Here is a 57,361-nt window from a genome sequence, read left to right on the forward strand (position 1 = left end):
ATGCATGATCAAACCTCCGATGCGCGTAAACGGAAGACGCGCGGAAGACGCGCCGCGCCTCCCGTTCAGCACAAAGCGTCGTGACTTCGCCGCAGATCAGGCGCCTGTGAGCGAGGCCTGAACTTTCTGGGCAACGTCGTTCGAGACCCACGGTTTCCACATTTCCGGATGGTCGTGAAGGAACTGTTTGGCCATCGTCTGACCGTCGATCTTCTTGCTGGTCATCTCGAGAATAGTCTGGTTCAGGAAGTCCATCGAGAAGCTGACCTTGCCGAAGGCTGCCATCATCTCAGGCTCGGCCTGATAGAACGGCGTCGACACGCCGATCTTCAGATGCGACACCAGATACGACGACGCACATTGCGAGCTGCTGTTGTCGGCGCGCAGCGTCTTCCAGCAATCGGCATTGAACGGCGGCATCTTCAGTTGCACGAACTTGTACTTTGCCATCAACGCAGCCGGTTCCCAGTAGTAGAACAAAATCGGCTTGCCGCGCTGATAGGCCGACGAGATCGCTGCGTCGAGTGCCGCGCCGGTGCCGGGGCGGAAGTTCGTGTAGTTGTCGTCAAGCTTGAGCACTTTCAGCAGGCGCGAGTTGACGCGCTCACAGTCCCAGCCGGCCGGGCAGTTCAGGAAGCGGCCTTTGCCCGGTTCTTCGTCGTCCTCAAAGAGATCCTTGTACTTCGGCAGATCGGCGACCGAGGCCAGGTTCGGTGCAGCCGGCTTGATGCCGCGCGCCGGATCGCCCTTGACGACGTATTCCGGCACGTACCAGCCTTCGTTGGTGCCGCCCGGCAGCGTGTCGCCGACCAGCTTCACCTGGCCGTCCGCGACGCCCTTGGCGATGATCTCCGAACGGCCGGTCCACTGTTCGCCCCAGACCTGCAGATCGTTGCGCGAGAGCGCCGTTTCGGTGGCGGCGGTGCTGCCCGGCACCGTGTCGGTCTTGCAGCCGTAGCCTTTCTCGGCGATGTAGCGCAGCACTTCGGTGGTGAATGAACCGCTTTCCCATGTGACGCCGGCAAAGCGCACCGGCTTGCCGCTCGAACACCAGGTGCCGGCGTGCGCGGCGGCCGGGAAGAGGGTGCTTGCGGCGAGCGTGAGACACGCGGCGCGCATCCAGGGTTTCATCTGCATTGTCTGTCTCCTTTTATTGGCTTTGATGTGTGCCTTGGCCGAGGCGTCAGGCGTACGTACTGCGAGAGCTTTGTGTGGCGGCGAGCACGGCTTCGTCAAGCGTCAGGCCGAGGCCGGGCGCATCGGAAAGCGTGAGCCAACCTTCGCTGTCGACGTCGATCGGCTGCGTCAACATGAAGTCGCGCCGCTCGATCGACCATTCCGGCGGGTCATACGGAAACTCGATGAACGGCGCCGACGCGGCGCCCGCTGTCAGGTGCAGATTGGCGGCGAGGCCGATACCGTTGCCCCAGGTGTGCGGGGTGAAGACCTTGCCGCGCGCTTCGACCGCCTGGGCCAGCTTGCGCAGCCCTTCCATGCCGAGCGAGCACGCGACGTCGGGTTGAAACACGTCGAGGCAGTCGCGTGCGAGTAGCTGATCGAACTCGTAGCGCTCGCGCGTCATCTCGCCGCCGGCGATGCGCAGCGTGGTGCTGCGGCGTAGCGCGGCGTAGCCGTCGTAGTCGCCGCGATGCAGCGGCTCTTCCATCCAGTAGACGTCCTGCTTTTCGAGTTCGCGGGCGACTTCGAGCGCCTCGCTCACCGTCCACGGCGCGGCGGTGTCCCACGGCATGCGCCAGCCCTGGTTGCAGTCCACCATCAGTTCGAGCCGGTTGCCCACTGCCTCGCGTACGGCGGCGAGCGCCGTGAAATCGTCGGCGAGGCTCGGGCGGCCGAAGCGGATCTTCAGCGCCGGGAAGCCGCGTGCGGCAACTTGCAGCGCCATCTTCGCCATCTCGTCGGGATGGCGATGCACGCCGCTCGACGCGTAGGCGCGAATCCGCTTGCTGCGTCCACCCATCATCTTCCAGCAGGGCTCTCCGCGAATCTTGCCGGCCAGATCCCATAGCGCGATATCGAGCGGCCATGGGCGGCCGGCGTGAAAACCGATGTTGTCGAGCACGGCGCTATGGCGCGCGAGATCGAGCGGGTCGGTGCCGACGAACAGGTGCTGGTAGTCCGCAAAGCCGTACATCGCATCGCCGGAGCCGATGCCCACGTGGCCCGCGTCGTCGTGGACACGCACGATGGTGGCGGGAAATTTGCGCCGCGGCTGGCTATCCCAGGAGGCTGGGAATGGCGGATCGAGCTCGAGCTGGTGATGCGTGATGTCGATCCGGCTGATACGAGGTGTCTCACGGCTCATAGGGCGCTCCTGGGGGGATGCCGCAGTGCCGCATCGAGGCGGCACGATTGAATTCGGAATGACGTCATGCTATGGAGCCGAAACAAGCAACTCAATCGCTTCAATTAAAGTAAATGACTGCATGCAATTTCATGATATTGAATGCGTATCATGTTAATGACACCCATGGCATGCATGCCAGCAAGAAGGAGACCGTCGCACTATGGCGATGAACGCGTGGCTGCCCAGGATCGAAGCGGGCAGCGATCCAAAATATCAGGTCATTGCGCGTGCTTTTGCGCAGGCGATCCTCAACGGCCAACTGCCGGCCGGCGAAAAACTGCCGCCGCACCGCTCGCTCGCAAGCGAACTGCATGTGACCACCGGCACGATCAGCCGCGCCTATGCCGAGCTGGAGCGCCAGGGGCTCGCCAATGCGCGCGTCGGCGACGGCACCTATGTGGCGCAGGCCCGCGCTCGCGAGATGTCTTCAGGCGCCGCAGTGAACGGTGCGCTGCGACCCGGGATGCCGTCGGCGCCGGCGCTGATCGATCTCGGCCAGAACGTGCCGCAGTCGACGGGCGAAGCGGCCGCGCTATGTGCCACGCTGCGCGAAATTGCCAACGACGAACGCCTTGCCGCCGAACTGCTGCAATACGCGCCGGAAGCGGGTTCGATGCGGCATCGGCTGGCGGGCGCCGCGTGGCTCGGTCGCGCCGGCAGTCCGGCGAGCGCGTCGCGCGTGCTGGTGACGCAAGGGGCGCAGCATGCGCTGGCGTCGGTGCTGCGGGCGGTTGCGCGGCCGGGGGACACCGTGCTGGCCGAAGTCGTCAGCTACCCGGGGATCATCGCGTTGGCGCGGCAACTGCGGCTGCATCTGGTCGGCGTCGAGATCGACGCCGAGGGGCTCGTGCCCGCTGCGCTCGAACTGGCCTGCAAGTCGCTGCACCCGCGCGCCATCTTTTGCGTCCCTACCATCCACAATCCGACCACCGCGACGATGTCGGGCGAGCGGCGCGATGCCGTCGCCGCGACTCTGCAACAGCATGGCGTACTGCTGATCGAAGACCTAGTGCCTGCCATGCTGCTCGACGCGCCGCCCGAACCGCTCGCCACGCGTCTGCCGGACCAGTCGTTTCTGATCGCGGGTTTATCGAAATCGGTCGCGCCGGGGCTGCGGGTCGGTTATCTGCAAGCGCCGCCCGCGTGGTGTTCGAAGATTGCCGCGGTGATCCGCAGCGATTGCTGGATGACCGCGCCGTTGATGGCCGAAGTGGTGTCGCGCTGGATCGAGAACGGCGAAATGGAGCGCCTGAATGGCTTGCAGCGCGCGCACATCGAAACGCAGCACGAGGTGGCGCGCGAGGTGCTCGATGGCGTGACCTACCGGCATGCGGCGACCAGTTCGCATCTGTGGCTGCCGCTGCCCGAACCGTGGCGCGCGGCCGAATTCGCGGCGGCGCTGCGCCACGAGGGCGTGCTCGTCAAGACGGCGGACAGCTTCGTGATCGGGCGCAACGCCGCACCGCATGCGATCCGGGTTTGTATGACCGGCGCGCCGTCGCGCGAGGCGCTGACGCGTGGGCTGTCGATCATTCGTACTACACTCGATCATGGGCTCGAAAGCGGCATGGCGTCGTCGTATGCGCCTTGAGCGCCTGATGTCTGCGATCTGAATTTCAGCAAGCCACATCAATAACAGAGCAAGAAGCGGAGCGTAACGCCCGTCTGAAACGGCGACGATGACCTCACATTCCCAGGAGGTCATCGATGCGTTTGCCGATCCCACATTCCGCCGTCAGACTACCGGCCGCGTTCCAGCGGCTCGCGTGGTCGAATCTCGTTGCGCAATCCGCCGAGCAGATCAGCCTTGCGGCCGCGCCGCTCGTCGCCGTGTTCGCGCTAGGCGCGAATGCGCATGAGACCGGCTTGCTGCAGACGGCGCAGACCCTGCCGTTTCTGCTGCTGTCGATTCCGTTCGGCGTCTGGGCCGACCGCCGTTCCCGAAAAACCTTGATGGCCCTCGCGGAAGGCATGCGTGTGCTCGCGATGCTGGGCGTGCTGCTGTTGGTCATGACGCACGGGTTGACCTTGCCATGGCTCGCAGCACTCGGCTGCCTCGGCGCAACGGGCACGGTGGCGTATAACGTGGCGGCGCCGTCCCTGGTGCCGTCGTTCGTGCCGCGCGAGTCGTTCGCTGTTGCGAATGGACGGCTGGAACTGGCGCGCAGCGCCGCGTATTCGGCGGGGCCGGCGCTGGGCGGGATGCTGGTGGGCTGGATCGGCGCGGGGTGGGCGTATGGCTGCGCAGCCGGCTTGTCGGCATTGGCCGTCGCGCTGCTGGCCGGCCTGCGCGAACCGCCGCGCGCGCAGACCGGCCAACGACATTTCCTGCGTGAACTGCGCGACGGCGCCCGCTTTGTGCTGCGCGATGCGTTGCTGCGTCCGATGATTGCGACGGCAGTATTTTTCAATCTCGGCTTCTTCATGCTGCAGGCGGTGTACGTTCCGTACGCGGTGCACCGGCTCGGGCTGACGGCTTCTGCGGTGGGTGTGACGTTGGGTGCCTATGGCATCGGCATGGTGTGCGGTGCGCTGGCGGCACCTGCGATTGCCGGGCGGTTGAGGTTTGGACGGGTGTTGACCATTGGTCCGTTCTGCGGAGTGCTTGCTTCGCTGGCGATGGTGGCGACGTTGGTCGTGCCGTCATTCTGGTTAGCGATGCTGAGTTTTTTTCTGCTTGGGGTGGGGCCGATCCTTTGGGTGGTCGGGTCGACTACTTTGCGGCAGGCGATCACGCCTGACGGGATGATGGGGCGCGTATCGGCCATCAACGGTACGGCGACGTATCGCGCGCGGCCGCTTGGCGCGCTGCTGGGTACCGCGATTAGCGGACACTGGGGCGTGGAGGTTTGTCTCGTAGCGGCGGCGGGTGCGTTTCTTGTGCAGGCTGGGATTATTGTGGGGTCGCCTGCGGCGCGGCTCGAGGGGGGGCCGCAGGGAGTGTAGATAGTGTTTTTTGCCTGCGCGGCGCTTTGGTTGTTGTTCCTGGGGTGTTGGCCTCTCCTTGCTTTGTTATCGGTCTATTAGCTTTGCCCTTGTGCGGGGCGGCACTTACTTTCTTTGCCGCCGCAAAGAAAGTAAGCAAAGAAAGCGGGCTGACAACCGCCAGCCTGTAGGTGTCCACCACTTAGGCCAACCCGGAGTGGTCCGCGCGAAGACCGGCCCTCGCACCACTTAACTGAGTGACAAAGGACTCATCCGTTCCAGCGTCGCGCTTCGCGCCCCGCCGAAGGGCACAACGCTTTCTGCATACTCTGTAGGTATTCCAACGATCTCGGGCTTTGCTCACTGTCGGTACGCTGGCGTCGGCGGCATGCCGACTACGTCGCTCATCATGCGCCGTGAACTAGCCGGGTGAGGAGGCGTCCATCCCGTTGTTCCTGGCGCTGCTGCGCGACCGCACCACTTGCCACGAACCCAGGCAGACCCGTTTTCCCCGGCATACCCATCCGCGACGCATGCAGTGCGGAGTGGGGTGGATGAGCCCTTTGTCACTAACGGGGGAGATGCGAGGGCAGGTCCTCGTGCGGACCATTCCGTGTTGACCTGAGTGGTGGACACCTACGAGCTAGCGGTTGTCAGCCCGCTTTCTTTGCTTACTTTCTTTGCGGCGGCAAAGAAAGTAAGTGCCGCCCCGCACAGGGGCGAAGCTAATAGACCGATAAGAAAACAAGGAAAGGCCAACGCCGTACGAACAACGACAAGCGCCGCAGGCAACCAGACCACCAAGCATACAAGGAAAGCCCAACGCCGTAGGCAAACCACCAAAAGCGCCGCGCAGGCAAACCACACAACAACACCGCCCTGAATGCCCCACGGGTTCCTCCCAGTATGTGGGCCGCGCGATACAGGCTAGAATTTCCGGCTTTGCCGGGCCAAACCATAAGTTTGCCCGGCTGACGGACATCCATACACTGGGGCGCAATTTTGAATAGTCCACAGCAGCAAGACGGCCTGAAACGCGGGCTCAAGAACCGTCATATCCAGTTGATCGCGCTGGGCGGGGCGATCGGCACCGGCCTGTTCCTCGGCTCGGCGAGCGTGTTGCAGGCGGCGGGGCCGTCGATGATTCTTGGCTATGCGATCGGCGGCATCATCGCGTTCATGATCATGCGGCAACTCGGCGAGATGGTCGCGCAAGAGCCGGTGGCCGGCTCGTTCAGTCACTTCGCATACAAGTACTGGGGCGACTTCCCAGGCTTCCTGTCCGGTTGGAATTACTGGGTGCTCTACGTGCTGGTCAGCATGGCCGAGTTGACGGCCGTCGGCACTTACGTGCATTTCTGGTGGCCGACCGTCCCCACCTGGGTGTCGGCATTGGTGTGCTTTGTCGGCATCAACGCGATCAATCTGGCCAACGTGAAGGCCTACGGTGAAACCGAGTTCTGGTTCGCAATCATCAAGGTGGTGGCGGTGATCGGCATGATCCTGTTCGGCGGTTATCTGCTGATCAGCGGTCACGGTGGTCCGCAGGCGTCGATCAAGAACCTTTGGGCCGACGGTGGTTTCTTCCCGCACGGTTTCCATGGCCTCTTCATGATGCTGGCTGTGATCATGTTTTCGTTCGGTGGTCTGGAACTGATCGGCATTACGGCGGCCGAGGCGGACGAGCCGCGCAAGAGCATCCCGAAAGCGGTGAATCAGGTGATCTACCGGATTCTGCTTTTCTACATCCTCTCGCTGGTGGTGCTGCTCTCGCTGTATCCGTGGAATCAGGTGGCCGCAGGCGGCAGTCCGTTCGTGATGATCTTTTCGCAGATCGGCTCGACGCTCACGGCGAATATCCTCAATATCGTGGTGTTGACGGCGGCGCTGTCGGTCTATAACAGCGGCGTGTATGCGAATAGCCGCATGCTGTATGGCCTCGCGGAGCAGGGCAACGCGCCGCGCGCGCTGATGAAGGTGGATCGCCGCGGCGTGCCGTATCTGGCGATTGGCTTGTCGGCGCTGGCGACGTTCACCTGCGTGATCGTCAACTACCTGATTCCGGCCGAAGCGCTCGGCTTGCTGATGGCGCTGGTCGTGGCCGCGCTGGTGTTGAACTGGGCGCTGATCAGTCTCACGCATCTGAAGTCGCGCAAGGCGATGGTGCAGGCGGGGGAGAAGCTGGTGTTCAAATCGTTCTGGTTCCCGATCAGCAACTGGATCTGCCTCGCGTTTATGGCGATGATCCTGGTGATTCTGGCGATGACGCCGGGCTTGTCGGTTTCCGTCTGGCTGGTGCCGGTCTGGCTGCTGGCGATGTGGGTGGGGTATAGGGTGAAGCGGCAGCGGGCAGGGGCGATTGTGCCCGCCACTCGCTAACGGATCAGCCGCTTATACGCAGGTGGCCGACCACCCTTTTGCGCACGCCATACCGATTCCTGCACCTGATTGCATCGGCATCCATTGCGGCCTGGAGGCGAAGGAGTATCCAAAGTCGCTGTTGGAAAGTTCGGTCGAGGTGGCCCAGAAGGTCATTTTGGGCGCAGATGATGCGAATTTCGCTATTTTGCTCGGAAATCCTGTGATTGCCGGCGATTGCCATTCTGCCCGTTACCGGACTATGTGTAAGGCGAACAGTGATTTACGCCGGAAGACGAAATCAGGCCATGCGGGGGCGTGCGTAGGGGTCGGCTTTTGTTTGAGCGCGAGAAACCTCCGAACTGGAACAGGCGTCGATGGACCAAAGTCCTATTTCGATTCCGACTCACACCTATTAGCCTGAATCTGCGGGCCTGCGGTTGCAGCAAACGCAGCACGGCCAATTGGAGTGCAGATCATGGGCAATTTCAGATTCGCCGGCCTCGCCGAAGAGGCCGGGAGTACGGGTGGCTGCATAAGGCGCACGGTGAGTGCGCTGTTGGTGGGAGTGGCCTCAATAGCTCTGGCTATTGCACCGGACCGAGCACACGCGCAGCTCCCTGAACGTCCGGCCGGCAGCATTTGCTTGCCACCGGGCAATTACCCCGTCGCGAGCAGCAAGGACCTCGCACTGCGTACACCACTCTGCTTCACTCCTCCTGCGCCTGAGGTAGAGAGCGGTAAGGCCAGCTTGTATCGTAGAGTCAAGCGCGATTCAATCAGCGGTACCGCAGTGGGTAGCTATACGTACGACGAGGCGGTTCACCATTGTCTGGAGCGCCAAATGCGTCTGCCTTCCGCCGACGAGCTCAAAGCGCTGGTCAGCTACGCCAATGGCCCTGAGCATCTTCACGGCGGTTACGCAATCGTCGCTTCGAAGGGTGACAAGCGTTACCCCGGAGGCGTGTATGGATGGGGAGGGCAACTAGGGTACTGGTCCTCGACTTTCGGCGGGCGCAGGCTTCACCATGTCGTGTCATTGACGGACGGCGGAGGCGCTCCCTATCACGATTCGCATCGCGCTTATGTCAGCTGCGCGAGATAGCTGCGACGCAGCGCCATCCATCTTAGGAAAAGGGACGCGTTATCCGTTGCGGCGCAAGCATTTTTTCAAGGGGAGGGTTTCGCGCACGCAAATGGAAGTTCCCCCGCTCCGGAATTAAGCAAAAATATAGTCATACTGGATTTTGAAGTATCGGATCGATAAGTGGAAGCGATTGCGAAAATATGTCGGGCAACAGGAAAAAAAGTGACTACCATCAAGTCGTATCTGCTGCATGTTCATATAGATGGCCACTTCGACTCAAGAATCAGAATAGATCGATGCCTTGAGAAGGATGGGCGCTCGCGTCAGCCGCGACGCACATCCGGTTAACTCCTTTCGAGTGCAACTGCCGCTTGGCGCGACGTTGAGCATTTTGGCGACCTTTATGCCGCGCGATGGCAGGGGAAATTCGCCGTGCATCTTGCCTTGCCCGATTACGAGGTTGTTCTGGCTGCGATCGCCGCTACGTTCGTGTGGTGTTTACATGAATGTGCTGTGCAATGGATATCTCGTTCGCGGCCGCGTATTTGCAGCGTCAACGTGCCTGGGCAAATGCGCGCTTTGGACAAGGCGTCCTATCCCGACGCACGTGAGATGCTCACGTTGTTCAGTGCCGGGCGCAAGTATGAATTTCAGGCGGGCAAGCTGCTCTCCGGTTCGCGAGCGGCCATTCGTCCGGCGCTCCGGTTGGCGGCAAGCGCGGCCGAGCGCCTGCCATCGCTCGTCAAACGCACGAGGCCAAATGACCAGGCCAGTGACGTGACAGCCCCAATGCATACCGCGCTGGAATTCGTGCCAGTCGCGATCGTGGGTATCGGCCAGTCCGGAAAAATCGAATTCTCGAATGCGAAGGCAAGGGAGTTGTTTGGCTACGGGATCGAAGACTTGACCGGAATGTCGGTCAGTTTGCTGATATCCGAGCTGCAGCATGCCGGCTTGCGTGCGGCGGCGAGCAACGCTTTGCCGGACCCAGGGGTCTTGGCCGTGCCCACCATGCAAACCTTCTCGGCGAAGCGCCACGACGGGACGGAAATTCCCGCCGAGGTGGCGACGCGTCAATGCGATCTTGACGGCGTACCGACGCTGCTCGCAGTCATCGTGGATCGAAGCGAACGATACGAGCTCCATCGCAACCGCCAGGAACTGGCGCATCTGACGCGCATCTCCGCGCTCGGCGAGCTGGCTGGCTCGCTCGCCCACGAACTAAACCAGCCGCTCACCGCGATTCTGAGCAATTCCCAGGCGGCGCAGCGCTTCATGGACGCGGACCCGATCAACGTCCCCGAGGTGCAGGAAACCTTGAAGGACATCGTCGCGGACAATTGCCGGGCGAGCGAGATTATTCGCAAGATGCGGGCGCTCGTCAGGAAGGGCGATGTGGAGCTGCAGCCGGTCGATGTCGGGAGCGTGGTTCGCGACGTGGTCATGCTGCTGCACAGCGACGCGGTCGTACGCCGGATTCGGACGAGGGTCGACATCGCTGCGGGTTTGCGCGCCGTGCGCGGCGACAAAGTCCAGTTGCAGCAGGTGGTGCTCAATCTCCTGCTCAATGCGTTCGACGCCATGTACGAGTGTCCTGCTGCCGATCGCGTGGTCGACGTCGAGGTCGCGGCGGAGCCCGGCGCGACGGTGCGCATAGCCGTTCGGGACCGCGGGCAGGGATTGACGGTGGACCAGATGGACAAGATATTCAAGCCGTTTTTCACCTCGAAGCCGCATGGTCTGGGGCTGGGTCTGTCGATTAGCCGTAGTATCGTGGTGGCCCACGGTGGCCGGCTCTGGGCGGAGAACAACGACGAGCGAGGCGCAACGTTTTATATATCGTTGCCGACCGAGGATACAGAGAGACCGAACCGGACGTGAGGACCACCATGAGTGATTCTGCTTCCCGAGTGTTTGTCGTCGACGATGACGCCGGCGTTTGCCGCGCATTCGCGCGTCTGCTGCGCTCGGCCGGATATCAGGCCGAAGTTTTTGAATCCGCGCACGCATTTCTCGATTGCGCCGACCTGTCGGCCGGTCCGGCGTGCGTCGTGCTGGACCTGCAGTTGCCGGATTTGAACGGACTCGAGGTGCAGCGCGAATTGAACATGAGCTTGCCGATCATCTTCGTCACGGCCCACGGAGACATCGGCGCAACCGTCGATGCCATGAAGGCTGGCGCAACCGACTTCCTGACCAAACCGGTACGTGACACGGTTTTGCTCGAAGTAGTCAAACGCGCGCTCGAGCGGGCCCGTGAGATTTTCGAGCGCCGGCAGGAGCTGGCGGACATTCGATTGCGGCTTTGCCGCCTGACACCGCGCGAGCGCGAAGTGATGGCGCTCGTCGTCACCGGCCGCCTGAACAAGCAGGTCGCCGGCGAGCTAGGTATTGCCGAGAAGACGATCAAGATTCATCGTGCCCGCGTGATGGAGAAAATGGGCGCACATTCGCTGGCCGATCTGATCCACTTTGCCGACAAGGCAGGCATCGGCGCGCCCGGGCAAACGCGAACGCTGCATTGAATCGTCGAGCAGACCGTTCCGGCGTACACGTGGACCAAAGTCCTATATCGGTTTTGCCGCGCGCTGAGTAGCCTGAATCTGCGGGATTGCGGTTACGCGGGCAACCGCCAGATTCGGACTTCTCATAATGGGCAATCTCAAACCTTTCGTTGCGGTTGTCGACGACGACGATTCGGTGGGCCGGGCTATCAAGCGTTTGCTGCATTCCGTTGGAATCGGGGCGGACACGTTTTCGAGCGGCGACGACTTTCTGGACATGCTTTCGTCCATGCCCTCATATCGCCCGGGCTGCGTGATTCTCGACATCCAGATGCCCGGCATGAACGGGCTCGAAGTCCAGCGCCGCCTGGGCGGCAGCGGCATATCCGTCATCCTGATTACTGCCTATGACGACGTGGGCGTGCGCGCCCAGGCATTGGCTTCTGGCGCCGTGGCCTATCTGCGTAAGCCTTTCAACGACTCGATTCTGATCAAGACCGTGCAGACTGCGCTGGGCATTGCGCCGGCGCCTTGAGTTCGCTGCCAACCGGGCGATATGGGACCAAAGTCTCATTGTCTTCGGTACACCCGGCTACCAAACTTGATGGCATCGGTCTTAGCTCTGTTGCCGCGGTTGCCGTGCGGCTTGAATCGGGCGGCCGCCATTCGTTGGGGTGCACATCATGATCCATTTCGTTCGCAAGATTGCGATGATCTCGCTAGTCGCCGTGGGTGCGGCGTGCTCGACCGGGCAACCTCCGCCGGCGTCAGATGCGTCGGCACAATCGCCCGATCCGGTGCTCGACCAGGATTGCCAGGCTGCGCTGGCGAGCTTGTACGGCGCCACGCCGAAGGCGCAGGAACTGGGCGACAAGGCCAAAGGCATCCTCATCTTTCCGAGCGTGGTGAGGGCGGGCTTCATCGCCGGCGCTTCGCATGGTACGGGCGAGTTGATCGAGAACGGCAAGGTCACGGGCTATTACGCGACGACGTCAGTCACATATGGTCTCCAGGCTGGGGTCCAAAAGTATGGCTACGTGATGATGTTCATGTCGGATTCCGCGCTAAGCGAACTGAAAACAAGCTCGGGATTCGAAGTCGGCATGGCGCCGACCGTCGTGATTGGCGACCAGGGCGCAGCGAAGAACGTAACGACTGCGACGCTCCAATCCGATATCTATGCCTTCATTTTCGATCAAAAGGGATTGATGGCCGGGATCGGGTTGAGAGGGTCGAAGATTACGCGGCTGAACAAGTGAAGCTTGCGTTCCCGTCGACGAAAAGAACGGATGGAAATTGATTCGGAAACCAAATCGAATGGGTGAAAGGAAATGGGGCAGCTCATGGCGGCGGCGCGTAATCGACTGGAGCGTGCGCGGTCCGAAGTCCGCGAGACGGCAGGAAGTTGGCGGGTCGCAGCGATTGCCGCGGGCGCGCTAGCGCTCGTGTTTGCCGGCGCGGCATCCGCGCAGCAGCCGATCTTCTACCCAGCGAAAGGGCAGAGTCCACAGAAGCAGCAAACGGATACCGCGGAGTGCCAGGTATGGGCGACGCAGACGACGGGTGTCGATCCCGTCGCGCTCGCGCAGCGCTCGCAGTACCAGCAGCCTCCCCAGCAGCCGCAGGGCGGGTTGGTGCGAGGCGCAGCAGGGGGCGCCGCATTCGGCGCCGCGGTTGGCGCGATTGCCGGTGATGCGGGCAAGGGTGCGGCAATCGGTGCACTGACCGGAACGGTAGGTTCCGGCATGCGGATGCGGCGGCGTGAGGAAGCGGCCAGCCAACAGCAGCAGTCCATGCAGCAAAACACCTCGATGCAGCTCTCGACATTCACTCGGGCTGTGACTGCATGCATGAACGGTCGAGGCTACACCAGCCAGTAGCGTCGTAGCCGATTGGAGGTGCGCAATCGTGAACAGGTTCGAAACTGCGGGATTAGCGGCGATCTTCTTGCTGAGTTGCGCAAGCGCGTGGGCCGGCGATTTCGACGGCAGCAAGCCGCTGCTTTGCGCGACGATCGAAGGCCACGCCTGCGATCCCGGTTTTGCCTGCGAGCGCGCGCTGCCTGCGGATCTGGGCGCACCGCGTTTCCTGTCCATCGATTTCACTAAAAAAATCATTTCGGGACCCATTCGCGCGACGCCGATCGTCTCCATGAACAAAGCACAGGGCCAGATTCTCATGCAAGGCACCGAGCTCGACCATGCATGGACCGTCGTGCTCGATACGAACGACGGGGAGATCACCTTGACCCTGGCGAATCGCCATGACGCGCTGGTGTTATTCGGAGACTGCACGGCGATGTAGTTTCGAGGAGCGTCCGATGAAACCCGCACTGGCTCTTTATCGCGTCCTTTGGCAGCCGCCGCTCGCCTTGAAGTTGCGGCGCGGCGTAGTTGGGCAGGCGCGAGGCGCGTTGCCCTTGATGGTCGTGGCAGCAGCGCTATCGTTGTTCGGCGGCTGCAAGAAACCTTCCGGGCCGCCGGCGCTCGGCGCCCCCGAGGTGACGGTCATGACCGTCACTGCACGCGATACCCCAGTCGACTTCGAATTCACCGCGCAGACCCAAAGCTCCCGGGAAGTCGAGATTCGCGCCCGCGTGGACGGCTTTCTCGACAAGCGGACCTACGTCGAAGGCCAGACGGTGAAGACTGGGCAGACGATGTTCCTGATGGACCCCAAGCCGTTCGAAGCCGCCTTGCAGACGGCAAAGGGCGAGCTGGCGCAGCAGCAGGCGAGGCTCATGGTAGCGAGGCAGAACCTCGCGCGGGTCAGGCCGCTTGCCGCACAGAACGCGTTGAGCCAGAAGGATCTCGACGACGCGGTCGGCAACGAGCAGCAGGCCGCCGCCGCGGTGATCTCCGCCCAAGGGCAGGTCCAGAGCGCGCAGCTCAACCTCGGCTACACGACGATCAAATCGCCGCTGAACGGCCTCGCGAGCTATGCGCGGCAGCAGGATGGCAGCTACGTCACGGCCACCGCAGCAGGGCTGCTGACGTACGTGTACCAGCTCGATCCCATGTGGGTGAACTTCAGCATCTCCGAGAACGAGATGCTCCGCTATCAGGACCAGATTCGCGCCGGAAAATTGCGCTTTCCGCCTAACAGCGAGTTCGTCGTGACGGTGGTGCTCGCCGACGGCTCCGAGTTTCCGGAGCGCGGCAAGATCAGCTTCGCCAATCCGGCGTTCAGCACCGAGACCGGGACGTTTCTCGTGAGGGCGGTACTCGATAACCCGAATGGCTTGTTGCGCCCTGGACAGTTTGTGCGTGCGCGCGTGTCGGGTGCGACGCGGCCCGATGCGATTCTGATTCCGCAGCGCGCGGTGCTGCAGGGCGCGCGAAGCCACTATGTGTGGGTCGTGGACAGCGAGTCGAAGGCGCATCAGCGCGTGGTGGAAGCGGGCGACTGGAATGGCGACAACTGGTTCATTTCGGATGGCCTGAAGTCCGGCGAGCGCGTCGTGGTGGACGGCGCAATCCGGGTCGCGCCCGACGCGCCGCTGAAAATCGTCGGCACAGTGGCGTCGACGGAAGCCGGCGGCAAGACCGTCGTCGAACAGACGAATACGACAGCCGCGGTCCCCGAAGGGAAGCCGGCCGACGCCAAAGAATCGAGCGGCGCGGCGCAGTAACGAGCAGAGCCCATGAACATCTCCCACTACTGCATCGACCGGCCGATTTTCGCCTCGGTCATCTCCATCGTCATCACGCTCGGCGGTGCGTTGACGATGTTCGCGTTGCCTGTCGCCCAGTATCCGGACGTCACGCCGCCGCAGGTGACGGTATCCGCGACCTACCCGGGCGCCAGCGCCGAGGTCGTGGCCAACAACGTGGCGGCGCCGATCGAGGAGCAGGTCAACGGCGCGGACAACATGATCTACATGTACTCGTCCAGCTCGTCCACGGGCAATGTGACGCTTAACGTTTTCTTCGAGATCGGCACCAATCCGGAACTCGCGCAGGTCGACGTGCAGAACCGCGTGAACCTCGCACTGCCGCAATTGCCGCAGTCGGTGCAAGCCCAGGGTGTCCAGGTCCAGAAGAAATCGAACGCGTTCATGATGGTCATCGCGATCTACTCGCCGGACCAGCGCTTCGATCCGACCTATATTGCCAACTACGCGAACATCTATGTGCTCGATTCGATCAAGCGCATCGGCGGCGCGAACCAGTCATCGATCTTCGGCACGCCGGACTACGCGATGCGAATCTGGCTGAAGCCGGATCGCATGGCGCAACTAGGCATCACGGCTGGCGACGTGCAGCGTGCAGTCGCCAGCCAGAACCAGCAGTTCGCGGTGGGCAGCATCGGCCAGTCGCCGACCGGCAGTCCGGTCGAACAATCGTTTGCCGTGACAAGCCCTGGGCGTCTCGCCACGCCGGCCGAGTTCGACAACATCATCCTCCGCGCGGCGAGCAACGGCGCGGCGATCGTGCGTCTGAAGGACGTCGGCCGGGCCGAACTGGGGCAGAAGAGCTACGCGAACCGCAGCACGTTCCAGGGCAAGCCGGCTACCATCATCGCGGTCTATCAGCAGCCGGGAGCGAATGCGCTCGACGTCTCGAAGCAGGTGCGCGCGAGACTCGAGGAACTGAAGAAGTCGTTTCCGGAGGGTCTCGACTACGACATCGCGATGGACACGACCGATTTCACGCGAGCGTCGATTACAGACGTCGTGCACACCTTCTTCGAAGCGCTCGTGCTGGTCGTGATCGTGGTCTTCGTGTTCCTGCAGAACCTGCGCGCGACGCTGACTCCGATTCTGGCGGTGCCCGTCTCCATTGTCGGCACTTCCATGTTCATGCTGTTGCTTGGCTTTTCAATCAACATGCTGACGTTGTTCGGCATGGTGCTCGCCATCGGCATCGTGGTGGACGACGCGATCCTCGTGATCGAAAACGTCGAAAGGAACATGAGCGTGCACAGGCTGGGCCCGAGGGATGCCGCGAAACGGGCCATGGACGAGATCTCTGGGCCGATTGTGGCAACTACGCTTGTCCTGTGCGCCGTGTTCGTGCCGGTGGGGTTTCTCGGAGGCATTACCGGACAGTTGTACAGGCAGTTCGCGCTCACGATTGCGATCTCGGTGGTGATCTCGGGCGTCGTGGCCCTGACGCTGTCGCCCGCCCTTGCCGCGTTGCTGCTCAAGAGCACGCATCACGAGAAGAAAGGCTTCTTCCGGTGGTTCGACAAGGTGCTAGCCCGGATGACGGCCGGCTACACGCATGCGGTCAGGTTCGTCATCAAGCACTTTGTGACCGCCTTGCTACTGTTTGCCGGCATGATCGCGCTTGCGGTAGTGATGCTGAAGACCATTCCGGGCGCATTCCTGCCGCCGGAGGATCAGGGCTACTTGCTAGGGGCCGTGATCATGCCGGACGCAGCGAGCCTCGATCGCACGGGTGACGTAGGGCGGCGCGTCACCGACTATTTCATGAAGCAGGAAGCCGTCAGCAGTGTCGTGATGGTGAATGGCTTCAGCCTGCTCGACAGCCAGAACAAAAACAATGCAGGCACCTTCTTTGTCGGGCTGAAGGGTTTCGACGAGCGCTACAAGTTCTCGAACATCAAAACACAGAATGCGCGAGCGGTACTGATCAAGGCGTATGAGACGCTCTCCAGGATTCAGGAGGGCATCGTCATTCCGGTCAATCCGCCGTCGATACCGGGGCTCGGCACTACCGGCGGCACGGAGATGTGGATCGAGAGTCAGGGCGACGGCTCCATCTCGCAGCTTGCCGGCGTCGTGCAGGATTTCGTGCAGAAGGCGAAGGCGCGGCCGGAACTGGCCGGCGTCACTTCGACCTTCAACGCTTCTTCGCAGCAACTGCTGGCCGACGTCAACCGCGACCAGGCGGAAACGCTCGGCGTGCCGATCGACGAGGTGTACAGCGCGATGCAGACAATGTTCGGCTCGCTCTACGTGTCGCAGTTCAACCGCGACAGCCGTCTCTGGCAGGTCATCCTGCAAGCGGAGCCGCAGTATCGGCTCACGCCGCGCGACCTCGATCAGATCTACGTGCGCAGCAGGACCAACAACATGGTGCCGATCAAGGCCGTGATGAACTACCGGTTCATCACGGGCCCCGACCTGGTGACGCGCTTCAACAATTTCCCGGCCGTCAAGGTCACGGCCAACGCGGCGCCCGGCTACAGCTCGGGCCAGGTGATCGGCGCGCTCGAGGACCTCGCCGCTCAGATGCCGCCCGGTTACGTGGCCGGCTGGAGCGGCGAAGCGTTTGAAGCGCGCCAATCCGGCGGAAAGTCGGGCCTCGTGTTCGTGTTCGGGATCGTCATGGTGTTCCTGATCCTTGCCGCGCAATACGAGAAGTGGTCGTTGCCGTTCGGTGTGCTGATGGCGGTGCCGTTCGCCTTGTTCGGCGCGCTGCTCGCGATCCTGCTGCGCGGGCTCAATAACGACGTCTACTTCCAGATCGGCTTGACGATGCTGGTCGCGCTCGCCGCGAAGAACGCAATCCTGATCTTCGAGTTCGCGGTGCTGAACCGGGAGACGGGCGCGTCGCCATACGACGCGGCGCTGACCGCGGCCGAAGAGCGCATGCGCCCGATCATCATGACGTCGCTCGCGTTCATCCTCGGTTGCGTGCCGCTCGCGATCGCGCTCGGCGCGTCGGCCAACAGCCGCCATTCGATCGGCACGGGCGTGATCGGCGGGATGCTGGGTGCAACGGCCATCGCCGTGTTCTTCATTCCGATGTTCTATTACCTGCTCGAGTCGATGGCGTCGCGCTCGAAGAGCGGCACGCAGACACCCGGCCCGGGTTCCGGCACGCCCGGCGAGGCGCCGCCGGCGCCGGGCGGCCCCGGTTCGCCGCACGTCACACTGTCCGCGCGGCGAGAGGACGACTGACATGCGCCGCGCCGCGCTTGCGCGCCTCATCGCGCCTATCCTGCTGCTCGGGTTAAGCGGCTGCCTGCTCGGCCCCGACTACGTGCGGCCGAAGGTGGACGTGCCGCCGTCGTACCGTTTCGAGTACAAGGATGCGGCCGATGTCGCTAACACGGCATGGTGGGAGCAGTTCCAGGACCCCGTGCTGAACGAGCTGATCGAGACAGCGCTCGCGAACAACCTGGACGTCAAGGTTGCGACGGCGCGCGTCGATGAATTCCTCGGCCAGTTCGTGAGCACGCGCTCCGCGTTGTTTCCGCAAGTCAGCGCGGGGTTCGACGCGTCGCGCCAGCGTGCTTCGAAGAGCGCTGCTGTGCCGCTGCCCGCTGGCGTCGGTCCGGTTTACAACCAGTTTCAACCGAGCCTCTCGGCAGCGTGGGACATCGACCTGTTTGGCCAGGTAAGACGCGAGACCGAGGCCGCGCGCGCGAACCTGCTCGGAAGCGAGCAGAGCCGCCGCGCGACGATCCTGACGCTCGTGGCTTCCGTTGCCTCGTCGTATATCGCGCTGCGCAGCCTCGACCGGCAGCTCGAAATCGCGCAGGACACGACCGGGAGCCGTGCCGACTCGGTCCACGTGTTCGAGCTGCGCTTCAAAGGCGGGCAGATGTCGCAAATGGAGCTCGCGCAGAGCCAGTCCGAATATGAGGCGACGGCGGCGACGGTTCCGCAGCTCGAAACGCAGATTGCGCAACAGGAAGATGCGCTGTCAGTGCTGCTCGGACGCAACCCTGGGCCGATTCTGCGCGGCCGCGCGCTGGCCGCGCTGGGCACGCCCGCCGTGCCCGCAGGCCTGCCGTCTGACCTGCTCGAACGCCGGCCCGACTTGCAGCAGGCCGAACAGAACCTGATCGCGCAGAATGCGCTGATCGGCGCGGCGCGCGCGCTGTATTTCCCGTCGATTTCGCTTACCGGGCTATTCGGTTCGGTCAGCTCGCAGTTTTCGAACCTCCTCACCGGGCCTGCGAAGGTCTGGTCGTTCGCCGGGGCGGTCAGGCAGCCGATCTTTACCGGCGGCAACATCACGGGGCAGGTTCATCAGGCCGAGGCGCGGCAGCAGGAAGCGCTCTTCGCGTATGAAAAGGCCATTCAGGTCGCCTTCCAGCAGGTCGAGGATGCGCTGATCGCGCTCCAGAAGTCGCGCGAGCAACTGGACATCCAGGGCAAGCAGGTCGATGCGCTGCGCACCTACTTGCGGCTCGCGCGGATGCGATATGAAGGCGGCTACACGAGCTATATCGACGTGCTCGACGCCGAGCGGAGCCTCTTCAGCGCGGAGTTGCAATACACGCAGACGCAGAGCACGACGTTCACGAGCCTCGTCAACCTCTACATGGCAATGGGCGGGGGATGGGTCGTTCAGGCGGAGCGCATGATCGCGCCGCCGCCGGGCGGGCAGCCGCCGGTAGCGCCCGAGCCGATCGCGGAGACGCCGCGATGAGCCGCGCGAATCTCATTGCCTGCCACGAATGCGATCTCCTGCAGCGCGAGGTCGCGGTGCCGCCCGGCGGCGTGCTGCGCTGCTGGCGCTGCCATGCCGAGCTGTACCGGAACCGCACCGCCGGCCTGGATCGCTCGCTTGCCCTTTCGCTGGCGGCGGCCGTGCTGTTTGTCGTCTCCAACCTGTATCCGATCGTGGGCTTGTCGGTGAGCGGGACGGTTGTCGAAACGACGCTGCTAGGCGCCGTAGCCGTGCTCTACCGGGATGGCATGTGGCCCATCGCCGGGCTCGTTTTAGCGACCACGTTCCTGATGCCCGTGGTGCAGACGCTGAGCATGCTCTGGATGCTGCTGCCGCTGCGGTTCAACCACGTGCCCCGGGGCGCGGCTTTCGTGTTTCGCTTGAGTCGTCTGGCCGCGCCGTGGGGAATGACCGAAGTGCTGATCCTCGGTTTGCTCGTGGCGCTGGTCAAGCTCGCGCACATTGCGAGTGTCGTCGTGGGGACCGCGCTGTGGTCGTTCGGTGCGCTGATGCTGATATTGGCAGCCGCCGGCGCGGCGTTCGACACGCGGCAACTGTGGTTGCGCATCGCCGCTGTGCAGGTGGGCGGCGGCGGTGTGCAGGGCGTGAGCGCGCAGTTACCCCGCGGCGCCGTCACGGCGGCGCAATGCGGGCTCGTGCTATGTCACGACTGCGGGCTGCTCGCGCGAGCGCCCGCCCACGCCCACGCGTTCTCATGCCCGCGTTGCGGCGCTGCGATGCATATGCGCAAGCCGGCGAGTTTCTCGCGCACCTGGGCCCTGCTGATCGCCGCCATGGTGCTGTACATCCCCGCGAACGTGCTGCCGGTGATGTACACGAGTTCGCTGTTCGGCGCCCAGAACGACACGATCCTGAGCGGGGTCGTCTACCTCTGGACTTCGGGTTCGTGGCCGCTTGCAGCCGTCGTCTTCATCGCGAGCATCGCAGTGCCGATGCTCAAGATCCTCGCCATTGCGTATCTGACGATCTCGACGCAGCTTGGCTCGCGCTGGCTACCGGAGCAGCGCACACGCATCTACCGCGTGGTCGAGTTCGTCGGGCGCTGGTCGATGCTCGACATCTACGTGATCACGATGCTTGTCGCCCTGGTGCAGTTCCAGGCACTGGCGACGATTCAGGCCGGCGGCGCGGCGATCGCATTCGGGGCGGTGGTCATACTGACCATGTTCGCGGCGATGGCGTTCGACCCGCGCCTGATCTGGGACGCAGTGGAGCAAGATCATGCCAGGACCCGAGCAAAAACCTGATGCCCCGGAATTGCCCGAGGCGGTCGTCACCACGCGTTCGCGCTGGCGCATGCAGCTCGTTTGGCTCGTGCCGATCGTCGCGTTGCTGATCGGCGGGTGGCTCGCGGTCAAAGCCGTCATCGAGAGGGGGCCGACGATCACCATCAGCTTCGAGACCGGCGAAGGGCTGGAGGCGGGCAAGACGAAGATCAAGTTCAAGAACGTCGATGTCGGCGTCGTGAACACGGTGACGCTATCGCCCGATAGCAAGCGCGTGGTGGCGACGGCCGACATCACCAAGGATGCAACGAAGCTGCTTCTCGACGATACGCGCTTCTGGGTCGTGCGCCCGCGCATTTCCGGAGGGACGGTCTCGGGATTGAGCACGCTCTTATCGGGCTCCTTCATCGGCATGGATGTCGGCAACTCCGACAAGGGGCGCCGCGACTTCGTCGGCCTGGAGGTGCCGCCGGTTCTCTCGAGCAACGCGCCCGGCCGCGAGTTCGTTCTGAAAAGCGCGGACATGGGGTCGCTCGATGTCGGTTCGCCGATCTTTTATCGCCGTCTGCAGGTTGGGCAAATTGCCGGCTATCAGCTCGATGCGGACGGCAAGGGCGTGACGCTGCGCGCGTTCATCAACACGCCTTACGACAGGTTCGTGAAGCGGGATACGCGCTTCTGGCACGCGAGCGGCATCGACGTTGCGCTGGACACCAACGGTGTGCGCGTGAACACGCAGTCGCTCGTGTCCATCATGATCGGCGGGCTTGCCTTCGAAACGCCGGACGACTCGCTCGCGCAGCCCACGGCTGACGCGAACACGGCATTCACGCTGTTCGAGAACCAGACCGAGGCGCTGAAGCGGCACGACCGCATCGTCGAGCCGTATATGGTGGACTTCACGGAATCGGTGCGGGGCTTGACCGTTGGGGCGCCTGTCGAATTTCGCGGCATCGTGGTCGGCGAAGTCACCGGCATCTATACGCGCTTCGATCCCGTTACCCGCCAGTTCAGTATTCCGGTCGAATTCAATCTCTTCCCGGAGCGCTTCACTTCGCGTTACCAGACGGGCGAAAAGGGCGGACGTCTGACCGACCGCCCGCACCAGCTGGCTGATTTCCTGGTCGAGCACGGACTGCGCGCGCAGTTGAGGACGGGCAACCTGCTGACCGGGCAACTCTATGTCGCGCTCGACTTCTTCCCCAATGCGCCGAAAGCCAAAATCGACTGGGCTTCGAACCCGCCGGAGCTGCCTACCACGCCGGGCGCGTTGCAATCGTTGCAGGACTCCATGACGCATCTGATCGCGAGGCTGAACACGATTCCGTTCGAGGCAATCGGCAAGAATACGCAGGAAACGCTCGCAAGCGCGAACGCGCTGCTCTTGCGTCTCGACTCCGAAGTGCTACCGCAAGCCGACTCGACGCTGGCCGCCGCCCATGCCGCGCTCGATTCGGCCAACAACGCGTTGCAGCCTGGCTCGACGCTGCAACAGAACACCAGCGACGCGATGCAAGAACTGGCGCGTACCGCCGCGGCCTTCCGCACGCTTGCCGATTATCTCGAGCGGCATCCGGAGTCGCTGATTCGCGGCAAACCGGAGACCCAGCCGTGAAACGTCCCCTCGCTTTCCTCACTGTCATGCTGGTAGCGGCCGTGCTCGGCGGCTGCGGCAGCTCGCCGAGCGCACGTTTCTACACGCTCAAACCGGATGCGACGTTGACGAGCGCCGGAAACTCCATGCCGCTTCATGTCGTCGTCAATCCGGTCACGATTCCGGAGCTGGTCGACCGTCCGCAGATCGTTACGCAGGTTGCCGGCAACCAGGTGTCGCTCGACGAATTCGCGCGCTGGGCCGAGCCGTTGAAAGGCGATATCGCACGCGTAATCGCCGCGGACCTGGGCGCATTGCTTGGCTCGGAACGCGTGAGCGTGTTCGATACCGGCTCCGACGTGCCGCCGGCGTGGCACGTGCGCGTCGATGTCATGCGCTTCGATTCGATGCCGGGCGACGCGGTCACGGTCGAAGCGCAGTGGACGGTGTGGCCGCCAAAAAAAATCGCGCCCGTGGTGGGACGCTCGCTCGAACACGAACCCGTGCAGGGTCAAGGCTATGACGCCCTCGTCGCAGCTCACGATCGTGCGCTTGCGGCAGTGAGCCGCGACATCGCGTCGGCTATTCGCACGAACCTGGCTCAATGAGGTGCAAGTTCCTATCCGATATCGCAGTGCGGGAATCTATCCGTAGATCGGCAGCAGCAGGAACAATTTGATGACGATCGCGTTAGCGATATCGATGAAGAACGCGCCCACCATCGGCACGACGAGAAACGCCAGATGGGATGGGCCGAACCGCTCAGTGATGGCTTGCATGTTGGCGATCGCTGTCGGCGTCGCCCCGAGGCCGAACCCGCAATGTCCCGCCGCGAGGACCGCAGCGTCATAGTTGCGACCCATGACCCGAAAGGTCACGAACACGGCATAAACGGCCATCGCAATTGACTGTACGGCAAGGATCACGAGTAATGGCAGCGCAAGCGAGGCCAGGTCCCATAAGCGCAGGCTCATCAGCGCCATCGCGAGAAAGAGACTGAGGCTGACGTTGCCCAGCATCGACACGGCGAGTTCGGAAACCGCGTACCAGCCGCGTATCGCGAGCACGTTGCGTAACACGACGCCGACGAACAGCACCCACACGAAAGCGGGCAATTCGATCGCTGTGCCGTTGGACCAGGAAGCGAGCGCCGAGCCGGCGGCGAGACAAACCGCAATCAGGGCGACGGTTTCGATGACGGCGTCCGCCGTAATCGGGCGCACCGCTTTGGGCTGCTCGAAACCGGCGGCGCTTGCGGGGCCATCGGATGCCTGCCTGGGGACGAGACGATAGCGCGTGATAAGGAAACGCGCGACTGGTCCGCCGATCAACCCGCCGAGTATCAGGCCGAAGGTGGCGCAAGCAATGGCGATTTCTGTCGCCGCTGCCAGTCCGTGACGTTCGGCGAACACCTTGGCCCACGCGGCGCCCGTGCCATGGCCGCCCGAGAGCGTCACGGACGCCCCGAGCAGGCCGAGTATGCGTTCTTGCCCCAACGCCCAGGCAAGCGCGATACCGAGCGCGTCCTGCATGACGAGCAAGCCCGCCACGACACCGAGAAAGACGATCAGTGCCCGCCCGCCGGATTTCAGCGCCGCCAGATCGGCGTTCAGACCGATGGTGGCGAAGAAGGCGAACATCAGCGGCGATTGAAGGGCGTTGTCGAAGCGCACTTCGATGTGCGCAAGGCTGCGCAGCGCAAAGATCAGCAACGCGACGAGCAGTCCGCCTGCCACCGGCTCAGGGATGCTGTAGGTGCGCAGTATTCGCGTTCGAGCCAGTATTTGCCGCCCGAGCAACAGCACGAGGCAAGCTGCCGTCAGCGTTTCCAGCGCGTCGAGGCTCACGATGTTCTTCTCCGGTTTATGGTTCGACGGGTCAGCCGCGCGGCGAGGTGGTGCCGGAATGCCCAGGCGCGAACCTGAGCAGTAGATAGCCCGTGATTCCCGAGAGCACGGAGCCTGCGATCACCCCCAGGCGAATCGGCGTGAAATATTCTGGTCCTTCGAACGCAAGGGAGCCGATAAACAAGCTCATGGTGAAGCCGACGCCGCACAGTGCGGCAGCGCCGGCCAACTGCGGCCAGCTCGCGCCGGCAGGAAGTTTGCCGAACCCGAGCCCGATCAGCGCGGCGCTCGCCCCGCAGACGCCGATGAATTTCCCTGCGAAGAGGCCGACGGCGATACCGAGCGGCAGCGGCTCTGCCAGAGCGGCAAGCGTGATGCCGGCGAACGAGACGCCGGCATTGGCAAACGCGAAGACCGGCAAGACCCCGAACGCCACCCAAGGGTGGAGATTGTGCTCGAGCCGGTGCAAGGGAGCGTGTCCTTCGACGTCCGTTGTTTTGAGCGGCACCGCGAAAGCGGCCGCCACCCCGGCGAGTGTCGCGTGGACGCCGGACTTCAGAACGAACACCCACAGGATCACGCCGATAATCATGTAAGGTGCGATTCGCGTGACCTTGAAGCGGTTCAAGGCAATCAGCAGCGCGATCGCAACGGCTGCGAAAAGCAGCATCGAGAGCGAGAGATTCTCGGTATAGAACAGCGCAATGATGACGATCGCGCCTAAATCGTCGGCAATCGCCACGGCGGTCAGGAATATTTTCAGTGACACCGGCACTCGGTCACCGAGCAATGACAGAATGCCGAGCGCGAAGGCGATATCGGTTGCCGTGGGAATAGCCCAACCGTTCAACGCCGCGCCGCTTTGGCGGTTGATGGCGTAAAACACGAGCGCGGGCACCAGCATTCCGCCCAGTCCTGCAACGACAGGCAGCACGACTTGAGCGGGCGTGGACAGCTCGCCTTCGATGACCTCGCGCTTGACCTCCAGGCCGACGAAGAGAAAGAAGATCGCCATCAAGCCGTCGTTGATCCACAGTAAAAGCGGCTTTGCGAGGGCGAACGATCCGAAGCGAACCTCCACGGGAATCTTCAGCAGTTCGTCGTAGGCGACGCGAAGCGGCGTGTTACTGCAGATCAATGCGAGCGCGGCCGTTGCCGCAAGCAGCAAACCACCCGCCGACTCCAGTCTGAGGAAGTCGGAAATGCTGTCGGTCGTCTTGCGAATCGTGTTTCCGATCACCATACCCGTTCCGTTGTTTGCGCATTCGCTCAGGAAGAACTTGGCCAATACCGGAAAACGTACTGAGCAGGATGCAAAGACTCTGCCGTCAATCGCGATCTGTCATGCGCGAGTGTCACGAGTGACAAAGTCGGCACTTGACCAGGACGGAACGCCAAGCGATAGACCTGGTTCGATTTTGTCATGCGGCCTGGTAGAAGCAATAAGACCTTAGTCCGATGCTTTCACGCGAACTTCGCCTGATGCGCTCCTGCCGCAAACACTCCAAAATGCTCATTCACCGGGGGGCGAAATCTAACAACTCACCACGTAACCCGCAATCAGGGGATTGGACAAGCCGGGCAGGTCGATCATATCAAAGCGTTTCACCGCTTCGAAGCCTGCCGCGATGAGGATGGTGGCAATAACCAGATTCCTGATGTGTTCGAATCCCGCCTTTAGGCCACCGCGATCGAAGAGTGCCTGCATGACATATGTCGAGACGGTTCGCATTGAATCCCTCCTACGCCTGGTTGGGTCGCCAACCCGCTTCCATGTATGAACGGCCGCTTGAAACACGACGCTCCAGGCCATCTCCGTCGTCGCAAGCGCTCGCTCTTCCATCGCACGCGAGGCTCGAGCCACCAGCGGCTTGACCACGCGTGCAATTCAGTACGCGTCAAGCGTCAGGGCGCGACCGCAGGTGCGTTGGTTGGCTTTTGGCCACTCGCCTTCTGCTGGGCATTCTGTAGATTCTGCGGATAGTTCGTTTGATTTCCCGCCGGACTGTAGCCGTTCTTTTCCAGCTTGCTGAGCTCGGCGTTTTTCTTCGCGCGGCGCGCCTTGCGGTCGGCCTTCTTTTGCGCCTTCATCTCTTGCTTCGACATAGCACTATCGGAGGCGCCGGCATCGGTTGTCGCTGCATGAGCTTGCGACATCGGAAGTGAGAGGAGACTCAAAGCCATCCCTGCTGAAACAACAAAAACAGACAGTTGCTTGAACTTCATATCTATCTCCGTGTGGGCGTGTCAGGCGGCGTGAGACTGCTCACGGACCATTTGGGTTGGTTCCTGAGGAGAACGTGTCTCTTCGCGTTGGAACGCTCGAACCGTAATCGATGAGCCGTCGACAGGGATACAGGGGTTAACCGCGAGGAGGTGGCGAGGCAACACGCTGAAAGGCTCTTGCACACTTGCTTGAGCGCGCATTTTCCCTGATTTCACAAAAGAGATTCCCCTTTCCGCTCTTCGTTCGAGCGAATGGGGAATATACACTCGGGCAAAAATACAAGCGCAGTTCAGGAGACGTGCCCCACGGAAATTATTGCCCTCCGCATAAGCCTCACTCCAATGCTTGTTTTTTCTTCTCATTTTCTTCCCCGCGAGCGTCTGTGAGACTCCACGCCTTCCGGCCGTGTCTCACCTGATCAAAGATAGACGGGCGCGGGGAAAGGTGTGAGTACTCGAGAGCGTAGGGGAAGTACGTAGCACAACTATATTAATGGAGATAATGATGAAGAAACTTCTGTTCAGCGCGTTCGCATTGTCTGCGACGGCAACTGCGATGGCTCAGAGCAGCGTCACGTTATACGGCATCGTGGACAACGGTATCGCATACGAGACGAATCAACCGAAGGGGCATGTATTCGGTGCGCAAAGTGGAGGCTGGGCGCAATCGAGATTCGGTCTCAAAGGCAGTGAGGACCTCGGCGGGGGCACTCATGCAATCTTCCAGCTCGAGTCCCGACTGAATACCATGAACGGGACTTTCGCGAACGGAAGTTTCTTCGAGGGACAGGCAACCGTAGGTCTGCAGAATGACACCTGGGGGCAAATCAAGTTCGGCAACATGGGCTCGGCTGAGATAAGCCAATACTCGGGCGACGTCGACCCGCAGCAAACCAAGAAGTACGCGATTGGAACGCTGGTCCGGGGCCGCATCTTCTCGCAGGCGGCCAACGGCACGGAGTACCTGTCGCCGACGATTGGCGGTTTTACCTTGCAAGGTCAGTATGACTTGACGAATTCGTCGACGTGGAACGCCGGAAATCCTGGCAGCGCACCGGGTCAGCTCGGCACTTCCAGCGGACTAGGAAGCTCGCAGGGCCGCTCAGACGGTATCAAGCTCTCGTACGCGAACAAGGGCCTTTTCTGGCAAGCGACCTATGATGAGGTACGCGACGGAAACGGCCAGTTCAGTAACGTGTACCTTGCGTCTCGCTCGATTCTCACGGGCTTGACGTACGCATTCGGTCCTGTGACTGCATACCTTGGCTACCAGCACCTGAGCGCTCCGGACGCGTCGGATGCGGGCTATTTCGGCACGGCTACCCCGTCAGCGTTGCCGGCAGGAGCGAGCCTCCCGACAGCCGTCAATCATGAGTGGATCGGCGCGATCTGGGAGACGACGCCGGCGCTTGCTATCACCGGCGCCGTCTATCATGCAAATGCAAACAATGGGAACGGGAATGCAACCCTCTACACATTAGGTGCGAACTATTCGCTATCCAAACGAACTCTCCTGTACACGGAACTGGCGTACGTTAGAAACAGTTCGACGTCCAACATCGGCCTCGACAGTGGTCTGTATGGCGCGAACATCAACAACGACCCGGTCAACGGGAGCACCTCGAGCACCAACCCCAACTATGGCAAAAGCCAGTTCGGCGTCATCGCAGGGTTGGCGACGAAGTTCTGATGTTGTCGACAGGTCCGGGTCACGAGTTTCTCTCGGACCTGTCAGGCGCTGCGTCTGTGAGCGGTCGAATCAATCGCGGAAACGACTGGCGATGTGGTCCGGAATATTTTCTGGCGTCACGACCACGACCGAAGAGGATGACGCTACAGAGGATGCCGGCAAGAGCTTGTGAAAGTGCATGACATGATGACACGCGGAGCGCATGTCCTGTCGGAGGTCATGATGCAAGATTGCCTGAATCCTTCCGGCGCGTAGAAGCCGCACATTATCCTTGTCCAGGTCGTGGCCGATGAAGCAGACCGGAGCTTGCTGCTGCGCTTCCAGCGCACGAAGAATCGCGACGTTGCCTCCTCCCATGGAGTACACGGCGGCGATGTCAGTGCCCTCGTTGAGAACGCTTCGGACTCGCTCTTCAGTCGGCAAATCAAGGCCATGTCCGCCGCTTGCATCAATCAGTCTGAGTTGGGGGTGGTGCTTGCGCAGTGCTCGACGAAAGCTTATCTCGCGCTCCTCCTCGCCCCGAAAATGCTCGTCGCTCATCGTTATCAACACATTCGCCGGCTGGGGGCCCAGCAATAGGCCCAGAAGGTAGGCCGCCGTGGCCCCGGCGACGCGATTATCGAGCCCGGCATAGGCGATGCGGCCTGAGAGCGGTATGTCGGTGAAGACGGTGACGACAGGAATGCCGTGCTGCTGGAGTTCGCGGACCACCTCGGCAATCTCGGGAACGTCGCGGGCTTTCAGAAAAACACCATGGCTTCCTCTGCGGGCGATAGACCGAAGCGCATCCACGACTTCGGGCGTCGTCATCGTCTCCCGCAACAGGAAGCGCGGACGAACAACCGCCGGGTGCATTAACGCGAGTTCCGCTTCGAGCGCATTCTTTATCTCGTCACTGAACCGCGCCGGTGCTTCTACTACCACGTCGACCATGAGCTTGCGCCCCGTGTTCGCCAGGTTTAGCTCCTGCTTCTCGAGTTCTTTGATTGCCTGCTCAACCCGATTGCGCGTGTGCTCCCGAACGTTTGCGCGTCCGTTCAGCACCCTATCAACAGTCGCCACTCCAAGCCCTGCCTGAAGCGCAATTTCCTTGATCAAGAAGCGGTGAGCCAATTCGACCCTCCTTCGTTGATAGTTTTTTGATGTGTTTCTGATAATTCGATTGGTGTTTTGCGAGCTATCCTACATCGAAAACAGGAGGCACGTATGGACGACCGACGTGAAGACAACCTCGCGGGGCGAACCAACTGGTATCGCGAAAGCGACTGCAGCTTGAGTGATTTCGTGACAGCGCTCAACGCGAGAGGGGAGCGAGGGCTGCGCTACGCGGCAAAGCTGGTTCAAGCGATTCCTGTATACGAATGCCGCGACCTGGAAGAAGTGAGCTCGTCTGAAACAGAAAGGCTTCAGCTACTGGCGGAGTGGGCCGGGGTCCTGCGAGATGGAGCAGGCGTCTTTGTGCTCAAGCACGCTTTTGCCGACACCGGGTGCGTGGATGAGGCGACGACTGTCTTCGAATCGATTATTGAAGCCGAGAAGAAATCGGGCTCGAAGGCTGATCATTTCGCGAAAGCAGGCGCGAACGACCGTATCTGGAACGCGCAGGAAAAACTCTGCGTTGCAGCACCTGAGGTTTTCGCCAGATACTTTTCGAACCGGTGGCTGCCGGCCGCTGCCGAGGCATGGCTTGGCCCGTGCTTTCAGGTCACGTCCCAGGTCAATGTTGTCAGACCCGGGGGAGAGGCGCAGCAGGCCCATCGCGACTACCATCTGGGCTTCCAGACGGCTGAGGTGGCCGCGTGTTTTCCAGCGCACGTGCATGCAATGTCGCCTTTTCTCACGCTGCAAGGAGCGGTCGCGCACAGCGACATGCCTGTTGAAAGCGGTCCCACCAAACTGCTGCCTTACTCGCAGCGATACGCTCAAGGCTATGTCGCCTGGCGTAGGCCTGATTTCCGGGAGTATTTCGAGAACAACTTCGTTCAGATGCCGCTTGCCAAAGGCGATGCCATCTTCTTCAATCCGGCGCTGTTTCACGCAGCCGGCTCGAATCGAACGAGCCACGTTCAGCGCATGGCAAATCTGCTTCAAATCTCGTCAGCTTATGGCCGGGCGATGGAAGCTGTGGACCGAACGCGCATGTCCGAGACCCTCTACCCAGTCCTTCGGGACAGGTTCAGGACCGGCAAGATAACCGAGCTCGAGGCGCTGTCGGTGATTGCCTCGTGCGCCGAAGGCTATGCGTTCCCGACAAACCTTGACAGGGACCCGCCCGCCGGCGGACTCGCGCCGCAGAGCCAAGGCCAGATGATGCTCCGCGCGCTTCGGGAGGACTGGGAGCCGGCCGAGTTTACGCAAGCCCTCGCAAAGTATGCATGGCGTCGCGGGGATGGCGAATCAGCCGAACTGATAGATTATTGATGTGTTTTTGTGCCTAAAAGATAGAGCCACGGCACTATCATGGTGCCGACGCGAAACACGAAACGACTCAGCGAAGTCGCGCGTGCTCCCGCATCCGGCTCGGATGTGGGCGAACGAGGCGTAATGGTGCAAGGGCATGGATCAGTTCAAGGAACTACAACTATTCGTCGAGGTGGCGGAGACGGGCAGCATCAGCCGGGCTGCGGAAGCTGTCGAGCTTTCCATCTCGGCCGCAAGCCGGTATTTGATTTCGTTGGAGGCGAGACTTGGCGTCCAATTGGTGCGCAGGACGACTCGCAACCTTTACCTGACTGAGGCCGGCGCCGAGTTTCACCGGCGCTGCAAATCCATCCTCGCCGACCTTGGCGAAGCAGAGGCTGTCACCAGGGAAGCGGTTGTGCGGCCAAGCGGTGTCCTTCGCGTCACCGCCTCGTTATCGTTCTGCATGCTTCACATCGCGCCGATGCTCCCTGATTTCACGGCGCGTTACCCTGACATCACAGTGGACGTGATAGCGGCTAACCGTTACTGCGACATCATCGAGAACGGCATCGACGTCGCGATTCGGACGAAAGTCCTTGAGCCGGACAGCAACATCACAATTAGAAGGCTGGCTTCAACGCGCCGCATATTGGCCGCATCGCCCGGCTACATCGAGGCGAACGGGCGCCCTCGCTTCCCGGCGGAGCTCGCGAAGCACAGGCTGCTGAACTATCAACTCGCCGACAATCCACGCGAGCTTTCATTCACTCGTGGTGGTGAGAACGTCGTTGTCAGAGTGAAGCCGTTAGTGGAGTCGAATGACGGCCAGATATTGCGTATTGCCGCGCTAGACAGCATGGGTATTCTGGTGCAGCCCAAGTACATCGTCTACGACGACCTCAAGGCAGGCCGCCTTGTCCCGGTGCTCGACGACTGGGATCTTCCCCGGCTGACCATGAACATCGCGTTTCAGACCCGCTCTCATCTGCCTGTGAAGGTCCGCCTGTTCATTGATGCGCTCGTGGAGCGGTTTCACCAGAACGAATACGAACGGCATTGGACGGCGTGAGCCTGCGCTCATCGCATTTGGGGTTTCTTCCCACTCAGCGCGAAAGACTTTCCCTTTCCAGCTCTGTTTTGCCAGCCACGACGAATATAGACTCGTCTCAAAGCTACAGAAGAGATTGATGGAGACACGCAATGCAAAGCGCAACCTCTGCAGTTCCGCCCGCATCGCCTTATTTCGACGAGGCTCGCTCGGCTGAAGTCGTTAATGCCCGGATGAGCGAAGATGCTGACGCTCGCCTGCGCCAGGTGATGTCGGTTCTGGTCAAGCATCTTCATGCTGCGGTCAAGGAAATCGAGCCGACGCATGAAGAGTGGTTCACCGCCATTCGCTTCCTGACCGAGACGGGGCAAATGTGCACGGACTGGCGGCAAGAGTACATCCTGCTCTCGGATGTCCTCGGTGTCTCGATGCTCGTTGATGCAATCAATCATCGCCGTCCGAGCGGGGCTACGCCGAACACCATTCTGGGTCCGTTCTACGTCGCCAACGCACCCGAATATCCGAACGGTGCGAACATCTGCCTGGATGGAAAGGGCGAGCCCATGGTTGTCGAAGGCCGGGTAGCCGACATTGAAGGAAACCCGATTCCTGACGCGAAGCTCGAGGTCTGGCAGACCAACGACGACGGCTTCTATGACGTGCAACAGAAAGGCATCCAGCCTGACTCGAATCTTCGCGGCGTGTTTACGTCGGATGCTGAGGGCCGCTACTGGTTCAAGTCTGTCAAGCCGCGTCACTATCCGATTCCTTCGGACGGTCCGGTCGGTAAGCTCCTCGCCGCAATGGGCCGACACCCTAACCGGGCTGCTCATCTGCACTTCATCGTAAGCGCGCCTGGCTTTGACCCGGTCATCACTCACATTTTTACACCCGACTGTCCGTATCTCCCCGAAGACGCAGTATTCGGCGTCAAGCGTGAACTCATCGCCGAATTCAACAAGATCGACGACCCGCAAGCGGGTAAGCGCGTCGGGATCTCCTCACCGTTTTGGTCTGTGGCGTGGGACTTTACCCTCGCGACGTCCACGAAGCCCACGCGGGCAATCCCGTAATCGTTTGGTGCGCGGGAGTGTGCCGCCGAAAAAACTGAAGGCATTGAGAGATACAGGAGTACTACATATGAACGCAAAGAAAGAACTGCTGGCAGCGTACTGGACACTCGCTGGCGACGTTTATCCGTGTGCACCGAACGAGATCAGCCCGTTCCCGCTGCGCGAGCGCTGCGAAGCGGCTTCGCGTGCCGGCTGGAGCGGCATCGGCCTCATTCTCGATGACCTCGAGTACAGCATCGTGAAGTACGGGCTGTCCGGCGTCAGGAAGATTCTGGACGACACGGGCATGAAGTACTTCGAGCTCGAAATTCTGATGGACTGGTACTTCGACGGCGAGGCGCGTGTCAAGTCGGACGAATGCCGTCGCCGTTTCATCGAACTGGGCGGCGAACTGGGCATGCGCAATCTGAAAATCGGTGCGAGCCCCTTCGACAAGAATCCGGCCGACTTCGCCCGCATGACCGACGAATTCGCGAAGCTTTGCCAGGATGTGGCGACGGTTGGCGCGACGGTTGCAATCGAGTTCATGCCTTTCTCTCCCATCCGGAACATCGCAGAGGCGCTGCAGGTTGCTGAAGGTGCCAACCAGCCCAATGGCGGCCTGATGGTCGACCACTGGCACGTCGCGCGCGGTGGCAGCCCTTACAGCGAAGTCGCCCAGATTCCTGCGCGCTTCATCAAGGGCGTGGAGATGGATGACGTCGGCGCGCAGGTCATGGGATCGCTGTTCGACGACTCGACCTTTAACCGCCAGCTTTGTGGCGAAGGTGCAGGCGATTGCCCTGCCTTCGTCGATGCCCTTGAGCAAGCAGGCTGCGCGCTGCCGTACTACGGCGTGGAGCTCATCTCCCAGGTGCATCGGAAATTGCCGCTCGACGAGATGGCAAAGCGCGCCTACGACACCACCGTCGCGCAGTTCTCGGCAAAGAGCACAACTTCCGTCTGAAGCGCTCGGACTTAAACCACAGAGTATTTCTGGAGACTCACATGATTCGAATCGCCGTACTCGGTGCCGGCCGCATTGGTCGCATTCACGCTGGCAACGTCGCCGCGAGCCCGAACGCAAAACTGGTCGTGGTGGCAGACCCCGTTGAAAGCGCAGCCGGGTCGCTGGCTAGCCGTCTGGGCTGCGAGGCCTCGACGGATCCCGCAGGTGTCCTCGAGCGCAACGACATCGACGCAGTGGTCATCGGTACGCCGACGGATACGCACATCATGTTCATGCTCGAAGCCGTCAAGCGCGGCAAGGCTGTTCTGTGCGAGAAGCCCATCGACCTCGACATGGAGAAGTCATTGGCCGCTGCAAACGAAGTGGAGCGACTGGGTGGTCGCGTCATGCTCGCGTTCAATCGACGCTTCGACCCGACATCGCAAGCCTTCCGCAAAGCGATCGACGCAGGCGATGTCGGCGAAGTTCGCCAGGTCATCATTTCGAGCCGTGACCCAGGCATGCCTTCGCGTGACTACGTCGAGCACTCGGGCGGCATCTTCCGCGACATGGTTATCCACGATCTGGACATGGCCCGCTGGCTGCTCGGCGAAGAGCCGGTCGAAGTGATGGCCATGGCCAGCCGTCTCGTCGACGAGTCGCTTGAGAAGCTGACCGACTTCGATACGGTGATGGTGCAATTGCGGACCGCTTCGGGCAAGCAATGCCACATCAACTGCTGTCGCGAAGCCGTGTACGGCTACGACCAGCGCATGGAAGTGTCGGGTTCGAAGGGAATGCTTCTGCAAGAAAACCTGCGTCCTTCGACGATTCGACGCTGGTCCAGGGAAGCGACTGACGTCCGCGAGCCGCTGCTCAACTTCTTCCTCGAGCGCTACGAGGCTGCGTACAAGGCCGAACTCGAAGCCTTCGTCGACGCATTGAACAGCAACTCACCTTTGCCGACCTCCGTGCAGGATGGGCTGAAGGCGCTGCGTCTGGCGGACTGTGCGCTCGAGTCCGCTTTGTCGGGCAAAGCCGTCAAGGTGTAACTGGAAATCCGCAGGAGATAGATCATGACGCGAAAGATCGGTCCCAACGAAACGCTCGGCGTAGCATGTCTTGGCATCACTCATCCCCACACGTCCGGGCGGGTCAAGGCAATCCAGCGTCGCACCGACGCAAGGATGCTCGGTGCGTGGGACAAAAGCCCGCTGCTCACACCGTTTGTCGACGCGCTCGGTCTCGAGGCGCGCTCGAAGGAAGATATCCTGGCGGACGAAAATGTTCATGTCGTGCTCGTCCACTCCAAGAGCGAGAAGATGGCAGACCTGACCATTGAGGCGCTCGAGGCGGGCAAGGCCGTGTTGTGCGAGAAGCCTGCGGGCCGCAGTTCGGCCGATGCCAAGCGCATCGTCGAGGCTGTTGAGCGTACCGGCGGACTCGTGCAAGTCGGCTATTGCTGGCGCTTTGCTCCATCGGTAGACGCCATGCAGGCGGCACTCAAGAGCGGACGTCTCGGCAAAGTCGTCCAGGTGCGCGCCCACGGTGGTTGCTCACACGATGAGGCGGGAACGCCGCATATGACCCAACCGGGTGATATCGGCGGCGCGGTATTCGTCATCGGATGTCACCTGGTGGACCGCATCCTTCTGCACTTCGGCTTGCCCCGCTCTGTGAATGCCCGAATCACGAAGTTCCCGAACTTTCACGGTGACGAATCGCGTGAGGACGCAGCAGGCGCGGTGCTGAACTACGACGACAAGATTGTTACCGTCGACTTCATGTCGTGGGACGTCCTGCCGTGGACCGAGAGCTGGGACATCACCGCCTATGGAACGGAAGGCATCATGTCTTCCCGCTCGCTGCCCGCGAGCTACAAGATTTATGACGCGGGCAAAGGCGATCATCCGGAGGGCTGGACCGAGTGGCAAGAGACCAGCTTCCCGGAAATCTGGGCAACAAAAAAGACGGAGTATTCGCCCGATATCGCTGAAATCGGCAACCCGGTGTACTTCGACCGGGAGTCGAACGCGTTCTTCGACGCTTTGCGAAACGGCACGCCATCGGTTGTGCCTGCTACGCAGGCGTACAACATTAGCCGTGTCATTGAGGCCATGTTCGCTTCTTCCAAAGAAGCGGGTGCAGAGGTCTTGATCGGTTGAGCGTTTGAGTGGCCGACGCCCTCGGGCGTCGGCCGAGAATTCCGTACCTCATAAACCGGCAACACAAATGCGCATTACTAAATAGGAGACGAAGTCATGAAAATTCTGAAGAGTGTCGCGGTCATCCTGACTGTTTCGGCAGCTTTCTCGGCAATGTCCGGTGCTGCTTTTGCCCAGGATAAGGGTGTTGTTGGCATTTCGCTGCCCGACAAAACCGAATCCCGCTGGATTACCGACGGCAAAAGCATGGTCGATGCACTGAAGGCAAAAGGCTACTCGGCTGACCTGCAGTATGCAAACTACGACGTTCCGACCCAGGTGAACCAGGTCGAGAACATGCTTGCGAAGGGTGTCAAAGCACTGGTCATCGCACCTATCGACGGTAAGACCTTTTCTGACGCTCTGGCGCTCGCACAGAAGAAAGGCATCAAGGTCATCTCATACGACCGTCTGATTAGCCAGACCAAGGATGTGGACTACTACGCAACCTTCGACAACTATGGCGTCGGTGTCCTCCAGGGACAGAGCATCGTCAGCGCGTGGCAGAAGGCCGGCAGCAAGACTCCGTTCAATCTCGAAGTGTTCGGCGGGTCTTCGGACGATAACAACGCCCATATGGTCTACGCGGGTGGCATGTCCGTTCTCAAACCGTACATCGACAGCGGCAAGTTCGTGGTTCGGAGCAAACAGGTTGCCTTCGATAAAGTCGCGACGCACAACTGGGATGGCGCGACAGCTCAGGCCCGGATGGACAACTTGCTGAGCGCTTTTTACGGCAAGGACCACCTCGATGCGGTCTGGACACCCAATGACGCAATTGCAGTCGGCGTTATCTCATCGCTCAAGAGCATCGGATACGGTTCGGCCCAGCAAACCATGCCCGTCGTCACGGGACAGGACGCAGACATCCAGAACGTCAAGAACATTGTTCGGGGCGACCAGACCTCGACCGTGTTCAAGGATACTCGCAAGCTCGCTGGCGTGACCGCCGAAATGGTCGACAACGCGCTGACCGGCAAGCCGGTGCCCGTCAACGACACGAAGAGCTACAACAATGGGACGAAGATTGTTCCGACCTACCTCGTGAAGCCAATCCTCGTCGACAAGGCCAATTACCAGGCGGAGCTGGTGACCAGCGGTTACTACACGCAGGCCCAGATCAAGTGAGGCATCTGAACGTCCGCGTGGCGGGGCGCCCACCGGGGCCTCGCTTCACGCAGACACGCTCGCGAGCGTGACCAATCAGAGGAATTTGACCATGGATACCATTCTGGAGATGCGCGGAATTCAGAAAAGCTTTGGCGCTGTCAAAGCCCTGAATAACGTCAATCTGAGGGTCCGTCAGGGCGAGATTCACGCCATTTGTGGAGAAAATGGCGCGGGAAAATCGACCCTGATGAAAATCCTCAGTGGCGTCTATCCGCACGGCTCTTATTCCGGCGACGTCCTTTACGACGGTCAGGAGCGGGCATTCGCCGATATTTCCGATAGCGAGGCGGTCGGAATCATCATCATCCACCAGGAGCTGGCCCTCGTCCCTATGCTTTCCATTACCGAGAACATCTATCTTGGTAACGAGCAGTCGAAGCGCGGCGTCATCGATTGGCAGGTGTCGCGCGCGAAGGCGAAGGCTTTGCTGGCGAAGGTCGGCCTCTCGGACTCGCCGGATTCGCCGGTCGGTACGCTCGGGATCGGCAAGCAGCAACTCATCGAGATTGCAAAGGCGTTGTCGAAAGAGGTTCGCCTGTTGATTCTTGACGAGCCCACCGCAAGCCTGAACGAAAAAGACAGCGACACACTGCTTGGTCTTCTGCTCGAGCTCAAGTCGCGCGGTGTGACGTCAATCATCATTTCGCACAAGCTTAACGAGATTTCGCGCGTCGCGGATGGAATCACCGTTATCCGCGACGGCTCGACGGTCGACGCCCTCGACTGCAAAGCCGAGAGCGTGAGCGAGGACCGCATCATCAAGGCGATGGTCGGCCGGGAGATGTCTGACCGGTATCCGCCACGTACACCGAACATCGGCGAAGTCATTTTTGAAGTCAAGGATTGGCGTGTCCAGCATCCCATGCAGAGGGACCGTGCTGTCATCAAAGGCGTCAATCTGCAAGCGCGCAAGGGCGAAATCGTGGGTGTCGCAGGACTGATGGGTTCCGGGCGCACGGAACTCGCCATGAGCGTCTTCGGTGGCGCGTATGGTCAGGACATCACTGGCCAGGTGCTGATGCACGGAAAGCAGGTCGACGTTTCATCGGTACAGAAAGCCATCAAGGCGGGCATCGCCTACGTGACCGAAGACCGGAAAGGCAACGGTCTGCTGCTGGACGACAACATCAAGCGAAACATCACGCTGGCGAATCTGATGGGGGTCTCCAGATTTGGCGTCGTCGACGAGCACAAGGAGATAAAGGTTGCGGCCTATTTTCTCAAGAAGCTCCGAATCCGCGCTCAAGGCGTGACCCACGTCGTTGGCAACCTCTCGGGTGGAAACCAGCAGAAGGTCGTGCTGAGCAAGTGGTTGTTCTCTGAACCCGAGGTGCTGATTCTCGACGAGCCCACGCGAGGCATCGATGTGGGAGCGAAGTACGAGATTTACAACATCATCAATCAGGTGGTTGCGGCAGGTAAGTGTGTGGTCATGATTTCCTCGGAAATGCCCGAACTGCTTGGCATGTGTGACCGCGTGTACGTCATGAACGAAGGCCGGTTTGTCGGCGAATTCACCGCAGAGGAAGTCTCGCAGGAAAAGATTATGCGGGCGATTATGCGAAATGGAGGCATCGAAAATGCGTAAGGCACTCTCTCCAGTGGTCGCCGACGGCGCCGAGGTTAAGAAAAGCGAAGTTTTTGGTGTGATGAAGCGTATTGGCAGCGAGTATGGACTGCTCATTTCGCTCGTCATCATCATGGCCTTCTTCCAGGTCTCGACGAGCGGCGTACTGATGCAACCGCTCAATCTGACCAACCTGGTGCTCCAGAACAGTTACATCGTCATCATGGCGCTAGGCATGCTCATGGTGATTGTTTCAGGCCACATCGACCTGTCCGTCGGTTCGACGGCCGGTTTGGTGGGCGCGTTGGCGGCAGTATTGATGGTGCAGTTCGAGGTCAACTACGTCTGGGCAACCATCATCTGTATCGCGGCCGGCGCGCTGATCGGCGCCGTGCAAGGCTACTGGATTGCGTTCTGGCGGATGCCTTCGTTTATCGTGACGCTGGCCGGCATGCTGGTTTTCCGTGGCATGACAAACCTCGTTCTGCAAGGCCAGTCCATCGGCCCGTTCCCCGATGCATTCGGCGCCGTGAGTTCGGGTTTCATCCCTGACCTTTTTCACGGACAGACACTTCACATCACCTCGATTGTCCTCGGCGCGTTTGTCGGCGCGCTTTTCTTCGCGATCGAGCTTCGGCATCGTGCCGGCGCGGCGAAACATGGAGTCGAGAGCGGTTCGTTCTCGATGTTCGTAGCGAAGAATCTCGTCCTTACGGCACTGATTGTGTTCTTCTGCTACCTGCTTGCATCCTATCGTGGCTTGCCTACCGTGCTCGTCATCATGGCTGTGCTGATTGGTGTGTACACGTTCATCATGAATCGCACGACGATCGGCCGCCGCATCTACGCGGTCGGCGGCAATGCAAAGGCAGCGAGATTGTCGGGTGTCAGCGTCCCGGCAGTGAGCTTCCTGACCTTTGTGAACATGGGTGTCCTTGCAGCGCTGGCAGGTCTGATTTTCGCCGCACGTCTGAACAGCGGAACGCCGAAAGCTGGTACGGGATTCGAACTCGACGTCATCGCAGCGTGTTTCATCGGCGGCGCTTCCGCCTCCGGTGGGGTCGGGAAGGTCGTGGGTGCGGTCGTGGGCGCCTTCATCATGGGCGTGATGAACAACGGCATGTCCATCATGGGCATCGGCGTGGATTATCAGCAGGTTATCAAAGGCATCGTTCTGCTCGCGGCCGTGTTCGTCGACGTGTACAACAAGAACAAAGCGTAACGACCTTTTCTATGGCAGACCGGATTTAGAACTCAGCGGGGCCAGGTGCGTGGCGAGGCCCAACTGACGTGCATACTTGAGTCATGAGATTGCATCTCGAACATTTGGCCTGGTAACAAGTACCACTAATGGAATCAAATATGGTCAAGCATATCGTGATGTGGAACGTTCGCGGTGAGACTCCCGAGCAAAAGAAGGAATCCGCTGTGCTCGTAAAGACTGCATTCGAAAGTCTGAGCGGAAAGATTCCTGGGCTTACCAGGCTGGAGGTCGGGCTGGATGTAAGCGCCGTGGATTACGCCTGCGACGTAGTCTTGTACACGGAGTTCGAAAGCCAGGCGTCGCTCGACGCGTATGCGTCGCATCCTGAGCATCTGCGAGTGAAGCAAATCGTGGGTGACGTTCGTATTGCTCGCCACCAGGTCGACTACCTCTGAGCAAGCTGCACCGTTTGACGACACAGGAAGCTAATCTCATGTATGAGTTCACCTATACCACGCAGGCGTCGAGAGTCGTATTCGGTGCTGGGAGCATGAAGCTGATTCAACAGGAAGTGGAGACGTTGGGTGCCCGCCGCGCGCTGGTACTTTGTACGCCCGAGCAAAAGGCTCAGGCCGAAGTGGTTTCGTCTCTTCTTGGACCTGCGAGCGCAGGCGTCTTCGACGGCGCCCAGATGCATGTTCCCATCGAGAACGCTCGTCGCGCGCGCGAACACGCGAAGTCGGTCGATGCAGACTGCGCAGTGGCGATTGGTGGCGGTTCGACGATTGGGCTCGGCAAAGCGATTGCGCTCGAATCGTCGCTGCCGATTATCGCGATACCCACGACGTATGCCGGGTCGGAGATGACTCCCATCTACGGGATAACTGAAAACGGCCTGAAGAAAACGGGCCGCGATGTCAAGGTCATTCCCAGGACAGTCCTGTACGATCCGGAGTTGACCATCGGGCTCCCGGTTCGTCTCTCGATTGTCAGCGGCCTCAACGCTATCGCTCATGCCGCCGAAGGTCTGTACGCAAAGGACGGAAATCCCGTCATGTCGCTAATGGGGGAGGAAGGCATTCGTTCACTCGCCAACGGCCTGCGTGGAGTGAAGAAGAACAGCAAGGACAAAGCGGCGCGCAGCGAGTGCCTCTATGGTGCGTGGCTATGCGCAATGGTACTCGGCAATGTTGGCATGGCTCTTCATCACAAGCTGTGCCACACCTTGGGTGGAACGTTTAATCTCCCTCATGCTGAGACGCACGCAATCGTTCTGCCTCATTCTCTCGCTTATAACAGTACCGTTGCGGATGAGGCGATGGGCCGAATCGCGAGGGCGTTGAACGTGGACTCGGCGCCCGACGGCCTTTATCAACTCAACGAAGAGCTTGGCGTTCCGCGAGGCCTTCGCGAGATTGGGTTGGGCGAAGCCGACCTCGATCATGCATGCAAGGTGGCATTGTCGAATCCATACTGGAATCCGCGACCGATTGAGGAGGAACCGCTCAGAGCACTGTTGCAGCGTGCCTGGGAGGGAGGGCGTCCGTCCGCGTAGCTTCTGGAAAATGCCAACGGCATGAAGCATGTTATGTGCATTCCTTGCGACTGCTTATCGGGGCGCACGACGATCCGGCTGCTCAAAATCCGTAAAGCGTGACAGCGTTATCAACGAGAATGCGCCGCCTGATCAAGCTGGTTTCCGCCCAGTCACAAAGTTTTGCCGATATCGAGCGAGGCGCGGGTGACCGGCGCAATGTCGTATGCGGCCAATCGCTGCCCCACACCAGCCGTTCAGGCGCAAAGCTGACCCAATGGCGAGCCATCGCGTCGACGTCCGCGTAGGATCCGGCTTCGCCGACGAGCGAGTCAAGGTAGGGCGCGGATAGTTTCAGCCATGCGCGCCCGCTGGCGAGCCATTGCTCGACGAGCCGGCAGGCGGGATGTGCGGGCGCGCCTCGCAGGCAAGAAAAAACCCCGCAAGTCGTTGACTTTGCGGGGTTTCTCGGAATGCTGCGGCTTCTGCCGGAATAACTTTTGGTGCCCAGGGCCGGACTCGAACCGGCACGCCTTGCGGCGGGGGATTTTGAGTCCCCTGCGTCTACCTGTTTCACCACCTGGGCTTGTCTTGCGACACGCGCGCATCGAGGTGCGCGCGGCGTGAAACGCGGATTATGGCTGAAAATGCCGCGCTGGGCAAGTTGCGCGGTCAGCCGCCCACTTTAGCGGTGTCAAAGTTCCCGGGCCGCACACCGGCAATTCGGCGGCCCGGCCGTGGCCGCGCACCGCCCACAGCCTGAAAACACTCAAACCGTTCGCGAAAACCGCTCGGTGGCCTGCTGGCCGAGATACTGGTCGAATACCATCGCGATGTTGCGCACCAGCATGCGTCCGGCCATCAGGACTTCGAGCTTGTCGTTACCAATCGACACCAGCCCGTCTTTCTCGAAACTGCGCAGACGCTCCAGCTCCGCCGAGAACGTATCCGCAAAGCGGATGCCATACGCCGCCTCGAATTCGTCGAAGCGCAGTTCGAGGTTGCACATCAGTTCGGTGATGACATCGCGGCGCAGCCGGTCGTCGGCGCTGAGGCGCACGCCGCGGGTGATCGCAAGACGCCCGGCATCGATGGCGGCGCCGTAGCCCGGCACGTCCTTGGCATTCTGCGCATACACATCGCCGACCTTGCCGATCGACGACGCCCCAATGCCGATCAGGTCGCACTCGGCGTGCGTGCTGTAGCCTTGAAAATTGCGATGCAAGCTGCGTTGAGCCTGAGCGCGCGCCAGTTCGTCGGTGGGCAGCGCAAAGTGATCCATGCCGATGTACACGTACCCTGCGCTAGTCAGCCGCTCGACCACCAGCCGCAGAATCCCGAGGCGTACCGCAGGCGAGGGCAGGGCCGTAGCGTCCATCTGGCGCTGCATCTTGAAGAGCTGCGGCATGTGTGCATAGCCGAACACCGAAAGCCGATCGGGCGCGAGCGCCAGCATGGTGTCGAGCGTGCGGCTGAAGCTGTCGACCGTCTGATGAGGCAGTCCGTAGATCAGATCGACGCCGATCGAATGGAAGCCTGTCGCGCGTGCCGCCCGCATCACTGCGGCGGTCATCTCCAACGGCTGAATCCGGTTGATCGCCTGCTGAACCAGCGGATCGAAATCTTGTACGCCAAGACTCAAACGGTTGAAGCCGAGATTGCGCAAATGGACGATGGTTCTCGCAGAGGCCTCGCGTGGGTCGACTTCGATCGAAAACTCGCCCACCGAGTCGGGACTGAGCCTGAAATGTTGATGCGTGGCCGCCATCAGTTCAGCCATCTCGTCGTGCGAGAGGAAGGTCGGCGTGCCGCCGCCCCAGTGCAACTGGGAGACCGGTCGCGCGGTGTCGAAGCAGGCCGCCTGCAAGGCAAGCTCGCGCTTGAGCCGCTCGAGGTAGGGCCGGGCATGCGCGCGGTTCTTCGTCGCGACCTTATTGCAGCCGCAATAGAAGCACACGGTGTCGCAGAACGGAATGTGGAAGTACAGCGAGAGGTCTGTCGCCGAGGCGCCCGGATCCGCTGCGGCGCGCAGGTAGTCGGCCTGGTGGAAGTCGTCGCGGAACTGAAGGGCGGTCGGATAGGACGTATACCGTGGGCCGTTCGCGCTGTATTTCGCGAGCAGGTCGGGACGAAACAGGGTATCGGCGATGGTCATGGGCGGCTCGGTGAGCGCCACGCCGGGAAGTACGGAGAGACCTGCGGGTCGGCTAGACCGGGTGGAGCGGGGCAGGCGCCTCTTGAGCGTGGCCGTTTGTATCTGCCCAGTTTACGTGTGCGTCCAGGTTCCGCATTGCGTAAAAAGGTCGCACGCGCCTCAATGGCACAATGCGGGGCTGGCGTGCCACAGGGGCGCTGGTGGTGATCGTTGAGGTGCTTCAGGAAGAATGTGGTGACAGTCGAATCTCTGTTTCATGTCGCGGGTCATGCGTGCCGCCCCGAGTGCGGCGCGTGCTGTATCGCGCCGTCGATCTCGAGTCCGATTCCCGGCATGCCGCACGGCAAGCCGGCGGGCGTGCGCTGCGTGCAGCTCGGCGACGATCTGCGCTGCGCGATCTTCGGCCTGCCCGAGCGGCCGGCGTGCTGCTCAGGTCTGCAACCGCAGGCCGAGATGTGCGGTGCGACGCGTGCGGAGGCGCTGGCCTGGCTGACCCTGCTCGAAACGCAGACAAAGCCCGCAGCGCGCGGCTGAGTGCTCCTGGCCGTGTCTTCGCGCCCAACAAAATCATGGTCCGATCCCCTTCAAGGGGCCGTTTCAACCGCAACCACTTTGGATTGGAGTCAGTGCTTTGTATCGGACCAGAGTAACGCGTAATGGGCTCAGGGTAACGTGCCAAAGCACGAACTCTGGTCGACACGCGAACTCTGGTCGGCAATGGAAGCGCTAACTCTGACCGACAGGAGAATCTGCATGACCCAAGCCGTCGCGCCGACCCGGCGTCGTTTCCTGCTCGCGGCCAGTGCCGCCGTTGGCATCACGCTGTCGCTGGCCGCGTGTGCGGCGTCGACCTTCCCGTTCATCCCGTCGCACTATACGTTCTCGCAGCAACAGGTGCAGGACGCCGTGCAGCGCAAGTTCCCCTATCAGCGGACCATCTCGCAGGTCTTCCAGGTTGCGCTGAGCAACCCGGTGGTCGGCTTCCTGCCGGATGCCAACCGTGTCTCCGTGCGACTCGACGCGCACCTTGCCAGCCCGTTCCTGCAGCAGCCGGTGGACGGCGTGTTCACGCTGTCGAGCGAGCTGGCCTACGATGCCGCGAGCCGCTCCGTGGTCCTGAAGTCGCCCAACGTGGACAGCGTCAATGTGAGTGGCGGCGCGCAGGCCTACACGCAGCAGATCAACGCCGCCGCGGCGCTGTTGGCGACCCAGCTTCTGACGAACTATCCGATTTACACCTTCAAGCCTGAGCAATTGCAATTCGCCGGCGTGAACTACGAACCAGGTACAATTACAATTCTTACAAACGGCATACGCGTGCAGATCGTCGAGAAATGACGTGCGCGCGGCCGGCAGGGCCGCGCGTCGTTGCTTGACCAGCCCTGATCGACAACCTGGCGACGAGGGGCATGGATGGACTGGTTACTGGCTGGCAAGGCTTTGATACTCGGAGTCGTCGAAGGGTTAACCGAATTTTTGCCGGTTTCGAGCACCGGTCATCTGATCGTCGCGGGTAGCCTGCTCGATTTCAGCGGCGAACACGCGCAGACCTTCGACGTCGTGATCCAACTGGGTGCGATTCTGGCCGTGTGCTGGGAGTACCGCCGGCGCATCGGCACGGTCCTCACCGGATTGCCGGCACGGTCCGATGCGCGCCGTTTCGCGCTCAACGTGGTGATCGCGACCATCCCGGCGGTCGTACTTGGCTTGTTATTCGAAGCGACGATCAAGTCCGTATTGTTCGCGCCGGTGCCGGTGGCGTTCGCATTGGTGACGGGGGGTGTGGTGATCCTGTGGGCCGAAGCGCGGCAGCGCGCACGCGGCGCCGCGCCACCGCGCGTGCAGTCGGTCGACGCACTGGGTCCGTTCGATGCGCTCAAGGTCGGCCTCGCGCAATGTTTCGCGTTGATTCCAGGCATGTCGCGCTCGGGCTCGACGATCATCGGCGGCATGTTGTTCGGCCTCGAGCGGCGTGTTGCGACCGAGTTTTCCTTTTTCCTCGCCATGCCGATCATTTTCGGCGCGACGGCCTATGAACTGCTCAAGAGCTGGCACTTGCTTTCGGCGGATGCGCTGGGGACGTTCACACTCGGCTTTGTCGCTGCGTTCATCAGCGCATTCGCATGTGTGCGCTGGCTGCTGCGCTACATTGCGGCGCATGACTTCACGGCGTTCGCGTGGTATCGGATCGCGTTCGGTCTGTTGATCCTGATCGTGGGCTACAGCGACGGCCTGAACTGGTCGGAGTGACTGTTTCGTTCTGGCTCTGAAAGCAAAAGGTCCGCGTAGCTGCGGACCTTTTGCTGCTTTTGAAGCCGGTGATGACGCAGCGCCTAGCTGCCGTTGCGCCGCTTGAACACCAGGTCCCACACGCCATGACCGAGCTTCAGGCCGCGGCGCTCGAATTTCGTCACCGGACGATATTCCGGGCGCGGCGCATAGCCCTCGGCTGTATTTTCGAGCGTGGGTTCGGCGCCCAGCACTTCGAGCATCTGCTCGGCGTAATTCTGCCAGTCGGTTGCGCAGTGCAGATATGCGCCCGGTTTCAGGCGCGAGACGAGCAGCGCGACGAACTTCGGTTGAATCAGGCGGCGCTTGTGATGCCGCGCCTTGTGCCACGGATCGGGGAAGAAAATGTGTACGCCGTCCAGACTCTCCGGCGCAATCATCTGTTCAAGCACTTCGACTGCGTCGTGCTGGATGATGCGGATGTTCGACAGTTGCTGTTCGCCCATCAGCTTGAGCAGCGCACCGACGCCCGGCTCGTGAACCTCGACACCTAGAAAGTCGTCGTTGGGGCGATGCGCCGCGATTTCAGCCGTCGTCGCGCCCATGCCGAAGCCGATTTCCAAGACACGCGCGGCGCGGCGGCCGAACACCGTATCCCAGTCGGGCTGCTGCGGCGCGTAGGGCACCACGAAGCGCGGGCCGAGCTCGTCCATCGCGCGGCGCTGGCCGGTCGAGACGCGGCCGGCGCGCGTGACGAAGCTGCGGATGCGGCGCAAGCGCAGCGCTTCTTTCGATGCGTTCGCATCTGCTGTTTCGCCGTTACGGACGTCAGTTGGGGTGGCGGACGCATCGTGGTTAGCGTGGTCGGCGCTCTGGGGAAGCTCGCCTGGCTGGCCGGCTTGGTTGGGATCGTGGATCATCTTCGATGGCTACAAAAGGTAGCGGCAAGGTGAGGGCGGTAGGGGCGACGTTGCGTGCACCGGAAGGCGCGATTGCATCGATCGCCGCAAGTTACCGCCATCAGTACGAAAAAGCCGCCTTCGTAGAGGCGGCTTTCGTGCCTGATCTCCGCTGAGGGTCAGCGCTGAATGTGGAGCGGGCGATGGGAGTGTAAACCATCAGCCGCCAAAACCTTTTCAAATCAACAGCATAATCACGCTTTTGCTTAAAAATAGAGCAAAAAAGTGTGGGTAAAAGGCCTGCGTAACAGGTGTGGGTAAAGTAGCACAACCCAAACAGGAACGTCCAGATCACTTTCGACAAAGCTTGCATTGAGTCTGGAGGTTCGTGTTCGGGATTGCGCGAACTCAACTGTCCACCAAGTTCGTCCTGCCTTTCGATTAACTTAAACCTTGACAAATTTGGCCGGCTAGTCCTCGAATAGTAAGTCCAGCTTCTACTTTAAGAGCCGACACGAGGAGGATAATTAAAATCAAAATATAAAATGGCACGATTGATTTTGAAAGCGCTATCCGAGGCAGGGACTGCACTTCGCGGCCGAATTGAGCGGCGTTCATGGTAAACTTGTCACTCTTCAACGCGTCGTCCGCAATCTTCTCATAAAGCTTTCGGTATAATCGTTCTTGGCGCAGATAATAGGAATCGAGTATCCAAAAAACAAAAATCGGAAAAATCGCAATAAATATAAAATTGGAGTTGGAATCTTTGGCTGACAACGCAAAAATTGCCGCAACCAAAGCCACGGTCCAACCTTTGATTAGAAACGAATTGGACCCCATCCGAGTTATGACACCTTGAATGAAGCCAAGATGAGCAATTTTCTGTTCCATTTTAAACTCCTATGCGAGAGAATAGAGCTTGTCCAGAGCATCCACTCCTTTTGCTTCAACAGATTCCTGCCAATGTAATAAACTTTTCCCCGTTAGCGGCGTAAGGTGTGTAAGGTCTACGTCATATTGCACCTGCAACGCATGGTCAAAAGTATAGGCTTCGTTGGCCAAAGATGCTTTGGTTAACGTGCGCTCACGATGAGATTTGGGCGATCTCTTTTGAACTAAACTCGTCATTGCGATTTCGGAGTAGATCCACGGCGAATCAGTTGTTGCCTCGGTTTCAATGTAGTCTTTGGGTGAAATTGATTGCGGAGTATTTATAAAAAATATGCACTCGCAATTATTTAGCATTTTGATTAATGCTGTCGATAGCATCATATAAACGTGCGCGGTCGACCGGTTTCTTTTTTCATAACTATAGGTTTTTTTCAGTCGTTGATAGCAATATTCATCATCGATAATCTTCAGAAGATTGTCTGAATAACCCCATATACACGAATCGATGAACGATGTAAGGCCAAATCGTTCCTTAAGCCATCCGGCAATTTGAACCACAAGATCTGAATCTCGATGGGAATGGGATAAAAAAACATTTGCATCGATAAGTGGAAACCAGTCCGCAACAATTTCCGATGCCAATAGCTCTCCATTTTCATTCTTGAATGAATCCAATTTCGTGCTAACTTGGGCTTTGTTTCCAGAATGAATTTTTTTTCCAGCTTCCTGGAATTGCAGCAGGCTATCTAAATTGATGCCTTCCATGTCGACGTTGAAACCCCTATACATTTTTTCCTCTTCGTGTGTGGTTGAACCGGTCTATGCGCCGCGCATTATTTTGTGAGTCGGGCCAAGTTAGACTAGTATAGCAAGAGGTATGTTCAAACGTCGCGCCCGTTGGCGATAGCAATGACACTGATGGAGTCTAGCTGTGGGGCTATCGAGCTTCGGACATCCTTTGGCTTATCTTGAGGAATAGGAAGCGGCGCAAAGTTTTTCCACTCTGGAAGTCACGCGTTTTCAAAATGCTGGACTTTAATCGGAATCAGGGGGTGAAATGGCTGATAAACTTTATAAGGCTTACGTAAAAACGCTAGATCATCCCCATGTCCTAGAGATGATCGTGTCAGCACCGGATGAGGAAACTGCAACGAAGAAAGCTTTGAGTCATGTTAAAGAGGCCAATCCGGAAAAAGGTCGATCACTTGCAGAGTCTCAGAAAAACTCTGTCGTGCTTGCGGTTAAAGCTGCTGGGAAAAATGGCTGCATTGTGACCAACAAACTTCCGCTTGTTATTTTTGATAAAATTTCAAAATCCGTCAAGAAAGAGTCTAAATAATGTCGCGATTCGCAATCATCGGCAGGCACAATAGATAAAGATTTGAATTAAAACTCGTTTTCGTGGTCGTGGCAATCGTATCAAGGATAGAGGATGGTAGAAAAAAGTTCCAAAAATCTAGAAGGCTTTCTTATAGAGGTTTCGCTTTCTGAGACTTATTTCTCAATGTGCCACTCTTCATAGTGATGACTGAATCGAGTCGTTCCTTTTATCCCATCGAGAGTAGTTTCGTGGGTTTGATAATCAATATTTGTTCGAATCTCAAATTTATATTTCGATCTGTCAATCAAGCCAGGTATCGATACTAGAATCACCCGATAATCTTTAACGTAGAGATTTTTATACTCGTCATCAATGTATCGTGGTTCCTTTTGGTTTTCATCCTGTGTCGGCCACCAATAGGAACTTTCGATTCTTTTGATGACGGTTGGTTTAAAGAAGCGAAAAATGCGATTGGGATTTTTCGTCGGCTTGAACGCTGCGAAGCTATGGATGATTGATGCAACTGATCCGGGATTGAATAGCACTAACTTGACGAGGAAGCGCCCATCAAGCTGCTCGGTGTTAATGTATTTGAGAACGATCTTGTTGCTCCTGTATAGAGATCGTGAGATGTAATAGGCAGATAGCTGCGTTCTTCTGTTTCTGATATTGATATAGAGAAGATAAGACGATATCAGAAGACCCATGACGGCGATGATTGTCGTGGCTATTTGCTGTGTCTGTTGGTTCATGATATGTGATATAGAATATAAAAACGAATTGATATGATATATATCGACAAATTTCGTGGAAAGTTTAGAGAACTCAAGGTTTTTTTGTAGTAGGCAGGAAGATGGCTCTATAGGCGGTGCGGATATTTATTGGCTGTGGAGGCGAATGCTTCCCCAACTCAACGAGGAGACTCACAAGGACACGCCGGCTTAGGCGGTTAGTGCGCTCGCTGGCATATTGGACACTAAGCCGGAAAAGCGAGAGGAGGTGAGATGAGTAAGGAGGTGCGGCGATGGGAGTTGTATTATTGTTGACGAACCGATAGCTTCATGCAAAATAGAGCCATCATATCGTTCATAAGCCTTTTAGTTTTTCTTAATCCAATACGAGATAGCTATGCTTGGCAAAAATAAGGAGGGCGAAAAAGAAACGTTTGTTGAGGGCGGTGCAGGTAATGTTGTTGTTGCTGAGGATAGGGCGCACGTGAAGGGTGTAGAAAATATAGCCGGTCAGTCTGTTGATAGCGCCAAGCAGGATTCTACCAATCTCACGAAACGGCGAAGGAAGTTCCTTGAGGCCGAAGAGCTAAAGATTAATTCAAATAGCACGAAAAAATAGTCCTTGGTCTTGAGCGACAGGTAAACACTGACCTTCCCCAGCCGTTGAGCAAGGATAGCCGGAAGTCTGTAGCGAAAGGGGTAACCACCCGACTTTTTGTCGCGGTGCAACCGTGGCGTCTTGATGGGCAAGGAAAGCTCCAAAGCCCATTTTTCAAGCGCAGGTGTGAGTAGCAGTTGTGGGTGCGGCCACTTTAGCGAAACCCTCGGAGCCTTACGTGGCAAGGGTTTGAGCCATAGTGGAGCGGGCGATGGGAATCGAACCCACGGCTCTAGCTTGGGAAGCTAGGGTATTACCATTATACGACGCCCGCAGAGCGCGCTATTTTACGCGCGATCGGGGTGTTTAGGCAAATCCGTTGCGGGGACGCGAGGCCGGGGCGACTTACCGCGAGCGTTTCCAGCGCAGGCTGAGATCAATCCTGCCCGACGCAACCTGTTGCCCAATGCGATTGCGCCAAATGAAAGCGAGTCGCTCCCGTTCAAATCGGCTAACTCCGTGAATTAACGAGAAATTTCAAACCATGCAACGTTGCCTGCTCAGTTGCCGGGATTAGCTATCTTTCAATCCACGAGCCCGATACCATTTGGTTTTTATTTGCGACCTCGCATCAGGATGCAGAACGTCCTGAATCACCCAAGTTCAGCACGGACGATTCGCGGCAACGAATGTTCTAAGTCGATCAAGTCAAAACAGGCTGCACGGTGTTTCAATACGAGTCGATATTGATCTGATTCGCATAGATGGATGCATAACATTTGACGGCCTGTCTATGCGCCGTGGATATTGCCACTGAAGCATCTCGCCCGGATTTCCGTCGCCACCTGCAGGAAAATATCTTCCTGAGTGAAATCTGCAAATAACCCTACAAAAATATTAAAGTCCTTGGAGATCCTGCCGTATACCCCCTTAGCACTATTCAAAATTATTACAAAGAACCGCATGCACAATTTTTGTCAAGCGAGTTCCCAAAATAATTCTGCGAATTTGTGCCGGCAGCAAAAATCGAGGTCAATCTAACTAATGGCAAGAGACCGCGGTTTTCACAGCCGCGCTTGTCCAAATAAAACAAACAGATATGAAAAACAAAGCAACATTGGCGTTGTCTCTGGTTGCGTCGCTTGTTCTTGCGGCTTGCGGCGGAGGTGGCGGGGGTTCCAGTCCGGCGGCCACACCTTCATCAAGCAGTGCTTCGTCGCCTACGGCAGCAAGCGCACCGGCCGCAGCAAGTGCACCGACATCGGCGTCCACGCCCGCCGTCACGGGTGAGTCGCTGCCGAACCTGAGCAGTCCGCAGCCCGGTTCGACCGCGGCAACCGGCAACGGCGTCGAAGGGATCTGGTCGGTGACGTCGGGAATCAGCAAGACCACGGCCTTCGTCGACCCGCAGAACAACATCTCGTACCTGAGCACGGCGGGCAGTATCGCGATGTCGGAATTCTTCGGCGTCATCACGCCGGCGAGTTCGGCCTGGACCTTGACCTCGGGTGGTCAGTTCCTCTCTTCGCTGTACTCTACGGCCACGTCGGGCTCGGGTACCTTCACGAGCAACCAGACGTTCGGCGGCAGCTTCGTGGTGAACAGCAGCACCGTCAATCTGTCGTGGACCTACGATCCGGCGAATGCACTCGCGGTGAGTCAGTCAACCGTTGCCGGAACCTGGACGGAAACCAATACCTCTCTCACGATCTCGAGCAGCGGCGCGGTCTCGGGAACGATGAGCAACTGTCCGGTGACGGGTACGCTGTTGCTGAGCACGACGGGTTCCAGCCAGAACCTCTACACGTTGAACGTCACGACTGGCACGGCTACGTCCTGCCAGATTCCGGGCGCGACGCTCTCGGGTAACGCCGCAATTGTTTTCCTGCCTATCTCCGGCAGCAGCCTGTACAAACGTTCGATCCTCTACGTGATCCATGCTGCTAACAACAGCGCGGTCGCCTACGGTCAGGTGACGTTGGCGCAATAAGCAGGGTCCCAGCCGCCGCTGTCGTCCTTTTCGAAGAAGGCGACGGCGGCGGCGAGATTCGCGCCAAACCGAATCGCTGCGCAAAGGCCTTACCGGCCGTTGCCAATCATCAAGTTTTTTTCGCTGTTTGCCGATACTCTTGGATTGGCACTGAACCGTGTGTGCCGGTTGCCGTCCGCACGAGGCTCCTTCCACGAGATCGAATGAACCACACTAACGGCCGTCCTCACGGCCTGCCGCTGCGCCGTCCAGCCTTGCGGCGCCTTTGCGCCGTCTTCGCGCTTGCCGTCCCGGCGCTCTCGCCGTGGGACGTCGGCGCCATGCCTGCGGCCTCGACAGCAGCCAGCGCGACCTGGCTGCTGTCCGCCGCGCCCGCCGCACCATCGATCACGTTGCGAGCACCGCTTGCCGTCTTCAGCGACCCGGCCACGCCATGCGCACTTTCGAGCACCGTTGCATCATGGGCTGTCTCGCCGCTCGCCAAACCCGCGCAGCAGTTTGCAACGTGCGCGGCCGAAGCGGCCACCGGCCGTCTCGATGCGCGCGCGCTGTATGCCCAGATGGTGCTGTTCGGTTTCGGCACACAGCCTGACGTCGACCGCGGTATCGCGCTGCTCGAACAGGCGGCGCTCGACGGTTCGCTAGTCGCGGCAAGGCTGCTCGGTTCGCTCTATCAGCAAGGCTTGCGGGTGCCGCACGACGAGCTGGCGGCGCGCCGCTGGTTTGCGCTGGCGGCGGACGGCGGCGACGGTTTCGCAGCCGACGCGCTCGGCTTGATGAACTACAGCGGCGCAGGGGCGCCCGTCGATAGCGCGGCGGCCTACGCGCTATTCGCGCGGGCCGCCGAACATGGCGACCCGCACGGCGCGGCCAACGCCGGCCGTCTGATGATGAACGGCCAGGGCGTGCCACGGGACCCCGCGGGTGCAGTCGTATGGTTCACGCGCAGCGCGGTGGGTGGCGATGCGGACGGCGAGTTCATGCTCGGCCTCGCGTTGCTGCAGGGCAACGGCGTCGGCCAGGACATCCAGAAGGGCAGCGCATGGGTGAACGCCGCAGCCGCTCAGCATCTGCCTGCCGCGCAGGCCATGCTGGGCGATCTGTACCTGAGCGGCTTGAACGGCACCGGTTTGCCGCGCGATCCAGGCCGCGGCTTCGCGTTGATGTCGGGCGCGGCGCACGCCGGCGTGACCTATGCGCAACGCCGTCTCGGCGATCTGTACGCAAACGGCACCGGCGTCGCGCGTAACGATGCGCTTGCCCGGGCGTGGTATCGCAAGGCCGCGCTCGACGGCGATCCGTTCGCGCAGTTCGGCCTCGCTTTTGAATATCGCAACGGCCGCGGCGGCCCGGCCGATCCGGCGGCCGCGATCGGCTGGATGCGCGGTGCGGCCAATGCCGGTGTGGCTGCCGCGCAGAACGATCTGGGCACGATGCTGCAGCATGGCGAGGGCGAGCCGCAGAACTTAGCCGAGGCCAGATCGTGGTATGAGAAGGCGGCTGCGCAGGGACTCCCGCTCGCGTATTTCAACCTCGCTTCCCTGGCTCTCAACGGTATAGGGACGCCGCGCGATCATGCCGCTGCGTATCGGCTCGCCCGTGAGGGGGCCGAGCGCGGCAACGTCCAGTCCATCGTAATGGTGGGCAGCCTGCTGTTCGAAGGCGATGGCGTTGCGGCGGACAAGAAACAGGCCGTCGCCTGGTATCGTAAGGCGGCCGATCTCGGCAGCGCCGAAGCGGCCCGTGCAACCGGCGTGCAATACTTGACCGGCGCTCACGTGCCGCTCGACGTCACGCTCGGCGAGCAGTATCTCGGACGTGCCGCGCAAGCCGGCGACCCGCAGGCGCAGCTTCTGCTCGGCGCCCATCTGCTCGATCGCAAGCAGGAGGGAGACCGCGACGCTGGGACTGCGTGGATCCTGAAGGCCGCCGCGCAGCACTACGCTCCGGCGTATCTGCTGTTGGGTCAGCTTTACTGGAGCGGCACCGGCGTGGCGATCGACCGGCGCGCCGCAATCGACTGGTACACGCGCGGCGCGCAAGCGAACAATCCGGGTTCGCAGCTCGCGCTGTGCGCCGCGTATCTGGGCGGACTTGGCGTGTCCCGCGACAACGCGGTCGCGATGCGCTGGTGTTCGGCCGCCGCACGCGGCGGCGATCCGGTGGCCATGCATCTGCTCGCGATGAGCCCACAACTCACCGGCCTGGACGCCGGCGCTCGTGCTTACTGGATGTGGCGTCTTGCGAGCAGCGGCGAAGCCAGGTACCAGTCGATGCTGGGCGACGCCTACGATCTCGGCAACGGCGTCGCCGTGGACTACAGCGCGGCGCTCTACTGGTTCCGCAAGGCAGCGGAGCAGGGCGACGTCGCGGCGCAAGAGTCTCTGGCGTGGCATCTGTTTACCGGGCTCGGCGGCGAGCGGGACGAACGTCAGGCATTCGAATGGGCCACGCGCGCGGCAAATGGCGGCGCACCGGGCAAGGAACTGGTCGGCCTCGCCTATCTGTCGGGACGCGGTGTCGCTCCCGATGCGGCGGCCAGCCGTGGCTGGTTCGAGAAAGCTGCTGCCGGCGGCGAGAGCTGGGCCGGTAGCGACCTCGCGCGGCTTTATGAATTGGGCGCAGGCGTGCCGCGTGACGATCGGGCCGCACTGAGCTGGCACCGTGTGGCCGCGGCGAAGGGGGCGGACGCATCGGAGATTGCCTTGGCGCTCCGGGCGCTGGCGGATGGCGATCTGCGCAGTCTGGGTACCCGCGAGCGCCGTTGGTTGCTGGAAGATTCGTTTCCTGGCGAAACTGGCGTCGCGGGTGGCATGGTGCGCACGAGTGCGAACGAGGCGGCAATCATCGCGGCCGCCGAGGCGGCGAGCGCAGCGGCAAAGTCTGCGGTCAGCGCAACGTCAGACCCTGCCGTGGACGCACGAACTGAATGGAAGGCGCTGTCGTGCCTGAACCGGGCGTTGCTGGGCGATGCGCTCGAGCAATACGAACTCGGCGTTCGCTATCTGACCGGCGACGGCATCATGCTGGACCGCGCATTGGGCGACGCATGGCTCAAGCGCGCGCTCGCGAGCTTTGCCGCTGAGCCGGGGTTCCGAGCCTACGCGCAGGGCACGCGCATCGTCGAAGCGCGGGTCTTGGCGCGCCTGAGCGCGGACGAGCGTGAACGTGCGCAACGCCTCGCGGATCACCTGCTGGCGACGGTGCCGGGCAGCCTGGCTGCGACCGCATCGCCGTGATACGCGGACCTCGGTAGACGGCGGCGGGTAGGCCACCCGCGCCGTCCGGCTACTCAGATAACGAAATACGTCAATTGCACGGCAGCCCGCGTGACGATCATCAACAGCACCTGCACGATCACGAACAACAGGATCGGCGACAGGTCGATGCCGCCGAGGTTCGGCATCACGCGGCGCAGCGGATTCAGAAACGGCGCGGTGAGCTGCAGCAGAATCGGCATGGCGGGCGAACGCGGATTGAGCCACGACAGCAGCGCCATCAGGATCGTCAGCCAGATGATCAGGTTGAGCCCCCACTTGATGACGGTCAGCACCGCGACAATCAGCAGGGTAGGCCAGAGGCCGAGCGGGTCCACGCCGGTCACGGCCACCATCAGGATCACATAGATGATCGCGGCGATGACGGCGGCGAGGATGCTCGCCCAATCGATGTTGCGGGTGCTGGGCACCACGCGCCGCAGCGGCAGCACGATCCAGTTGGTAGCGTGCAGCACGGCGTTGGAAACCGGGTTATACGGCGGCAGGCGGACGACTTGCAGCCATGCGCGCAACAGCAGCGCCGCGCCGAACAGCGTGAAAACGGTATTGAGCAAAAAACGGGCGATATCGCCGAACATCTCGTGTCCTTTTCCTTCAGGGTAGCGGCCGGTTGGGACCGGACGCCGGGCGACGGCACGTTATATGGGCGCGCCGTCGTGTTCAAAAGTTCTTGTGCCGTGCGCTTGCGCTTACGGCTCGCTGTTCGCGCCGGCGTGGGTGGCTAGCGGTATCACGGTTGCATGTTGCAGTGGCTTCTCGATCCGCTACGCCAAGGCTATGCGGACCCGTTGCTCCGCCCGAAGCCACGCGGCAACCCGCTAGACCGTGACCTTGATTTCGCTGATCAGGATCGAGCCGTTGCCGCCGTCGGTGTAGTTCGGAATATCGGCGAGCAGCGTGTCGGCGGCAGGTTTGAAGACTGCGTAGAACGCGTCGGCTGTATCGAACAGGAAATGCCCGGCCGCGACGTAGGGCGGCGGCGTACCCGGCGGCCCGGCGTTGATCCCGGCGTCCACCGACCAGCCTTTGAGGGCCGCGCCGAACAGCCTGGCCGCGAGCGGCATGTGCGTGCCGCAGTAGTATTCCATGTCGAAGCGGCCGTCTTCTCGATACGGATAGAGGATGCTGACCTTGATCATTATGCGTTCTCGTCGGTTGGTCCCGGAGCGAGGCGCAGGCGGATTGCGCGCTGCGCCGGACGTCACATTATCACGGCTTACTTGACGCTAGTACCAGCCGGCACCTGATTCAGCGAACGCGCGAGCGATTCCTCGACAGCATCCGCGATGGCGTCGATGGCGGCCGGCGGCGTGGCGCGGCGGCGCGCCAGTTCGACGGCTCGCCGCGACATCAGTCCGTACAGCGCCGCGTGGTCGCCGCCGAGGTCTTCGAGCAGCGCAAGCTGCTTGCGCACCACGCCCGTATCGCCGCGCGATACGGGCCCGGCGAGGGCGTTGGGCAAGCCCTTGTCGCGCGCCGTCTGGATGGTGCCGGCGAGCATCGGCAGGAGGGCGCGCAGCGCGTCGTCCTCGTTGAAGCCCAGGGCGCGCCACAGCGCGACGCATTCGGCGAGGCTGCACAGCGCAAAGCTGGCCGCGTAGTGAGCGGCCCCGTGGTAGAGCATCCGGCCGCCGGGCGGAATCGACAGGGGATGGCAGTGCAGCGCCACCGCGAGCACCGTCAATGCTTCCTTGAGTTCGCCGTCGGCCTCGATGGTCACTGAGCAACCGTTGATCCGGTCGAGATCAGCGAGATCGCCGCCAAACAGGTACAGTGGATGAAAACCGCCGATCGACGCACCCTGTGAGCGCGCTGCGGCGAGCAATTCCACCGGCGACGCCCCGCTGCAATGCACCAGTGCGCGCAGGCGTCCGGTTGCTGCCGGCGTGGCATCGAAGCGCAAAGTGTTCGCCGTCGTACCGA

General features: G+C 60.6%; 51 protein-coding genes and 2 tRNA genes (1 of these 53 cut by a window edge). 35 read left to right on the forward strand and 18 right to left on the reverse strand.

The annotated features are described in order from the left end of the window. Positions 1 to 96: 96 nt before the first annotated feature. Both AC1ECK_RS31250 and AC1ECK_RS31255 read right to left on the reverse strand, forming a co-directional pair. Positions 97 to 1,137: an ABC transporter substrate-binding protein gene (locus tag AC1ECK_RS31250; RefSeq protein WP_480326227.1), complete on the reverse strand. Its 1,041-nt coding sequence runs from the start codon at positions 1,135 to 1,137 to the stop codon at positions 97 to 99. 46 nt (positions 1,138 to 1,183) lie between these two features. Continuing rightward, positions 1,184 to 2,323: a mandelate racemase/muconate lactonizing enzyme family protein gene (locus tag AC1ECK_RS31255; protein ID WP_480326229.1), complete on the reverse strand. Its 1,140-nt coding sequence runs from the start codon at positions 2,321 to 2,323 to the stop codon at positions 1,184 to 1,186. 202 nt (positions 2,324 to 2,525) lie between these two features. Here AC1ECK_RS31255 and AC1ECK_RS31260 point away from each other — a divergent pair, with 202 nt between their 5' ends. From AC1ECK_RS31260 to AC1ECK_RS31330, 15 genes are all read left to right on the forward strand, one after another. Next, positions 2,526 to 3,956 carry an aminotransferase-like domain-containing protein gene (locus AC1ECK_RS31260; RefSeq protein WP_480326231.1) on the forward strand — a complete coding sequence of 477 codons (1,431 nt, stop codon included), beginning with the start codon at positions 2,526 to 2,528 and terminating at the stop codon, positions 3,954 to 3,956. Positions 3,957 to 4,072: 116 nt separating this feature from the next. Continuing rightward, positions 4,073 to 5,311, forward strand: a complete 1,239-nt coding sequence (locus tag AC1ECK_RS31265) for an MFS transporter (RefSeq protein ID WP_480326233.1) — start codon at positions 4,073 to 4,075, stop codon at positions 5,309 to 5,311. A gap of 981 nt (positions 5,312 to 6,292) precedes the next feature. Next, positions 6,293 to 7,669: an amino acid permease gene (locus AC1ECK_RS31270; protein WP_480326235.1), complete on the forward strand. Its 1,377-nt coding sequence runs from the start codon at positions 6,293 to 6,295 to the stop codon at positions 7,667 to 7,669. Positions 7,670 to 9,167: 1,498 nt separating this feature from the next. Continuing rightward, positions 9,168 to 10,616 carry a PAS domain-containing sensor histidine kinase gene (locus AC1ECK_RS31275; RefSeq protein ID WP_480326237.1) on the forward strand — a complete coding sequence of 483 codons (1,449 nt, stop codon included), beginning with the start codon at positions 9,168 to 9,170 and terminating at the stop codon, positions 10,614 to 10,616. An 8-nt stretch (positions 10,617 to 10,624) separates the two neighbouring features. Next, a complete protein-coding gene (locus AC1ECK_RS31280; protein WP_480326239.1) occupies positions 10,625 to 11,260 on the forward strand; it encodes a response regulator transcription factor in 636 nt (211 codons plus the stop codon). 127 nt (positions 11,261 to 11,387) lie between these two features. Next, positions 11,388 to 11,774 carry a response regulator transcription factor gene (locus AC1ECK_RS31285; protein WP_480326241.1) on the forward strand — a complete coding sequence of 129 codons (387 nt, stop codon included), beginning with the start codon at positions 11,388 to 11,390 and terminating at the stop codon, positions 11,772 to 11,774. A gap of 148 nt (positions 11,775 to 11,922) precedes the next feature. Continuing rightward, on the forward strand, positions 11,923 to 12,498 hold the full coding sequence (locus AC1ECK_RS31290) for a lipid-binding SYLF domain-containing protein (RefSeq protein WP_480326243.1): 576 nt from the start codon (positions 11,923 to 11,925) through the stop codon (positions 12,496 to 12,498). Positions 12,499 to 12,570: 72 nt separating this feature from the next. Next, positions 12,571 to 13,119 carry a glycine zipper family protein gene (locus AC1ECK_RS31295; protein WP_480326245.1) on the forward strand — a complete coding sequence of 183 codons (549 nt, stop codon included), beginning with the start codon at positions 12,571 to 12,573 and terminating at the stop codon, positions 13,117 to 13,119. A 28-nt stretch (positions 13,120 to 13,147) separates the two neighbouring features. Further along, entirely contained in the window at positions 13,148 to 13,543 is a 396-nt protein-coding gene (locus AC1ECK_RS31300; RefSeq protein WP_480326247.1) for a hypothetical protein, read from the forward strand. A gap of 118 nt (positions 13,544 to 13,661) precedes the next feature. Next, positions 13,662 to 14,870 carry an efflux RND transporter periplasmic adaptor subunit gene (locus AC1ECK_RS31305; RefSeq protein ID WP_480326409.1) on the forward strand — a complete coding sequence of 403 codons (1,209 nt, stop codon included), beginning with the start codon at positions 13,662 to 13,664 and terminating at the stop codon, positions 14,868 to 14,870. Between the two features lie 12 nt (positions 14,871 to 14,882). Next, positions 14,883 to 18,110: an efflux RND transporter permease subunit gene (locus AC1ECK_RS31310; RefSeq protein WP_480326249.1), complete on the forward strand. Its 3,228-nt coding sequence runs from the start codon at positions 14,883 to 14,885 to the stop codon at positions 18,108 to 18,110. A 1-nt stretch (position 18,111) separates the two neighbouring features. Next, the gene (locus tag AC1ECK_RS31315; protein ID WP_480326251.1) at positions 18,112 to 19,590 is read left to right on the forward strand and encodes an efflux transporter outer membrane subunit; all 1,479 of its coding nucleotides are present in this window, start codon (positions 18,112 to 18,114) and stop codon (positions 19,588 to 19,590) included. Continuing rightward, a complete protein-coding gene (locus AC1ECK_RS31320; RefSeq protein ID WP_480326253.1) occupies positions 19,587 to 20,879 on the forward strand; it encodes a paraquat-inducible protein A in 1,293 nt (430 codons plus the stop codon). The genes AC1ECK_RS31315 and AC1ECK_RS31320 overlap by 4 nt, the downstream gene beginning before the upstream one ends. Then, positions 20,854 to 22,473, forward strand: a complete 1,620-nt coding sequence (locus tag AC1ECK_RS31325; protein ID WP_480326255.1) for a PqiB family protein — start codon at positions 20,854 to 20,856, stop codon at positions 22,471 to 22,473. Before AC1ECK_RS31320 ends, AC1ECK_RS31325 begins: the two co-directional genes overlap by 26 nt. Beyond that, positions 22,470 to 23,060, forward strand: coding sequence for a PqiC family protein (locus tag AC1ECK_RS31330; protein WP_480326257.1), 591 nt, complete (start codon positions 22,470 to 22,472; stop codon positions 23,058 to 23,060). The genes AC1ECK_RS31325 and AC1ECK_RS31330 overlap by 4 nt, the downstream gene beginning before the upstream one ends. Before the next feature lie 36 nt (positions 23,061 to 23,096). Here AC1ECK_RS31330 and gltS read toward each other — a convergent pair whose 3' ends face one another. From gltS to AC1ECK_RS31350, 4 genes are all read right to left on the reverse strand, one after another. Beyond that, positions 23,097 to 24,299: a sodium/glutamate symporter gene (gene gltS, locus AC1ECK_RS31335; RefSeq protein ID WP_480326259.1), complete on the reverse strand. Its 1,203-nt coding sequence runs from the start codon at positions 24,297 to 24,299 to the stop codon at positions 23,097 to 23,099. A gap of 31 nt (positions 24,300 to 24,330) precedes the next feature. Next, entirely contained in the window at positions 24,331 to 25,542 is a 1,212-nt protein-coding gene (nhaA, locus tag AC1ECK_RS31340; protein WP_480326261.1) for a Na+/H+ antiporter NhaA, read from the reverse strand. Positions 25,543 to 25,833: 291 nt separating this feature from the next. After that, the gene (locus AC1ECK_RS31345; RefSeq protein WP_480326263.1) at positions 25,834 to 26,031 is read right to left on the reverse strand and encodes a hypothetical protein; all 198 of its coding nucleotides are present in this window, start codon (positions 26,029 to 26,031) and stop codon (positions 25,834 to 25,836) included. Positions 26,032 to 26,204: 173 nt separating this feature from the next. Beyond that, entirely contained in the window at positions 26,205 to 26,525 is a 321-nt protein-coding gene (locus AC1ECK_RS31350; protein WP_480326265.1) for a DUF4148 domain-containing protein, read from the reverse strand. 505 nt (positions 26,526 to 27,030) lie between these two features. Here AC1ECK_RS31350 and AC1ECK_RS31355 point away from each other — a divergent pair. Continuing rightward, complete coding sequence (locus AC1ECK_RS31355; protein WP_480326267.1) at positions 27,031 to 28,215, forward strand: porin; 1,185 nt, start codon at positions 27,031 to 27,033, stop codon at positions 28,213 to 28,215. A gap of 69 nt (positions 28,216 to 28,284) precedes the next feature. On the opposite strand, the gene AC1ECK_RS31360 is transcribed toward AC1ECK_RS31355, so the two are convergent. Beyond that, positions 28,285 to 29,328 (reverse strand): LacI family DNA-binding transcriptional regulator, encoded by a 1,044-nt coding sequence (locus tag AC1ECK_RS31360; protein WP_480326269.1) that lies wholly within the window; start codon positions 29,326 to 29,328, stop codon positions 28,285 to 28,287. 93 nt (positions 29,329 to 29,421) lie between these two features. Here AC1ECK_RS31360 and AC1ECK_RS31365 point away from each other — a divergent pair, with 93 nt between their 5' ends. From AC1ECK_RS31365 to AC1ECK_RS31415, 11 genes are all read left to right on the forward strand, one after another. Continuing rightward, a complete protein-coding gene (locus AC1ECK_RS31365) occupies positions 29,422 to 30,636 on the forward strand; it encodes a phytanoyl-CoA dioxygenase family protein (RefSeq protein ID WP_480326271.1) in 1,215 nt (404 codons plus the stop codon). 136 nt (positions 30,637 to 30,772) lie between these two features. Then, entirely contained in the window at positions 30,773 to 31,687 is a 915-nt protein-coding gene (locus tag AC1ECK_RS31370; protein ID WP_480326273.1) for a LysR family transcriptional regulator, read from the forward strand. A gap of 131 nt (positions 31,688 to 31,818) precedes the next feature. After that, the gene (locus AC1ECK_RS31375; RefSeq protein ID WP_480326275.1) at positions 31,819 to 32,739 is read left to right on the forward strand and encodes an intradiol ring-cleavage dioxygenase; all 921 of its coding nucleotides are present in this window, start codon (positions 31,819 to 31,821) and stop codon (positions 32,737 to 32,739) included. 67 nt (positions 32,740 to 32,806) lie between these two features. Next, complete coding sequence (locus AC1ECK_RS31380) at positions 32,807 to 33,685, forward strand: sugar phosphate isomerase/epimerase family protein (protein WP_480326277.1); 879 nt, start codon at positions 32,807 to 32,809, stop codon at positions 33,683 to 33,685. 41 nt (positions 33,686 to 33,726) lie between these two features. Continuing rightward, the gene (gene iolG / locus AC1ECK_RS31385; protein WP_480326279.1) at positions 33,727 to 34,719 is read left to right on the forward strand and encodes an inositol 2-dehydrogenase; all 993 of its coding nucleotides are present in this window, start codon (positions 33,727 to 33,729) and stop codon (positions 34,717 to 34,719) included. Between the two features lie 24 nt (positions 34,720 to 34,743). Further along, positions 34,744 to 35,832 (forward strand): Gfo/Idh/MocA family protein, encoded by a 1,089-nt coding sequence (locus tag AC1ECK_RS31390; RefSeq protein WP_480326281.1) that lies wholly within the window; start codon positions 34,744 to 34,746, stop codon positions 35,830 to 35,832. Between the two features lie 96 nt (positions 35,833 to 35,928). Continuing rightward, positions 35,929 to 36,999, forward strand: a complete 1,071-nt coding sequence (gene chvE, locus AC1ECK_RS31395; protein ID WP_480326283.1) for a multiple monosaccharide ABC transporter substrate-binding protein — start codon at positions 35,929 to 35,931, stop codon at positions 36,997 to 36,999. Between the two features lie 91 nt (positions 37,000 to 37,090). Continuing rightward, complete coding sequence (gene mmsA / locus AC1ECK_RS31400) at positions 37,091 to 38,629, forward strand: multiple monosaccharide ABC transporter ATP-binding protein (protein ID WP_480326285.1); 1,539 nt, start codon at positions 37,091 to 37,093, stop codon at positions 38,627 to 38,629. Continuing rightward, entirely contained in the window at positions 38,622 to 39,830 is a 1,209-nt protein-coding gene (mmsB, locus tag AC1ECK_RS31405; RefSeq protein WP_480326287.1) for a multiple monosaccharide ABC transporter permease, read from the forward strand. Before mmsA ends, mmsB begins: the two co-directional genes overlap by 8 nt. A 140-nt stretch (positions 39,831 to 39,970) precedes the next feature. Next, positions 39,971 to 40,267 carry a Dabb family protein gene (locus tag AC1ECK_RS31410; protein WP_480326289.1) on the forward strand — a complete coding sequence of 99 codons (297 nt, stop codon included), beginning with the start codon at positions 39,971 to 39,973 and terminating at the stop codon, positions 40,265 to 40,267. A gap of 38 nt (positions 40,268 to 40,305) precedes the next feature. Further along, positions 40,306 to 41,367, forward strand: coding sequence for a maleylacetate reductase (locus AC1ECK_RS31415; RefSeq protein ID WP_480326291.1), 1,062 nt, complete (start codon positions 40,306 to 40,308; stop codon positions 41,365 to 41,367). Positions 41,368 to 41,449: 82 nt separating this feature from the next. Here AC1ECK_RS31415 and AC1ECK_RS31420 read toward each other — a convergent pair whose 3' ends face one another. The 3 genes from AC1ECK_RS31420 to hemN form a co-directional block, all read right to left on the reverse strand. Continuing rightward, positions 41,450 to 41,857 carry an amidohydrolase family protein gene (locus AC1ECK_RS31420; RefSeq protein WP_480326411.1) on the reverse strand — a complete coding sequence of 136 codons (408 nt, stop codon included), beginning with the start codon at positions 41,855 to 41,857 and terminating at the stop codon, positions 41,450 to 41,452. Continuing rightward, positions 41,848 to 41,932: transfer RNA gene (locus tag AC1ECK_RS31425), tRNA-Leu, on the reverse strand. Before AC1ECK_RS31425 ends, AC1ECK_RS31420 begins: the two co-directional genes overlap by 10 nt. A 183-nt stretch (positions 41,933 to 42,115) precedes the next feature. Then, a complete protein-coding gene (gene hemN, locus AC1ECK_RS31430; protein ID WP_480326293.1) occupies positions 42,116 to 43,501 on the reverse strand; it encodes an oxygen-independent coproporphyrinogen III oxidase in 1,386 nt (461 codons plus the stop codon). Between the two features lie 234 nt (positions 43,502 to 43,735). Here hemN and AC1ECK_RS31435 point away from each other — a divergent pair, with 234 nt between their 5' ends. The 3 genes from AC1ECK_RS31435 (at position 43,736) to AC1ECK_RS31445 (ending at position 45,751) form a co-directional block, all read left to right on the forward strand. Continuing rightward, a complete protein-coding gene (locus AC1ECK_RS31435; protein ID WP_480326295.1) occupies positions 43,736 to 44,035 on the forward strand; it encodes a YkgJ family cysteine cluster protein in 300 nt (99 codons plus the stop codon). 219 nt (positions 44,036 to 44,254) lie between these two features. Continuing rightward, a complete protein-coding gene (locus tag AC1ECK_RS31440; protein ID WP_480326297.1) occupies positions 44,255 to 44,839 on the forward strand; it encodes a DUF1439 domain-containing protein in 585 nt (194 codons plus the stop codon). Between the two features lie 75 nt (positions 44,840 to 44,914). After that, complete coding sequence (locus AC1ECK_RS31445; RefSeq protein WP_480326299.1) at positions 44,915 to 45,751, forward strand: undecaprenyl-diphosphate phosphatase; 837 nt, start codon at positions 44,915 to 44,917, stop codon at positions 45,749 to 45,751. Positions 45,752 to 45,834: 83 nt separating this feature from the next. Here the strand turns inward: AC1ECK_RS31445 and trmB are convergent, their stop codons facing one another. Beyond that, entirely contained in the window at positions 45,835 to 46,650 is an 816-nt protein-coding gene (trmB, locus tag AC1ECK_RS31450; protein ID WP_480326301.1) for a tRNA (guanosine(46)-N7)-methyltransferase TrmB, read from the reverse strand. A 5-nt stretch (positions 46,651 to 46,655) separates the two neighbouring features. Here trmB and AC1ECK_RS31455 point away from each other — a divergent pair, with 5 nt between their 5' ends. Continuing rightward, complete coding sequence (locus AC1ECK_RS31455; RefSeq protein ID WP_480326303.1) at positions 46,656 to 46,805, forward strand: hypothetical protein; 150 nt, start codon at positions 46,656 to 46,658, stop codon at positions 46,803 to 46,805. A 265-nt stretch (positions 46,806 to 47,070) separates the two neighbouring features. On the opposite strand, the gene AC1ECK_RS31460 is transcribed toward AC1ECK_RS31455, so the two are convergent. Both AC1ECK_RS31460 and AC1ECK_RS31465 read right to left on the reverse strand, forming a co-directional pair. Beyond that, a complete protein-coding gene (locus AC1ECK_RS31460; RefSeq protein ID WP_480326305.1) occupies positions 47,071 to 47,520 on the reverse strand; it encodes a hypothetical protein in 450 nt (149 codons plus the stop codon). Positions 47,521 to 47,529: 9 nt separating this feature from the next. Further along, positions 47,530 to 48,285, reverse strand: a complete 756-nt coding sequence (locus AC1ECK_RS31465) for a hypothetical protein (protein WP_480326307.1) — start codon at positions 48,283 to 48,285, stop codon at positions 47,530 to 47,532. 292 nt (positions 48,286 to 48,577) lie between these two features. On the opposite strand from AC1ECK_RS31465, the gene AC1ECK_RS31470 reads away from it, so the two are divergent. After that, entirely contained in the window at positions 48,578 to 48,859 is a 282-nt protein-coding gene (locus tag AC1ECK_RS31470; RefSeq protein ID WP_480326309.1) for a hypothetical protein, read from the forward strand. A 155-nt stretch (positions 48,860 to 49,014) separates the two neighbouring features. Here AC1ECK_RS31470 and AC1ECK_RS31475 read toward each other — a convergent pair whose 3' ends face one another. Next, a complete protein-coding gene (locus AC1ECK_RS31475) occupies positions 49,015 to 49,593 on the reverse strand; it encodes a hypothetical protein (RefSeq protein WP_480326311.1) in 579 nt (192 codons plus the stop codon). Positions 49,594 to 49,969: 376 nt separating this feature from the next. Between AC1ECK_RS31475 and AC1ECK_RS31480 the strand changes: the two genes are divergently transcribed. After that, positions 49,970 to 50,191 carry a hypothetical protein gene (locus tag AC1ECK_RS31480; RefSeq protein WP_480326313.1) on the forward strand — a complete coding sequence of 74 codons (222 nt, stop codon included), beginning with the start codon at positions 49,970 to 49,972 and terminating at the stop codon, positions 50,189 to 50,191. 239 nt (positions 50,192 to 50,430) lie between these two features. On the opposite strand, the gene AC1ECK_RS31485 is transcribed toward AC1ECK_RS31480, so the two are convergent. Beyond that, positions 50,431 to 50,504 (reverse strand) — tRNA-Gly (locus AC1ECK_RS31485). 765 nt (positions 50,505 to 51,269) lie between these two features. Between AC1ECK_RS31485 and AC1ECK_RS31490 the strand changes: the two genes are divergently transcribed. Further along, positions 51,270 to 52,160 (forward strand): hypothetical protein, encoded by an 891-nt coding sequence (locus AC1ECK_RS31490; RefSeq protein WP_480326315.1) that lies wholly within the window; start codon positions 51,270 to 51,272, stop codon positions 52,158 to 52,160. A gap of 203 nt (positions 52,161 to 52,363) precedes the next feature. After that, on the forward strand, positions 52,364 to 55,399 hold the full coding sequence (locus tag AC1ECK_RS31495; RefSeq protein WP_480326317.1) for a tetratricopeptide repeat protein: 3,036 nt from the start codon (positions 52,364 to 52,366) through the stop codon (positions 55,397 to 55,399). Between the two features lie 53 nt (positions 55,400 to 55,452). Here the strand turns inward: AC1ECK_RS31495 and AC1ECK_RS31500 are convergent, their stop codons facing one another. The 3 genes from AC1ECK_RS31500 to AC1ECK_RS31510 all read right to left on the reverse strand — a co-directional run. Next, positions 55,453 to 56,016: a YggT family protein gene (locus AC1ECK_RS31500; protein WP_480326319.1), complete on the reverse strand. Its 564-nt coding sequence runs from the start codon at positions 56,014 to 56,016 to the stop codon at positions 55,453 to 55,455. Positions 56,017 to 56,256: 240 nt separating this feature from the next. Continuing rightward, positions 56,257 to 56,577 (reverse strand): EthD family reductase, encoded by a 321-nt coding sequence (locus tag AC1ECK_RS31505; protein WP_480326321.1) that lies wholly within the window; start codon positions 56,575 to 56,577, stop codon positions 56,257 to 56,259. Between the two features lie 77 nt (positions 56,578 to 56,654). Next, positions 56,655 to 57,361 carry the 3' portion of a Rossmann-like and DUF2520 domain-containing protein gene (locus AC1ECK_RS31510; protein WP_480326323.1) on the reverse strand. Its footprint extends 232 nt past the window's final position, so the window shows 707 of its 939 coding nt (coding positions 233–939); its start codon lies off the right edge, out of view; the stop codon is at positions 56,655 to 56,657.

This window comes from Paraburkholderia sp. SSBN10T (genome assembly GCF_056619545.1).

Excerpts from the sequence above, each read along its gene's own strand:
- AC1ECK_RS31250 (WP_480326227.1), bottom strand. The coding sequence starts at position 1,137 with ATGCAGATGAAACCCTGGATGCGCGCCGCGTGTCTCACGCTCGCCGCA.
- AC1ECK_RS31255 (WP_480326229.1), bottom strand. The coding sequence starts at position 2,323 with ATGAGCCGTGAGACACCTCGTATCAGCCGGATCGACATCACGCATCAC.
- AC1ECK_RS31260 (WP_480326231.1), top strand. The coding sequence starts at position 2,526 with ATGGCGATGAACGCGTGGCTGCCCAGGATCGAAGCGGGCAGCGATCCA.
- AC1ECK_RS31265 (WP_480326233.1), top strand. The coding sequence starts at position 4,073 with ATGCGTTTGCCGATCCCACATTCCGCCGTCAGACTACCGGCCGCGTTC.
- AC1ECK_RS31280 (WP_480326239.1), top strand. The coding sequence starts at position 10,625 with ATGAGTGATTCTGCTTCCCGAGTGTTTGTCGTCGACGATGACGCCGGC.
- AC1ECK_RS31285 (WP_480326241.1), top strand. The coding sequence starts at position 11,388 with ATGGGCAATCTCAAACCTTTCGTTGCGGTTGTCGACGACGACGATTCG.
- AC1ECK_RS31290 (WP_480326243.1), top strand. The coding sequence starts at position 11,923 with ATGATCCATTTCGTTCGCAAGATTGCGATGATCTCGCTAGTCGCCGTG.
- AC1ECK_RS31295 (WP_480326245.1), top strand. The coding sequence starts at position 12,571 with ATGGGGCAGCTCATGGCGGCGGCGCGTAATCGACTGGAGCGTGCGCGG.
- AC1ECK_RS31305 (WP_480326409.1), top strand. The coding sequence starts at position 13,662 with ATGGTCGTGGCAGCAGCGCTATCGTTGTTCGGCGGCTGCAAGAAACCT.
- AC1ECK_RS31310 (WP_480326249.1), top strand. The coding sequence starts at position 14,883 with ATGAACATCTCCCACTACTGCATCGACCGGCCGATTTTCGCCTCGGTC.
- AC1ECK_RS31315 (WP_480326251.1), top strand. The coding sequence starts at position 18,112 with ATGCGCCGCGCCGCGCTTGCGCGCCTCATCGCGCCTATCCTGCTGCTC.
- AC1ECK_RS31320 (WP_480326253.1), top strand. The coding sequence starts at position 19,587 with ATGAGCCGCGCGAATCTCATTGCCTGCCACGAATGCGATCTCCTGCAG.
- AC1ECK_RS31325 (WP_480326255.1), top strand. The coding sequence starts at position 20,854 with ATGCCAGGACCCGAGCAAAAACCTGATGCCCCGGAATTGCCCGAGGCG.
- nhaA (WP_480326261.1), bottom strand. The coding sequence starts at position 25,542 with ATGGTGATCGGAAACACGATTCGCAAGACGACCGACAGCATTTCCGAC.
- AC1ECK_RS31345 (WP_480326263.1), bottom strand. The coding sequence starts at position 26,031 with ATGCGAACCGTCTCGACATATGTCATGCAGGCACTCTTCGATCGCGGT.
- AC1ECK_RS31350 (WP_480326265.1), bottom strand. The coding sequence starts at position 26,525 with ATGAAGTTCAAGCAACTGTCTGTTTTTGTTGTTTCAGCAGGGATGGCT.
- AC1ECK_RS31355 (WP_480326267.1), top strand. The coding sequence starts at position 27,031 with ATGAAGAAACTTCTGTTCAGCGCGTTCGCATTGTCTGCGACGGCAACT.
- AC1ECK_RS31365 (WP_480326271.1), top strand. The coding sequence starts at position 29,422 with ATGGACGACCGACGTGAAGACAACCTCGCGGGGCGAACCAACTGGTAT.
- AC1ECK_RS31370 (WP_480326273.1), top strand. The coding sequence starts at position 30,773 with ATGGATCAGTTCAAGGAACTACAACTATTCGTCGAGGTGGCGGAGACG.
- AC1ECK_RS31375 (WP_480326275.1), top strand. The coding sequence starts at position 31,819 with ATGCAAAGCGCAACCTCTGCAGTTCCGCCCGCATCGCCTTATTTCGAC.
- AC1ECK_RS31380 (WP_480326277.1), top strand. The coding sequence starts at position 32,807 with ATGAACGCAAAGAAAGAACTGCTGGCAGCGTACTGGACACTCGCTGGC.
- iolG (WP_480326279.1), top strand. The coding sequence starts at position 33,727 with ATGATTCGAATCGCCGTACTCGGTGCCGGCCGCATTGGTCGCATTCAC.
- AC1ECK_RS31390 (WP_480326281.1), top strand. The coding sequence starts at position 34,744 with ATGACGCGAAAGATCGGTCCCAACGAAACGCTCGGCGTAGCATGTCTT.
- chvE (WP_480326283.1), top strand. The coding sequence starts at position 35,929 with ATGAAAATTCTGAAGAGTGTCGCGGTCATCCTGACTGTTTCGGCAGCT.
- mmsA (WP_480326285.1), top strand. The coding sequence starts at position 37,091 with ATGGATACCATTCTGGAGATGCGCGGAATTCAGAAAAGCTTTGGCGCT.
- mmsB (WP_480326287.1), top strand. The coding sequence starts at position 38,622 with ATGCGTAAGGCACTCTCTCCAGTGGTCGCCGACGGCGCCGAGGTTAAG.
- AC1ECK_RS31410 (WP_480326289.1), top strand. The coding sequence starts at position 39,971 with ATGGTCAAGCATATCGTGATGTGGAACGTTCGCGGTGAGACTCCCGAG.
- AC1ECK_RS31415 (WP_480326291.1), top strand. The coding sequence starts at position 40,306 with ATGTATGAGTTCACCTATACCACGCAGGCGTCGAGAGTCGTATTCGGT.
- hemN (WP_480326293.1), bottom strand. The coding sequence starts at position 43,501 with ATGACCATCGCCGATACCCTGTTTCGTCCCGACCTGCTCGCGAAATAC.
- AC1ECK_RS31440 (WP_480326297.1), top strand. The coding sequence starts at position 44,255 with ATGACCCAAGCCGTCGCGCCGACCCGGCGTCGTTTCCTGCTCGCGGCC.
- AC1ECK_RS31445 (WP_480326299.1), top strand. The coding sequence starts at position 44,915 with ATGGACTGGTTACTGGCTGGCAAGGCTTTGATACTCGGAGTCGTCGAA.
- trmB (WP_480326301.1), bottom strand. The coding sequence starts at position 46,650 with ATGATCCACGATCCCAACCAAGCCGGCCAGCCAGGCGAGCTTCCCCAG.
- AC1ECK_RS31455 (WP_480326303.1), top strand. The coding sequence starts at position 46,656 with ATGGCTACAAAAGGTAGCGGCAAGGTGAGGGCGGTAGGGGCGACGTTG.
- AC1ECK_RS31460 (WP_480326305.1), bottom strand. The coding sequence starts at position 47,520 with ATGGAACAGAAAATTGCTCATCTTGGCTTCATTCAAGGTGTCATAACT.
- AC1ECK_RS31465 (WP_480326307.1), bottom strand. The coding sequence starts at position 48,285 with ATGGAAGGCATCAATTTAGATAGCCTGCTGCAATTCCAGGAAGCTGGA.
- AC1ECK_RS31470 (WP_480326309.1), top strand. The coding sequence starts at position 48,578 with ATGGCTGATAAACTTTATAAGGCTTACGTAAAAACGCTAGATCATCCC.
- AC1ECK_RS31475 (WP_480326311.1), bottom strand. The coding sequence starts at position 49,593 with ATGAACCAACAGACACAGCAAATAGCCACGACAATCATCGCCGTCATG.
- AC1ECK_RS31480 (WP_480326313.1), top strand. The coding sequence starts at position 49,970 with ATGCTTGGCAAAAATAAGGAGGGCGAAAAAGAAACGTTTGTTGAGGGC.
- AC1ECK_RS31490 (WP_480326315.1), top strand. The coding sequence starts at position 51,270 with ATGAAAAACAAAGCAACATTGGCGTTGTCTCTGGTTGCGTCGCTTGTT.
- AC1ECK_RS31495 (WP_480326317.1), top strand. The coding sequence starts at position 52,364 with ATGAACCACACTAACGGCCGTCCTCACGGCCTGCCGCTGCGCCGTCCA.
- AC1ECK_RS31500 (WP_480326319.1), bottom strand. The coding sequence starts at position 56,016 with ATGTTCGGCGATATCGCCCGTTTTTTGCTCAATACCGTTTTCACGCTG.
- AC1ECK_RS31505 (WP_480326321.1), bottom strand. The coding sequence starts at position 56,577 with ATGATCAAGGTCAGCATCCTCTATCCGTATCGAGAAGACGGCCGCTTC.